Here is a 56,353-nt window from a genome sequence, read left to right on the forward strand (position 1 = left end):
TGCGCCTGGGCTATCACTTCGACTCGTTCCGTGAGCGCTACCAGGCGATGTTCGACGTGCTGCGCAAACACCTGCCGATCAAACAGAGCCGTGTTGAAGACTGGCTGTCCCTCAGCGCCGCTGAACGCCGCCAGTGGTTCAGCCAGGCCGACCTGCGCACCAGTGCCGCGCTGTTGCTGCTGGAACAGGCCAGCTATCGCAAGCAACTGATGTTGGCCCAGGATGAAGTCAAACAACGCTACCTCAGTGCCCGTGAGCTGAAAAACGGCGGGATGGAGAAGGCCAACAACACGCTGCAACAAATTCTCGCCAACAGCGGCTTCCTCAGCCGCCCGGCCGAGCTGCTCGGCAGTGGCGGCTACGGCCTGCCGCAACCGTCGGAATCCAAACGCCTGGAATCGGAAAGCGCCCAGCGTCAGAAACAGCTGCAGTCGCTGACTGGCGATCTGGATAAAGAGGTGAGGGCGCTGCTCGACCCTTCCCGCGCCGACGAAATCGCCGCTTGCGAGGCCAACCTCAAGCAGATGGGCGAGCATCTGCGCGCCTTGCACAAAGCAGCCGGCGGCCTCGAACTGCCCTGATCAACGGGCGGCAAACACTCATCTAATGTGGGCGCTGGCTTGCCTGCGATAGCGGTAGGCCAGACACCTCAAATGCTGAATGTGCCGACGCCATCGCAGGCAAGCCAGCTCCCACATTTTATCTGCGTATGCAGAACGACCGTGTGTCCCCGGTTTTCCCAGCGAAAGCTGGCTGAAAGCTTCCCCGTCTAGGATCGCCCCCACTGCCGGCAACAGACCGGCTGTTAACAACAACAATGGTGATTCCCGATGTCCGTTCCGACCCACCTGCTTGCCCCAACTCCGCCCGTACGCCTCGTGCCTTTCGCTCTGCGCTGACCCCACCCGGTTCGCCATTCCCTAGCCGCGCTACGCCTGGAGTATTCCTATGCTGACTTTCCTTGGCTTTGCCATGGTCATCACGTTCATGTTCCTGATCATGACCAAGCGCCTGTCTGCGCTGATCGCTCTGATCATTGTGCCCATCCTGTTCGCGCTGTTCGGCGGTTTCGCCCCGCAGATCGGCCCGATGATGCTTGCGGGCATCACCAAGCTTGCGCCGACCGGCGTGATGCTGATGTTTGCCATCCTCTACTTTGCCCTGATGATCGACTCCGGCCTGTTCGACCCGGCCGTGCGCAAGATCCTCAAGATGGTCAAGGGCGACCCGCTGAAAGTGTCGGTCGGCACCGCCGTACTGGCATTGGTCGTTTCTCTCGACGGTGACGGCGCCACCACCTACATGATCTGCGTGGCGGCCATGTTGCCGCTGTACCAGCGTATCGGCATGAGCCCACGGATCATGGCCGGCCTGATCATCCTCGCCGGCGGCGTGATGAACATGACCCCCTGGGGTGGCCCGACCGCCCGCGCCGCCAGTGCGCTGCATGTGGACCCGTCGGATATTTTCGTACCGATGATTCCGGCCATGGCCGCTGGCGTGGTGGCGATCCTGGTGATTGCTTACATGTACGGCAAGCGCGAGCGCGCACGCTTGGGCGAACTGCACCTGCAGGGCGATGAGATCGACCACAGCGAGATCAGTGTCTCGCAGTACCCGGATGCCCGCCGTCCAAAACTGATCTGGTTCAACGGCGCCCTGACCTTCGCACTGATGTGCACCCTGATCGCCGGCCTGTTGCCGCTGCCGGTGCTGTTCATGGTGGCGTTCAGTATCGCCATGATCGTCAACTACCCGTGCCTGCAAATGCAGAAAGACCGCGTCGCCGCCCACTCCGGCAGCGTATTGGCGGTGGTGGGGCTGATCTTCGCGGCCGGTATCTTCACCGGCATTCTGTCGGGCACCGGCATGGTCGATGCCATGTCCAAGAGCCTGCTGGCCGTCATCCCGGATGCGCTGGGCCCGTACCTGGCCGTGATCACCGCGCTGGTGAGCATGCCGTTTACGTTCTTCATGTCCAACGATGCGTTCTACTATGGCGTGTTGCCCGTACTCGCCGAAGCCGCCAGCCACTACGGCATCACTGCCGCGGAAATGGGCCGCGCCTCCATCGTCGGCCAACCCGTGCACCTGCTGAGCCCGCTGGTACCCTCGACCTACCTGCTGGTGGCCTTGGCCGGTATCGAATTTGGCGATCACCAGCGCTTTACCCTCAAGTGGGCAGTGCTGGTGTGCCTGTGCATAATGGTCGCCGCTTTGCTGATGGGGATTATTCCGCTGTTCAGCACTCTATAATCCTACACACCCAACCGCGCGGCGCTGCAGCTTGCGCGGTTTAACATTTGCTCAAAGGAATACACATGGAATGGCTGACCAATCCGGAGATCTGGATTGCCTTCTTCACCCTGACGGCCCTCGAGATCGTCCTGGGCATCGATAACATCATCATGATTTCGATCCTGGTCAGCCGCATGCCCAAGCATATGCAAGCGCGCACCCGGATCTTCGGCCTGGCGCTGGCCATGGTCACGCGAATCCTTTTGCTGCTGTCGATCACTTGGGTGATGCAACTCACCGCCGACTTGTTCGTGGTGTTTGGCCAGGGCATTTCCGGCCGCGACCTGATCCTGTTCTTCGGTGGCCTGTTCCTGCTGTGGAAAAGCTCCCAGGAGATGTACCACGCACTGGAAGGTGAAGACGAAACCCACGACGAGCCGAAAGGCGCGGGCGGCAAATTCATCTACACCATCATCCAGATCGCAATCATCGACATCGTGTTCTCCCTGGACTCGGTGATCACCGCCGTCGGCATGGTCTCCCATGTGCCGGTCATGGTGGCGGCAATTGTCGTCGCGGTGCTGGTGATGATGCTGGCTGCCGGCACCATCAGCGAATTCATCGACAAGCACCCGTCGCTGAAAATGCTCGCGCTGTCGTTCCTGCTGGTGGTGGGTACCGTGCTGATCGCCGAATCGTTCGACGTGCACGTGCCAAAAGGCTACGTCTACTTCGCCATGGCGTTCTCGCTGGCGGTGGAAGCGGTGAACATCAAGATGCGCACCGCGATCGCGAAAAAGAAGAAACAGCAGGATCCAGTGAAACTGCGCAAGGACATTCCGGGTCAATAAAAATGATCCGCTGCTGAAAAGGGGCTTTCGAGCCCCTTTTTTTCATCTGCAAAAAGCTGATTTCATGACAGTTTTGTTTCAATCCCGACTTTAGCTATGCGATGCTGGCGCACAGCCCATTCGCCAACTACAGCTTAAGTACAAGACGTAGAACGGCACGCGGCAACTTTCCTTCGCTCCTTTTTGGAGTGCACCCACACGGGGGGCCGAGCATGCTGACCTTGCTCAATCTGCTTTCCGCCGTGACCCTGCTTATCTGGGGCACGCACATCGTCCGTACCGGCATCTTGCGGGTCTACGGCTCCAACTTGCGCCAAGTCATCGGGCAGAACATGTCCAAGCGCTGGCTGGCGTTTATCGCCGGTATCCTGGTGACCGCCATGGTGCAGAGCAGTAACGCCACGGCAATGCTGGTGACATCCTTCGTCGGCCAAGGTCTGATGGGGCTGATGCCCGCACTGGCAACCATGCTCGGCGCCGACGTCGGTACCGCGCTGATGGCGCGGGTGCTGACGTTCGACCTGTCCTGGCTGTCGCCACTGCTGATTTTTCTCGGGGTGATTTTCTTTCTGTCGCGCAAACAGACGCGGGCAGGGCAGATGGGTCGCGTCGGAATCGGCCTGGGCCTGATCATTCTGGCACTGCAATTGATCGTCGAAGCCGCCGGGCCGATTACCCACGCCCAAGGCGTGAAAGTCATCTTCGCCTCGCTGACCGGCGATATCTTGCTCGACGCCTTGGTCGGCGCTCTGTTCGCAATGGTGTCCTACTCCAGCCTGGCCGCCGTGCTGTTGACGGCCACACTGGCCGGCGCCGGTGTCATCGGCCTGCACGTGGCCATCGGCCTGGTGATCGGCGCCAACATCGGCAGCGGCGTGCTGGCCTTCCTCAGCACCAACATGCAAAACGCCGCAGGCCGCCAAGTGGCCTTGGGCAGCCTGCTGTACAAACTGATCGGCTTGCTGCTGATCATCCCGGTACTCGACCCTCTCGTGCGCTGGATGGACGGCCTGGACTACAGCGCCCAAGGCATGGTCATCACCTTCCACGTACTCTACAACACCAGCCGCTGCCTGATCCTGCTGCCGACCATCGGCCCGATGGCCCGCCTGTGTGCCTGGTTGTTGCCGGAACAGCCGGAGCTCAACGGCAAAGCCAAGCCGCGCCACCTGGACCTGGCTTCACTCGCCACCCCAAGCCTGGCCCTGGCCAACGCCGCCCGGGAAACCCTGCGCCTGGGTGACCTGATCGACAACATGCTCACCGCCATGCTCGAAGTGCTGCGTGGCAAACAAACCGCCATCACCCAAGAGATACGCAGCCTCAGCGATGACGTCGAAGCCCTGTACAGCGCGATCAAGCTCTACCTCGCGCAAATGCCCCGCGAGGACCTCAGTGAACAGGACAGCCGGCGCTGGGCCGAGATTATCGAACTGTCGATTAATCTCAAACTGGCCGGCGACCTGATCGAGCGCATGCTGCGCAAAGTTCAGCAGCAGAAAACTTCGCAACGTCGCCAGTTTTCGGAAGTCGGCCTGGAAGAACTCGCCGGCCTGCACAGCCAGTTGATCGCCAACCTGCGCCTGGGCCTGTCGGTATTCCTCAGTGCCGACCCGGAAAGCGCGCGCCAGTTGCTGCGCGAGAAGCGCCGCTTCCGCGCCCAGGAACGCCGCCTGGCCCACGCCCACGTCAGCCGCTTGCAGCGCAAAATCGTCCAGAGCCTGGAAACCAGCTCCCTGCACCTGGAGTTGATTGCCGACATGAAACGCCTAAACTCGCTGTTCTGCAGCAGCGCCTATGTGGTGCTGGAAACCTCCGACACCGGCGCACTCTCCGCCGAAGACATTGCCGACATCACCCATTCGCCCTGAACGTACGATGGCCCGTGAAGTCAGTTAAAACTGACCTCACTCGCCAGGAAGCTTGTTATGCGTCGCCTGTTATTGGCCTGCCTGCTCATGGGCTCTGCTCAATCCTTTGCCTTTGACCGCCTGCAAGTCGAGGGCTACACCTTGCCCAACGGCCTGCAATTGCTGCTCAAACCGGGCACCGAGCGCGGGCACGTGGCCATTCGCCTGGTGGTGGGTGTAGGGCTGGATGACTTCACCTGCGAGGAAAAGGAGCTGCCGCACCTGCTCGAACATTTGCTGTTCAGCGGTATCGACGGCGGCGGCGAAGGCGACCTTGAAGACCGCATGCAAGCGCTGGGCGGCGAGTGGAACGCCTACACCAGCAATGCCGACACCACCTTCGTGATCGAAGCACCCGCGCAAAACCAGCGCAAGGTGCTCGACCTGTTGCTGGCAATCATCACCCGCACCCAACTGACCGATGCCAATATCAATGCCGCCAAGCAAGTGGTCGAGCGCGAAGACGGCGGCCATTACTCGCACCTGCAACGCCTGCTTGACCGCCAGGACCTGGGCCACACGGCCAGCAATCAACTGGCCGTGGAGTTGGGGCTCAAATGTGCCGAACGCGCCGAGGTCGGCCACATTACTCGTGACCAGTTAGAGACGTTGCGCAAAAACTGGTACGCGCCCAACAACATGACCCTGATCATCGTCGGCGACCTCGACAAGCTGCTCCCTGCCTACCTGGAACGGACTTATGGCCAACTGGACCCGGTGGAACCGAGCGAGCATCTGCCGTTGCCGGAAATCCAGCACACCGCCGCCAGCCATCGCGACCTGATCCACGGTTGGGTCGGCGACAGCGCCAAATTGCATTGGCTGTTCCCCGAGCCGGTGCTGGACGATGGGCATGACGAAACCTACGACCTGCTCAAGGACTACCTCGATTGGGCCCTGTATCGCCAACTGCGCTTGCAGCATGGTTTGTCCTACGGGCCGTGGAGCGAACGCGAAGTGCTGGGTGGCGTCGGGTTCCTGAGCCTGAATGCCGACCTTGAGCGCGACAACCTCCCCGAGGCCGAAAAAGTGCTGCAAGACCTCAAGGCGCAGTTGCTCAAGGACGGCCTGGACCCAGCCACCTTTACCCGCCTGCAACGCGCCGCCATCGCACGCCAGGCCTGGGCCGTTCAAGGTAATAGCGCGCTGGCCGACTACTACTGGAGCGCCTCCGGCGACTACAACGGCGACCACTTCAGCGACCCGGTCAAACGGATCAAGGCGGTGAGCCTGGAACAAACCGACCAAGCCATGCGTCAAGTGTTTAACCAGCCCGGTTACTGGCGCATTGAAAAACCGCTGCTGAGTTACGACAGCCTGAGCTGGATCGGCGCCGGCGTGCTCGCGCTGATCGCCATTGTGTTGGGCTGCGTGCGGTTTTATCGCAAACGCGTCGCGTAATGAGGCACCGAACACGGGGCTAAGACGTTATTCTGTCTGGGTTTTTTCCTACACCAAATGTGAACCGCCAATGCCAAGCCTGCCGCCCCTTATCCAGCGCATTCTCGTCCTGATCAAGCGCTACCCAGGGGTGATCGCGCTCGGCGGTTTCATTTCAGGTGTGTGCAGCTTCATCCTGGTAGACCGCCAGCAAGGCATGGCCAGCTGGATCGCCGTCATCATGCTGGTGAGCTGGCTATGGCTGATGCTGGAAAACAGCTTTACCCAGCTGTTCGCCAAAGTGTTCAAACGGGAAATCCCCGAGCCGCTACTGCGCTACGCCACTCAAATGATTCACCAGGAAAGCCTGTTCTTCGTGTTGCCGTTCTTTTTCGTCACCACGGCGTGGAACAGCGGCCAGTCGGTGTTCACCGGCCTGCTCGGCGCGGCGGCGCTGGTCTCGATCACCGACCCGCTGTATTACAAGTGGCTGGCGCCCAGGCGCTCGCTGTTCCTGGCGCTGCACACCCTGACCCTGTTCGCCGCGCTGCTCACCGCGTTGCCGATCATCTTGCACCTGACCACCGCCGAAAGTTACAAATTGGCCCTGGGCGTGGCCATGGCGCTGTCGATCCCGAGCCTGGCCACCAGCCTGCCGCTGCGCAGCATCAAAGGTTGGGCGATGCTGCTGGGGGTCACGGCCGCCATTGGCTGCGCCGGTTGGTTCCTGCGCAGTTGGGTACCGCCGGCAACACTGTGGATGACCGAAGTAGCCATCAGCACCCAGTTGCAAGACCGCACACCGGGTGATGACCTCAAGGAAGTCACCGCCGCCCAACTGCGCAGCGGCGGGCTGTATGCCTACACCGCGATCAACGCGCCGCGCGGGCTGGATGAGCGGATTTACCACGTGTGGAAATTCAACGGCCAGGAAGTCGACCGCATCGCCCTGGATATCCACGGCGGGCGCAAGGAAGGCTACCGCGCCTGGACCCACAAACAGAACTTCCCCGCCGATGCCGTCGGCCGCTGGCAAGTGCGGGTATTGACCGAAGACGGGCAGGTGATCGGCGTGCTGCGCTTCAAAGTGACTGACACAGCACAAACGGACAACCCACAGTAGGCTGTATCGTGCTATTACGTAGCATTTGTGGATAGCCAAACAAGCTCGGAGCTTATGACCACCAGCACGACGGCCGGCGCCGCCCACCTCGACACCTCGACCACTCCGCCATTACTGAGGATTACGGGGGACTGGACGCTTGCCCACTACGCCAACCTGAAAAAGCTGTCGCACACCCTCGACGGCAAGTACGACGCAGGCGCTCGCATTGACCTCAATGGCCTCGGCACTCTGGACACTGCCGGTGCCTCGCTGCTGGTGGAGCTGCTGGGCCCGACCCGTATCGAACAGTCCGCCGAGCAAACCGATTGCAGCCTGTCCATCGCCGACCGCGCATTGCTCAAGACCGTCTACCGCTCCCTCAATGATTTTTGCGTGCCCGACAAAGCCCCGGAAGAAGCCGCCGGCATTCAGGTGTTGGCACGCATCGGCCGCGCGGTGGATACGGTCTGGCAAGACAGCAAGAAACTGCTCGGCTTTATCGGCCTGATCCTGGAGACCTTCGCCCGGGGCATTTTCCGGCCCAAGCGTTGGCGCATCACGCCGATGGTCGCGCACATCGAACAAACCGGCCTCGACGCCGCCCCCATCGTGGCCTTGCTGACCTTTCTGGTCGGCGCCGTGGTGGCGTTTCTCGGCGCCACGGTGTTGAAAAGCTTTGGCGCGACGATTTTTACCGTCGATCTAGTAGCGTTTTCCTTTCTGCGCGAATTCGGCGTGCTGCTCACCGCCATCTTGATCGCCGGCCGTACCGCCAGCGCGTTTACCGCGCAAATCGGCTCGATGAAGGCCAACGAAGAAATCGACGCGATCCGCACCCTGGGCCTCGACCCGATGGAGTTGCTGGTATTGCCACGCGTGCTGGCGTTGCTGGTGTCGCTGCCGATGCTGACGTTTCTGGCGATGCTCTCGGGCATCGTCGGCGGGGGTGTGGTCTGCGCCGTGGCGCTGGATATTTCACCGGCCATGTTTCTCTCGCTGCTGCAATCGGACATCGGCGTGCAGCATTTCCTGGTGGGCATGGTGAAAGCGCCGATCTTCGCCTTCCTGATTGCCGCGATTGGCTGCCTCGAGGGCTTCAAGGTCAGCGGCAGCGCCGAGTCGGTCGGCGCCCACACCACCTCCAGTGTGGTGCAGTCAATTTTTGTAGTGATCGTGCTGGATGCGGTCGCGGCGATGTTCTTTATGGAGATGGGCTGGTGAGTCGTCTACACCGAGCGCCCACCGAGGCGGTGATCGAAGTGCGCGGCCTGTGCAACCGCTTTGGCAGCCAGAGCGTGCACGAGCACCTCGATCTGGATTTGTACAAAGGCGAGATCCTCGCCGTGGTCGGCGGCTCCGGCAGCGGCAAGTCGGTGTTGCTGCGCAGCATCGTCGGCCTGCGCCGCCCGAGTGAAGGCGAAGTGCGGGTGTTCGGCAAGAACCTGCCCAACCTCTCGGAGCATGAACGCTCGCTGGTTGAGCGGCGCTTTGGCGTGCTGTTCCAGAAGGGCGCGCTGTTTTCCTCGCTGACCGTCACCGAGAACGTTGCGCTGCCGTTGATCGAACATGCCGGGCTCAGCCGCCGCGACGCCGAACACCTGGCAGCGGTCAAGCTGGCACTGGCCGGGCTGCCGTTGTCGGCGGCGGATAAATACCCGGCGTCGCTGTCCGGCGGCATGATCAAGCGTGCCGCGTTGGCGCGGGCCCTGGCGCTGGACCCGGACATCCTGTTTCTCGACGAACCCACCGCCGGCCTCGACCCGATTGGCGCGGCGCAATTCGACCAACTGATCCTGACCCTGCGCGACGCGCTGGGTTTGAGCGTGTTCCTGGTGACCCATGACCTCGACACGCTGTACACCATCACCGACCGCGTGGCGGTGCTGGCGCAGAAGAAAGTGCTGGTGGCCGATGCCATCGATGTTGTCTCGGAAACGGACGACACGTGGATCCACGAATATTTCCACGGCCCCCGTGGCCGCGCGGCATTGGATGCCGCTCAATCGCTAGACGAGGTATGACATGGAAACCCGAGCCCATCATGTGATGATCGGTCTGTTCAGCGTGATCGTGGTGGTCGGCGCGATGCTGTTCGGCCTGTGGCTGGCCAAGTCCAGCGTCGACAGCGCCTTCCAGGACTATGAAGTGGTGTTCAACGAGGCGGTCAGTGGCCTGTCCCAGGGCAGTTCGGTGCAGTACAGCGGGATCAAGGTCGGCGACGTGACCAGCCTGCGCCTGGACCCGAAAGACCCACGCCGCGTCTTGGCGCGCATCCGCCTCGCCGGGCAGACGCCGATCAAGGAAGACACCCAGGCCAAGCTCGCACTGACCGGCATCACCGGCACCTCGATCATCCAGCTCAGCGGCGGTACGCCACAAAGCCCGGAACTGCAGGGTAAGGACGGCAACCTGCCGGAAATCATTGCCTCGCCGTCGCCCATCGCGCGCCTGCTCAATAACAGCAACGACCTGATGACCAGCATCAACCTGCTGCTGCACAACGCCAACCACATGTTCTCCCGCGAGAACGTTGAGCGCCTGAGTAACACTCTCGACAACCTGCAACAAACCACGGGTGCCATTGCCGACCAGCGCGGCGATATCAAGATCGTGATGCAGCAGTTGCTGCAAGTGAGCAAACAGGCCGGCGCGGCGCTGGAGCAAACCACTACGCTGATGCGCAGCGCCAATGGCCTGCTCAACGATCAGGGCAAGCAGGCCTTCGGCAGCGCCGAGCAGGCGATGAAGTCCCTCGAGCAAAGCACCGCGACCATCAACACCTTGCTGACAAACAACAAGGATTCGGTGAACAGCGGCATGCAAGGCCTCAACGAACTGGCGCCGGCCGTGCGCGAACTGCGCGAAACCCTCGGTTCGCTACGCGCCATCTCCCGCCGCCTCGAAGCCAACCCCAGCGGTTACTTGCTGGGCAGCGACAAGAACAAGGAGTTCACGCCATGAAGCGTGCTTACCAACTCATCGCCCCGATGGCCCTGGCCCTGATCAGCGCCTGCTCGATTTTGCCCAAGGCAGACCCGTTCGACGTGTATCGCCTGGCTTCAGCGCAAACGACAAGCCAAGGCGCTCCGGTGAGCTGGTCACTGCGCGTGAGCAAGCCGCAGACCAGCGAATTTCTCGACAGCCCGCGCATTGCGGTGGTGCCCAATGGCGATCTGATCAGCAGTTACGCCAACTCACGCTGGAGCGATCCGGCACCGGTGCTGCTGCGCAATCGGTTTATGGACGGTTTCCAGCGCGATGGCCGGGTGACGCTGCTGAGCACCGACGAGACCAACCTGCAGGCCGACTATGAGCTGGGTGGGCAGTTGCAGGCGTTTCAGAGCGAGTACCGAGGCAGCACAGTGGAAGTGGTGATCCGCCTGGACGCGCGGCTGGTGCGGGGGAGTGATCAGCGGATTATTGCCAGCCGGCGGTTTGAGGTGCGCCAGCCGGTGACGGATACCAAGGTGCCAGCGGTGGTGGCAGGCTTTGGGCAGGCGGGGGATCAGTTGAACAGGCAGGTGGTGGAGTGGGTGGTGCAGCAGGGCAATACGGCTGCGAAACGCTAAGGGCCTCTTCGCGAGCAAGCCCGCTCCCACAGTTGACCGCATTTATTCTGACGAAACGCGGTCAACTGTGGGAGCGGGCTTGCTCGCGAAAGCGGTGTAAGCCTCAGCCAAAAAACCAGTAGCACACCGCAATAGCCGCCACGACACCGGCAAACTCGGCCAGCAACGCACACCCGACCGCATGCCTGGCCCGCTGAATCCCCACCGACCCAAAGTACACCGCCAACACATAAAAGGTGGTTTCGGTACTGCCCTGGATCGTTGCCGCCACCAGCGCCGGGAAGCTGTCCACGCCCTTGGTCTGCATGGTCTCGATCAACAACGCCCGCGCCGCGCTACCGGAGAACGGCTTGACCATCGCCGTGGGCAGCGCGTCAACAAAGCGTGTGTCCATGCCGGTCCAGGCCACGAGATGGCGAATCCCCTCCAGGCCGAAATCCAAAGCCCCCGAGGCACGCAACACACCCACGGCACACAGCATCGCCACCAGATACGGCAGCAGGTTCTTGGCAACGTCGAAACCCTCTTTGGCACCTTCGACAAAAGCCTCGTACACCTTCACTTTGCGCAGTGCGCCGATCACCAAAAACAGCATGATCAGGCCAAACAGCGTCAGGTTGCCGAGGATCGAAGACAAGCCCGCCAGTGCCGTGGCCGACAAGGTCGCCAGCAACGCCATGAAACCACCGAGAATCAGCGCCCCGGGGATCAGGTACGCCAGCACCACCGGGTCCCACAAGCGCAGGCGCTGCATGATCGCCACCGACAGCAGCCCCACCAGAGTCGAGGCGCTGGTGGCGAGCAGGATCGGCAGGAACACCAGCGTCGGGTCGGCTGCGCCTTGCTGGGCGCGGTACATGAAGATGGTCACCGGCAACAGCGTCAGCGAAGACGCGTTGAGTACCAGGAACAGGATCTGCGCGTTGCTCGCCGTGTTGGGGATGGGGTTGAGTTCTTGCAGCGCCTTCATGGCCTTCAGGCCGATCGGGGTGGCCGCGTTGTCGAGGCCCAGGCCATTGGCGGCGAAGTTCAGGGTGATCAAACCGATGGCGGGGTGGCCGGCAGGCACTTCCGGCATCAAGCGACGAAACAGCGGACCGAGGGCCTTGGCCAGCCAGTCGACGATCCCGGCTTTTTCGGCGATACGCAAAAAGCCCAGCCACAAGGTCAGGGTGCCGAACAGCAGCACCATCACTTCCACCGACAATTTGGCCATGGCGAAAATGCTTTCGACCATCGCAGCGAAAATCCCGGCGTTGCCGCCGATCAGCCATTGCGCCAGTGCTGACACCATTGCCACGACAAAGAAGCCAAGCCACAGGCCATTGAGCATCAGTTAAATCCCCCGAAAGATGGGGCGAATGATAGCGGGGCTGGCAGAAACGACAAACCCCGGAATTTTCCGGGGTTTGTCTTTAAGCCGTCGTGCTATCAGCCGCGAGTGGCTTGGGCTGTCGGCGCGGCTTCTTTGCTGCGCCAGTGCGGCAGCGAGTTCCAGTAGCGCTCGCCCTTGGCGTCGTCGTACATGCCTTCCCAGCGCGAGATGACCAACACGGCCAGGGCGTTGCCGATCACGTTGAGGGCGGTACGCGCCATGTCCATCACACGGTCGACACCGGCGATGAACGCCAGGCCTTCCAGCGGAATGCCCACGCTGCCCAGGGTGGCCAGCAGCACCACGAACGACACGCCCGGCACGCCGGCGATGCCTTTGGAGGTGACCATCAGGGTCAACACCAGCATCAGTTGCTGGCCGATCGACAGGTCGATGCCGTACAGCTGGGCGATGAAGATCGCCGCGATGCTTTGGTACAGGGTCGAACCGTCGAGGTTGAACGAGTAGCCGGTCGGCACCACGAAGCTGCAAATGGCCTTCGGCGCGCCGTAGGCTTCCATCTTCTCGATCACGCGCGGCAGCACGGTTTCGGAACTGGCGGTGGAGTAAGCCAGCACCAGCTCATCCTTGAAGATGCGCATCAGCTTGATCACCGAGAAGCCAAACAGGCGAGCGATCAGGCCCAGTACCACAAAGGCGAAGAACAGGATGGCGACGTAAACCAGGATGACCAGCTTGGCCAGCGGCAGCAAGGAGGCGAAGCCGAAGTTGGCGACGGTCACGGCGATCAGTGCGAATACGCCGATCGGGGCGTACTTCATGATCATGTGGGTGACTTTGAACATGCTCTCCGACACGCCCTGGAACATCGTCACCAGCGGCTCGCGCAGTTCAGGCTTGAGGCTCGACAAGCCAAGGCCGAACAGCACCGAGAAGAAGATGATCGGCAGCATGTCGCCACGGGCCACGGCGGCGAAGATGTTCGACGGGATCAGGTTGAGAATGGTCTCGATGAACGCATGCTCATGCTGCACTTCGGCGGCGGTGGCGGTGTATTTGGAGATGTCGACGGTACCCAGGGTACTCATGTCGATGCCCGCGCCGGGGTGGAACAGGTTGGCCAACAGCAGGCCGACCACGATGGCGATGGTGGTGACGATTTCGAAGTAAAGGATGGTTTTGACGCCGATACGCCCGAGCTTTTTCGCGTCACCGACACCGGCAATGCCGACGATCAGCGAGGAAATCACAATCGGGATCACGATCATCTTGATCAGGCGGATAAAGATATCGCCCGCTGGCTGCAACACATTGCTGATCCACCAGGCCTTTTCAGCACTGAAATGGTTGAGCACTGCACCGATTGCGATCCCCAGCACCAAACCGATGAGGATCTGCCAGGCGAGGCTTAGCTTTGCCTTCTTCATGTCATTACCCTTACTTCAAGTGGACTTAAGGCAAATGCGCCAGCTGGAACGCCCGAAAGCGAAAAAGTGTGTGCATCTGCCTCCATGGAAGGTCACCGCAGCATGGCCGAAATGGCTTACTGGCAGGCGAAAAAAGGCGCAACTATTCCCATGCAAGGGAGCGACGTCTAATGCCGTAAACGCCTACCCTATGCCGAATCGGCATGACTTTTTTTGAAATTAACTGTCCGAACGGTCAGTTCAATTCCGCCAATAAAGCGGGTGAATATGCCGTGGACCTGCCAATACCGGCTCGCTCAGAGATGTTGAACGACCTGATGCGATTGGCGGAAATGCCTGAGAATTCACAGGATTGGCGTCAGAAATGTCCTATAGCGCGAGCGAAACTTTATCGATAGATGGTCGCTTGGACACACCAAGTAATGGTTGGTCACAAGCAAAAAAGAAAATATCGGCTATGGGCTGTATGAGAGAGGGCTATGAGTCACGAGCCCGCCGCAAGTTCAGCAAGCGTGAGGACTTGTGAACTTGCGTCGCAGCTTTTCACCTGACCCGGCCCTTGCGCAGGCACTCCCTGTACCCGTAGGTCACGCCGATCCCATTCGATCAGAGCAACCCGGCCCCCTGGTCATGCACCGCCCTTGGCGAACGATGCAGACAGAAAGAAGCGCAGGGCTTCTTTCTATGGACGAAAGCCTCGTGGACGCAGTGTGCGCCCGACGGAACCTAGTACCAATTCGGGTCTTTCTTCAGCTGCTCCATCAGCAGCTTCTGCATGCCTTCATTCGGCTTGCCGAGGAAACGGTAATCCGCGTGCCGGGTGGGTGATTTATCCGACGGCAAACCGGCCGGGACTTGCACCAACATGGCGTAGGCATCTTTCTTGTCGTAGCTGAAAGCAACGATCAAGCGCTTGTTCAGGCAGGTGTCTGCGGTTTCGCAAAGCGGGCCGACCAAGTACTTGTCGCCATCTTCTTCCACGGCATTCATTTGTTCAGCGGTGCCCGACAGGTTCATCACCCATTCCGGCAGGCGCTCTTCTTTCTTCACCACGCCTTGCCAGGTCTCGCGAAACTGCGGGTCCGAGCCAAGCAATTCATTGGCCCGGGTCTGGCCGTCATTGGCGGCCATTACCAGGCCGCTGCCGCCCAGAAGCAGGGCGGCAGCGATGGCTTTGAGGGTCAGGGTGGTCATATTCAGCCTCGGCCGCGACGACCAAAGAAGAACGAAGCGATGAACATCACCAGGAAGACGACAAACAGGATCTTGGCGATCCCCGTGGCGGTGCCCGCGATACCACCGAAGCCCAGGACTGCAGCCACAATGGCGATGATCAGAAATGTGATTGCCCAACTCAACATGGTGATTCTCCTTAGCTCTTATAGAGGTAACAGCGGTAGTGCCGTGCAGCCGCTCAACACAAGCGACCTTTTATTGCCTAGAACACCCAACGCTCTTGAGCAGGCAGCTCACCCAGGGTCGAATCCTGGTCAGCCACTCTCAATTGCGGGGCAGTTACATTGGCCGCAGTTGCACTGCCAACGGAACGGAAATGGGTTTGTGTGGTGACGGGACGTTCAAATTGCGGAGTTTGTTGCTGACTCTGCTGCCAATGTTGCATCTGCTGACCGGCAATCAACGTGACCATCAACGCCAGGCTGGCGAACAGGCCCTGCTGCAAGCGCAGTGGCGACACACGAAGTTGGCTGAGGCTTTGGCGAGTCATGCTGTATTTCTCCCGCATTCTGATTATTTGTTCGTTAGGAGAGATATTGCAGAGTGCATGCCAGTTTTTTTTACAAAATAAATCTCAATAAAATCAGTACGTTATGAATGAATCAACGTTACTTCGCCTAGCATCCTGCACGATGGCCCTATCCTGGCCGTGCGAAATGCACGATGGTCAGTGGTCGGGTCGAGGGATCGAAAGCGGATCTCGCGTTGCCGAAGTGGCAAGAAGGCATGAAAACGCCATCAGCTAGCGTGTTTGCAGGAAGGCGCGCAGATAGCTGCGCGTAGAAGCCTTTTATCAATCAGAATAAACCATGCAACTTGCCCGATTATTCCGGGACTAATCACCATCATTCATAGTTAAGGAGCGCGGGACAGATGGAATCAGCCAAGGAACTTCAAGGCCGCATTCTTTTAGTGGATGACGAATCCGCGATCCTCCGCACCTTCCGTTATTGCCTGGAAGATGAAGGCTACACCGTCGCCACTGCCAACAGCGCCGCCCAGGCCGATGCCCTGATGCAGCGTCAAGTCTTCGACCTGTGCTTCCTCGACTTGCGCCTGGGTGAAGACAATGGCTTGGATGTGCTGGCCCAAATGCGCGTGCAGGCGCCGTGGATGCGTGTGGTGATCGTCACCGCGCACTCCGCAGTGGACACCGCCGTCGACGCGATCCAGGCCGGCGCAGCCGATTACCTGGTGAAACCCTGCAGCCCGGACCAATTGCGCTTGGCCACTGCCAAGCAATTGGAAGTGCGCCAACTTTCGGCGCGCCTGGAAGCCCTCGAAGGCGAAGTGCGCCAACCCAAGGACGGCCTCGACTCCCACAGCCCGGCGATGATGGTGGTGCTGGAGACCGCGCGGCAGGTGGCCGGGACGGACGCCAACATTCTGATTCTCGGCGAGTCCGGCACCGGTAAGGGTGAACTGGCCCGCGCCATCCACGGCTGGAGCAAGCGCTCGAAGAAATCCTGCGTGACCATCAACTGCCCGTCGCTGACGGCGGAATTGATGGAAAGCGAGCTGTTCGGCCACAGTCGCGGCGCGTTTACCGGGGCGAGCGAAAGCACCTTGGGCCGAGTCAACCAGGCGGACGGCGGTACTCTTTTTCTCGACGAGATCGGCGACTTTCCACTCACATTGCAACCCAAGTTGCTGCGCTTTATTCAGGACAAGGAATACGAACGCGTCGGCGACCCGGTTACCCGCCGCGCCGACGTGCGCATCCTCGCAGCCACCAACCTGAACCTGGAAGACATGGTGCGCGACGGCCGCTTCCGTGAAGACTTGCTGTACCGCCTCAATGTCATCACGCTGCACCTGCCGCCGCTGCGCGAACGCAGCGAAGACATCCTGACCCTGGCGGACCGCTTCCTGGCACGCTTCGTCAAGGAATACGCCCGGCCCGCGCGCGGTTTCAGCGACGAGGCGCGGGAAGCACTTCTCAACTATCGTTGGCCGGGCAACATCCGTGAGCTACGCAACGTGGTCGAGCGCGCCAGCATTATTTGCCCGCAGGAGAAAGTCGAAATCAGCCACCTGGGGATGGCCGAGCAACCGACCAACAATGCCCCGCGTATCGGCGCGGCGCTGAGCCTGGACGAGCTGGAGAAAGCCCACATCGGCGCGGTACTTGCCACCAGCGATACCCTCGACCAGGCGGCCCGCACCCTGGGCATTGATGCCTCGACCCTGTACCGCAAACGCAAACAGTACAACCTGTGAGCTGTACCCTATGAAGCTTGCGATGAAACTGCGCACTCGGCTGTTCCTGAGTATCTCAGCGCTGATCACCGTTGCCCTGCTGGGGTTGATCCTGGGCCTGGTCAGTGTGATGCAGATGGCCAAGACCCAGGAATCGCTGATTCGCAGCAACTTCGTCACCCTGGACCTGGGGCTCAAACTGCGCCAGAGCCTGGGCGACCAGCTGATCATGATGCTGGAGAAGCGCCCCGACCCGGACGCGCTGCAAGCATCGAAACAACGTTATTTCGACCTGCTGGACCAAGGCATCGCCCACGAACAACGTGACGGCAACGGTCACGGTTTCAGCCAGGCTCACACTGACTACCAGAACCTGTTGGAAGCGTTCGACGAATCCCAGCAGGCGTCGCCGCCGCCCGGCAGCAAGGAAAAGCTCACCGAGACCTTCAACATACTGCGCAACGGCTTGATCGCCGAGCACAAGATGGCCTTGGAAAACATCAGCAACAGCGAACATAAATCCCGCGAACGCGCACTGTTGATCGCCGGCCTGCTCGGCCTTGTGGGGCTTGCAGTTCTGATCATCGGCTTTGTTACAGCCCACGGCATCGCCCGGCGATTTGGCGGGCCGATCGAAGCATTGGCCAAAGCGGCGGACAAGATCGGCCAAGGTGATTTTGAAGTAACGCTGCCCATCTCCTCAGCGGCAGAAATGAACCAGCTGACTCGCCGCTTCGGCATTATGGCCGAGGCGTTGCGCCAACATCAGGCAACCAATATCGATGAGCTGCTGGCAGGTCAACAGCGCCTGCAAGCCGTGCTCGACAGTATCGACGACGGTCTGTTGATGATTGACCGCCAAGGCCGCCTGGAGCACCTCAACCCCGTGGCGCAGCGCCAACTCGGTTGGGACGAAGCACGCCTGGGCCAAGGACTGGGCGAGGCCCTGGTACGCCCGGAACTGGATGAGCAGCTGCATTTGGTGCTTCGCGGCGGCAACCTGGAGCGGGCCCCGGAAGACCTGGAAGTGGAAGTTGACGGCGAATTGCGCCTGCTGACCTATAGCCTGACCCCCGTCAGCCATACCCAAGGGCATATTCTGGGCGCGGTGATGGTGCTGCATGACGTGACCGAACAGCGCGCGTTTGAACGTGTGCGCAGCGAGTTTGTGTTGCGGGCCTCCCACGAATTGCGCACGCCGGTGACCGGCATGCACATGGCTTTTGGCTTGTTCCGTGAGCGCGCGAAATTTCCCGCAGAGTCCCGTGAAGCGGACTTGCTGGATACGGTCAATGAAGAAATGCAGCGTCTGATGCAGTTGATCAACGACTTGCTTAATTTTTCGCGCTACCAGAACGGCCTGCAGAAGCTCACGCTGGGCCCGTGTGATGTCACCGATCTGCTGGAACACGCACGCGCCCGTTTTGCAGAACTGGCCAACGCGCAGCACATCGAACTGCTGGTGGAAGCGCAATCGGACTTGCCGCGGCTGTATGCCGACCAGGCCCAACTGGAGCGCGTGCTCGACAACCTGCTGGCCAATGCCCTGCGCCACACCGCTGAAGGCGGGCAGATTCGACTGCAGGCGCGCCGCCACGGTGAGCGGGTGATTATCAGCGTCGAGGATAACGGCGAGGGTATTGCGTACGGCCAGCAGGGTCGGATCTTTGAACCCTTTGTGCAGGTGGGCCGCAAGAAAGGCGGCGCCGGCCTGGGTTTGGCACTGTGCAAGGAGATCGTGCAACTACACGGCGGCCGCATGGGTGTGTATTCGCGCCCGGGGCAGGGGACGCAGTTCTATATGGCGCTGCCTCTGTAATCTGACAGGTTGCAAAATAATGTGGGAGCGGGCTTGCCCGCGATTGCGGTGGTTCAGCCAAGAATGTATTGGCTGACACTCCGGAATCGCGGGCAAGCCCGCTCCCACACTGGATTGATTTTTATCTTCAGGTGCGGTTCAAGGCGCGCAGGATTGCGGCACTTTCAGCATCCGGCGTGCCATCGAACAACGATGGGCGGAAATGCATCTGGAAGGCAGCAATCACATGGCGCGTGGCGACATCCAGCTCGCCGGTCTGTGGCGTCTGGTAACCCAAGCGAGCCAACTCTTCCTGGAACCAGAGGATGCTTGGCAACTGCGTGGCGTACTGCACCTGAAACCGCGCGACAGCTTGAGCATCCGGCCAAACCCCCAGCCCCTCAGCCGCCAAGCGTTTCCAAGGGAACAAAGGCCCCGGGTCGAGCTTGCGCAGCGGCGCTATATCGCTGTGGCCGATGATGTTCTTGGGGTCGATGCCGTTGCGCTTGCTGATGTCCTTGAGCAGCACAATCAGCGACTGCACTTGCGGCTCGGAGTAGGGGAACCACACGCGGCCCTTCGGCGTGTCCTGATAGCCCGGGTTCACAATTTCGATGCCGATGGAGCTGGAGTTGAGCCAAGTGCGGCCCATCCACTCGCTTTCGCCCGCGTGCCAGGCGCGCTGGCTCTCGTCCACCAGCTTGTAGATGGTGCCCGAGGCGTCGTCGCCGATCAGGTAATGGCTGCTGACCTGGCCGTGGGTCAATAAGGCCAGGGAGCGTTCAAGGTTGGTGGAGGTGTAATGCACGACGACGAATTGCACGCGGTTGTCGTGGTTTACCGAAGGGTGGCTGGTGTTCAGGCGCGGGCCACTGGCGCAGCCGGCGAGCAGCAGAAACAAAAAGGCAAAGTACAAGGATTTCATGGCGGATCACGTTACGCTGAAGACGATAATGCAACAGTGTAACGTATGACTTGCGGCCTGACGGTCAAATCACAAAATGGAACATCTTTTACGCCGGCAATACCTGATTACGCCCGGCCGCCTTGGCCCGGTAAAGTGCTTCGTCGGCGCGCTTGAGCGCCAGGTCACTGCGCTCGCCCGGCTGGAACTGTGCGACCCCCATCGACACGGTAATGGTGACCGGCTCGCCCTTGAAGTGGAACGGGCACGCTTCAATCGCCGCACGCAGTACTTCGCCTACAGCCAGCGCGTCCGCCAAGGATGAGTCGGGCATCAGCAACACAAACTCTTCCCCACCGAAGCGCGCGATAAAGTCAGCCGGGCGCAGGCGCTTGCGCAACACATTGGCAATGATCTTCAACACCTTGTCGCCCGCCAAGTGACCATAGCTGTCGTTGATGCGCTTGAAATGGTCCAGGTCCAGCATGGCCAGTGCCAGGCTATTGCCACGCTGGTGCCAGGTGTTGACCTCATGGTCCAGGCGTTCACTCCAGGCTGCGCGGTTGGGCAAGCCGGTGAGCGGGTCAATCAAGGCCTTCTGGCGCTGGACTTCAAGATGTTCACGATAGCCTTGGGCTTCCTGCTCCATGTTCGCAACACGCTCGGCCAAGCCTTTGAGGCGCGCCGCAACCTCTTGCTCGCGCTGGTCACGCTGCTGCTGGTGTTCGTCCATGGTGCCGAGCAGGCCTTCAAGGTGGCTTTCCAGAACGTGCTTGAGGCTGTCCAGGTCGGCCGCTTCCTGCACACTGCTTTGCAAGCCGTCGACCTGCTCACGAATTTGCGTGTCCAGCTCGCGCGCCGCCGAGCGATTGTCGGCGTGGCCATCACTGGCGACTTGCAGATGGCCCTGGAATGTCTCCAGGCGCTCGTTGAGCTGCTTGAGATAAGCCTCGAACTCATGCTGGCCGCTGTCGGTGATCGCCAGCATCAGCACGGCCAGATCGTCGAGGATCGGCAACAACTCGTACCAGTTCAAACCGTGGGCCAGACGCTCGCGCATGGCTTCTGCCTGGGGCCGGTAACGTTCGGGTAGAGACAGGTCTTCCAGCAAGCCGAGCAAGGTATCTTCGATATGTTTGGCGACTGAGCTGTAGGACGGCTCGGGCGAGTCGGGCAGGGCGTAGATACCCTCCGGCTGAAGCACATCGGGGTCCGCCTCGACGGCCTCCAGCACGGGCGGAAGGGACAGGCTGCCGATGGCGGTTTCATCCGGCGTGTCGACCTGAATCTGCGGCGTCTCGATAAAAGCCGCCAGGGCACTTTCGGGCGCCAACTCTTCCGGTTCAGGCTCACGCTTTTCGGGTTCGAGGGCTTCGACAGGCTGCGCCGAGGCCGCTACGGGGGCAGGCGCCTCAAAGACAAATGTTTCGCTGGCCACCTCCACCCCATTGGCGGGTGCCACGGGCTCAGGCTGCGTGGCGGCCGGGGGCTGTTGCAAAGGCGCGAACGCGCGCAGGGCCTGTGTCAACTCCTCGGATTGCGCGGGCACTTGAGGCTCGGGTTTGGGGGCTACGGTTTTAGGCGCAGGCGGTGGTACGACTTCGACCACCTGCGCTTCGCTCGAAACCTCTTTGGCGCCAAACAGGCGCTGCAGCAAACCCGGCCCAGGGCGCGCGGCTTCGCCTTCCGGCTCCAGGTTATTCAGTGCCTGCCCTTGCAGGCTGCTCAGCTCACTGAGTAAAAGCGGGATCTCTCGTGCCTGGCTGACGCGGCCGTCCAACTGCTTGGCGAAGGTTTTCAGCGGGCGCGCCACCTCGCGGGGCAGGGGCAGTTTTTGCAGTTGCGCGACGAGCGATGTCAGCGCGGTACTGATCTGATCCACCCGGGTTTCGCGGCGTTGCTCGGAGTCAAGCACGGCCTTTTCCAGGCGCGGCAACAAGGCGGCGAGGGCGGCATCCATGTCATCGGTGCGCACCACGTCGCGCATCTCCTTCATGCATTGGTCGACCGCACGGTCGGTCCCTTCGGCGGCCAGCGTGCTGCGCACAAGCCCTCGGCGCAACAGGTCGAGGCGCGCAGCCCAGCGGCGCTCAAGTTTGTCCTGGCGCTCGATGCTTTTGAGGTATTTCTCTTTCCAGCGCTGGGCGTCGTCGCTCATGCAAGGGGTCCGCGAGGGCCTGGGCTCAACGCGGGGTATGCATCAGCCGTGAGCGAACCCGGCAGACGAATCTCTACCGCGACCGGCAGGTGATCGGAGATGGGCTGCGCCAGGACCTGTACGCTTTCAAGCGTGAGGGTCGGGCTGAGCAGAATATGGTCCAGACAGCGCTGCGGGCGCCAGCTGGGAAACGTGGCTTCGACTTGCGGCGCCAGTAACCCGAGGTCCCGCAGCGGGGAATTTTGCAACAGGTCGCTGGCATGGGTGTTCATGTCACCCATCAGCACCTGGTGTTTGTAATTACCGATCAGCTCGCGGATGTAAGCCAGTTGCATCATGCGCGTACGTGAACCGAGCGACAGGTGCATCATGACCACGACCAAGGCTTCAGGGCCTTCGCCAAAGCGCACAAGGATCGCGCCCCGGCCCTTGGGGCCCGGCAACGGGTGATCTTCGATAGCCCAGGGCTTCAAGCGGCTGAGCACACCATTGCTGTGCTGGCCCAAGCGCCCAAGGTTGCGATTGAGTTGCTGATACCAGTAAGGAAAAGCGCCCAGCTGGGCCAGGTGTTCCACTTGGTTGATGTAGCCAGAGCGTATGCTGCCGCCGTCGGCTTCCTGCAGGGCGACCAAATCGAAGTCGTTCAGCAGGTTGCCAATCTTTTGCAGGTTCACGGCACGCCCATTGTGGGGCAGCAGATGCTGCCAGCCACGGGTGAGGTAGTGCCGGTACTTCTCGGTACTGATGCCCACCTGGATGTTAAAGCTCAGCAGGCGCAGGCGACTGTCTGCCGGCAAGCCCGTGGATTCCAGGTGATGTTCGTTGACCTGCGGGTCATGCAGGCCAACGACGCGTTCGGTACCCCAGCGGCGCATGGTGGCTCCCTTATTTGGCTGCGCGTTCTTTGGCGATCAGCTGGTCGGCAACGTTCAGGGTTTGCTCAGGACCACCCGTGGTGCCCAGGTCAAAGCGATATTTGCCGTTGACGATCATGGTCGGTACGCCTTGCACGCCATACTTCTGCGCGAGTTCCTTGGCCTGTTTGATCTGACCCTGGATAGCGAAGGAGTTGAAGGTGGCCAGGAATTTATCTTTGTCGACGCCCTGGGTGGCGACAAAGTCAGCCATTTCGTCAGGCTTGGTCAGGCGCTTGCCTTGTTTCTGGATCGCGTCGAATACGGCGTTGTGGACCTTATGCTCGACACCCATGGCTTCCAGGGTCAGGAACAATTGGCCGTGGGCATCCCATGGGCCGCCGAACATGGCTGGAATACGTTTGAAGTTCACGTCGGAAGGCAATTTCTCAACCCATGGGTTGATGGTTGGCTCGAATGCGTAGCAATGCGGGCAGCCGTACCAGAACAGCTCCACCACTTCGATCTTGCCGGGCACCGAAACCGGTACCGGGTTAGCCAATTCAACGTAGGTTTTACCGGCTTCAAGCGGCACGTCGGCAGCTTGTGCGGTCATGCCGAAGAGGCTGGCAGTGACGAGAGCGGCGCTGAGGATCAGATTACGCATGCTTTACTCCTGGACAAATAAAGTCGCCTCACGCGACCTTTGTTGTGACAGGTCTACGCGGACATGAGTTCGTTAGTGTAACGGCACCGGCCACAAAAAAGGGCGGCCTAAGCCACCCTTTTTATGCTTGCATCGATGGATTAATCGAGCGTTAACGTACTGTTACGATCAATGCAGACCCTGGATGTACTGGGAAACCGCTTCGATATCCTTGTTGCTCAATTTGTTGGCGATCGTCTGCATGATTTTGGTATCGCCATCGTTGGTCCGATTACCTTCACGGAAGTCCGTCAGCTGCTTGGCAATGTACTGCGCATGCTGGCCGCTCAAGTGCGGGAAGCCTGCAGCGGCAAGGCCTGCGCCGTTAGGCGAGTGGCAACCGAGGCAGGAAGGCATGCCTTTTTCCAGGTTGCCACCACGGAACAACTCTTCGCCGTGAGCGACCGTTTTAGGATCGGCAGCTCCCACACTGCCGTGCTGGCTGGCAAAATACGCCGCGATATCCGCCAGGTCCTGATCGCTGAGGTTGGTCAGCAGGCCGGTCATTTCCAGCACCGTGCGCTTGCCGTCCTTGATGTCGTGCATCTGTTTGATCAGGTAGCGTTCGCCCTGACCCGCCAGTTTGGGAAAGTTCGGCGCCGGGCTGTTGCCGTCCGGTCCATGGCAAGCACCACACACGGCGGCTTTCGCCTGGCCGGCTGTAGCGTCGCCTGCAGCATGGGCAACACCGGTGATGCCCAAGGTCAACAGCAGACTCACGATCAGTTTGTTCATCAGCTAATCCAACTACGGCTAAGGGGTTTAAGAGTTATCTACCGGGTTTACTCACCATCATTTCAATGATGGCCTGGTAATCCTCAGTACTGCAGTCCATGCACAAACCACGCGGCGGCATTGCCTTGAAACCCTGGGTCACGTGTTGCACCAACGTGTCCATGCCCTTGGCCAGTCTTGGCTGCCAGGCTGCCTGATCACCCCGTTTGGGGGCGTTGGGCAGCTGGCCGGCATGGCAAGCCACGCAAACTCGGTTGTACACCGCTTCCGGATCCTGTGTAGCCTGAGCGCCATAAAGCGGAATCAGGACACCAAAAGCGAGCAACCAACGGGTCATACATCGACCTTTTCAGGGTTTGAGAGCGTTTTGCGTTCTAATGCGCAATGAAGGTCTTTCGCTCCCGTGAACTTCATCCTTCGCTGGGACAAAGCACACACAAAATCTGCGGCATTATATACTGGCGCTACTGAAACGGAAACGACACCGCTTGCCGCACCCTTTCTCGGCACCGCCCACATCGGAAATCTCATGCAACTCAAGAATCCCACCCTCGGTCTGTGCCAACAGTCCACGTTCATGCTCAGCGCCGCCAAAGTTGACCAATGCCCCGATGACGAAGGCTTTGAAGTCGCCTTTGCCGGTCGTTCCAACGCCGGTAAATCCAGCGCGCTGAACACCCTGACTCACGCCAGCCTGGCGCGCACCTCGAAAACCCCGGGTCGCACGCAACTTCTCAATTTCTTCAAGCTAGACGATGATCGGCGTCTGGTCGACCTGCCGGGCTACGGTTACGCAAAAGTACCTATCCCGTTGAAGCTGCACTGGCAGCGTCACCTGGAGGCTTACCTGGGTGGCCGCGAGAGTTTGAAGGGTCTGATCCTGATGATGGACATCCGTCATCCAATGACCGACTTCGACCTGCTGATGCTCGACTGGGCCGTCGCCAGCGGTATGCCGATGCACATCTTGCTGACCAAAGCCGACAAGCTCACTTACGGCGCCGCCAAGAACACCTTGCTCAAAGTGCAGTCTGAAATTCGTAAAGGTTGGGGTGATGCGATCACCATCCAGCTGTTCTCGGCACCAAAACGCATGGGCCTGGAAGAGGCCTACACGGTCTTGGCTGGCTGGATGGAATTGGCAGACAAAGGCGCTGAAATCGCGGAATAACTTTTCGGCGGGCAAAAAAAACCCCGGACTTCGTATGGGGAGGGGAAGTTCGGGGTTCAAGCTCTGGACCGCTAGGGCGGGGTCCAGATATCTGCCAACACTTAACACAACATAGGAGCATTGAAGGGCTTCACCACCCATTCAGTAACTCTGAGTAGCAGTTCACGGGTTAAGTTCCGGCACGCTCAAAAAACTATTGGAAATAACTGAAGGCGATATCCGATCTAAAGCACTCTGCCACCACGCTCGGTGGTGGCAACCCCCCTGAATCAGTGTGCTTCATCCCAGTTATCGCCCACACCTACGTCGACCACCAATGGTACGTCCAACCGCGCCGCAGCACTCATGTGCTCGCGAATCTTCTCGCTGACTTCAGCCACCAGGTCCTCACGCACCTCCACCACCAGTTCATCGTGCACCTGCAGGATCACTTTGGCATCCAGGCCGGACTCGGTCAGCCAGTTGTCGACGCGCACCATGGCCTTCTTGATGATGTCTGCCGCCGTACCCTGCATCGGCGCGTTGATCGCCGTGCGCTCTGCAGCTGCACGGTCCTGAGGCTTATTGGAGTTGATGTCCGGCACATACAGGCGCCGACCGAAGATGGTTTCGACAAAACCCTGATCCGCGGCCTGCGCGCGAGTGCGCTCCATGTACTCGCGAACCCCGGGATAGCGGGCGAAGTACACGTCGATGTACGCCTTGGCGGTCTTGGTATCGACGCCAATATCCTTGCCGAGCTTCTGCGCCCCCATGCCGTAGATCAGGCCAAAGTTGATCGCCTTGGCGCTGCGACGCTGATTGGACGTGACCTCGGCCAGTTCAACCTTGAACACTTCGGCCGCCGTGGCCGTGTGCACGTCCAGGTCGTTGCGAAAGGCATTCATCAACCCTTCGTCCTTGGACAGGTGCGCCATGATCCGCAGCTCGATCTGCGAATAGTCCGCCGCCAGCAGCTTGTAACCTTTTGGCGCGACAAACGCCTGACGGATCCGCCGCCCTTCAGCGGTACGCACAGGGATGTTCTGCAGGTTCGGATCACTGGAAGACAAGCGCCCGGTCGCCGCCACCGCCTGATGATAAGACGTATGAATACGCCCGGTACGCGGGTTGATCTGCTCCGGCAGGCGGTCGGTGTAGGTGCTTTTCAGCTTGCTCATGCTGCGGTATTCCATCAGCACTTTTGGCAGCAAAAAGTCATCTTCAGCCAGCTTGGCCAGCACTTCTTCTGCGGTAGACGCCTGGCCCTTGCCCGTCTTCTTCAGCACCGGTAGCCCGAGTTTTTCGTAAAGAATGGCACCGAGCTGCTTGGGCGAGCCGAGGTTAAATTCCTCGCCGGCGATCTCGAACGCCTGGCGCTCCAGCTCGACCATCTTGTCGCCCAGCTCGATGCTCTGCACGCCCAGCAACTTCGAGTCCACCAGCGCGCCCTGGCGCTCAATCCGCGCCAGCACCGGAACCAAGGGGATTTCGATGTCGGTCAGCACGCTGGCCAGGGTCGGAATAGCGGCCAGTTGTGCATGCAACGCTTGATGCAGGCGCAGTGTCACGTCGGCATCTTCGGCGGCGTAAGGGCCAGCCTGCTCAAGGGCAATCTGGTCGAAGGTCAGTTGTTTGGCGCCTTTGCCGGCGATGTCCTGGAAACTGACGGTGTCGTAGTCCAGGTACTTCTTCGCCAGGCTGTCCATGTCGTGCCGGGTCGCGGTGGAGTTCAGCACATAGGATTCAAGCATGGTATCGAACGCGATGCCGCGCACGGTGATGCCTTGGGCCGGGTCACCGCCGATGGCGCAATTGGCCAGGATGTTCATGTCAAACTTGGCGTGCTGGCCGACCTTGAGTTTGGTCGGGTCTTCCAGCAGCGGTTTCAGCGCGAGCAGCACCGTATCGCGGTCCAGTTGCTCCGGCGCGCCGATGTAGGAGTGGGTCAGCGGAATGTAGGCCGCTTCATAAGGCTGCACGGCTAAGGAAACCCCAACCAACTGTGCCTGCTGGGCGTCGATGCCGGTGGTTTCGGTATCAAACGCAAACAATTTGGCGTTGTTGAGTTTCTTCAGCCAGAGCTCAAAAGTCGCTTGATCGAGGATCGTGGTATAGCTCGTCTCGACAGGCGCCGCAGCCACTTCTTCAACAACCGCTTCGGCGGCAGGAGCCGTGCTGAGCTCCACACGCTTGGCATCGCGCTGAATCTCGTCGATCCAGCTCTTGAACTCCAGCAACTGGTACAGCTCCAGCAGCTTTTCACGGTCCGGTTCAATCAGGTGCAGGTCGTCCAGGCCCACGTCCAGAGGCACGTCGCATTTGATCGTCGCCAACTGGTAGGACAAAAACGCCGATTCCTTGTGCTCTTCCAGCTTGGCCGGCAGCGTCTTGGCGCCACGGATTGGCAGGGTCGGCACTATGTCCAACTGCTCATACAGCTCTTTGATCCCGCCATTCACGCCCATCAGCAGGCCGGAAGCCGTCTTGGGACCAATACCTGGAACGCCCGGAATGTTGTCGGACGAATCGCCCATCAACGCCAGATAATCGATGATCTGCTCGGGAGCGACGCCGAATTTCTCCTTAACGCCCTCGATGTCCATCGAACTACCGGTCATGGTGTTGACCAAGGTAATGTGCCCGTCCACCAGTTGCGCCATGTCTTTATCGCCGGTGGAAATCACCACCGGGCGGCTGGCCGCTGCGCTGCTGCGGGCCAGGGTGCCGATCACGTCATCAGCCTCCACGCCTGTCACGCACAACAACGGGAAGCCCAGGGCAATCACGCTTTGGTGCAGTGGTTCGATCTGCAGACGCATGTCATCGGGCATGCTCGGGCGGTTGGCCTTGTACTCGGCGTACATGTCATCGCGAAAAGTCCCACCCTTGGCGTCGAAAACGACGGCAAACGGGCTGTCGGGATACTGCTTGCGCAGGCTCTTGAGCATGTTCAACACGCCCTTGACCGCGCCGGTCGGCAGGCCTTTGGAAGTGGTCAGCGGTGGCAGCGCGTGGAACGCGCGGTACAGATAGGACGAACCGTCCACCAGGACGAGGGGTGCTTGGCTCATGAGCAGAATCAACCTTTTCGGCGGGTCAGGCGCTAGAATAGCCGGACCAATGACGACAAAGGGACAAGGTTATCATGCGTACATTCAATCGCCTGCTGTTCACTGGCTTGATTGCATTCGCCCCGATGGCTGCCATGGCGGCAGACAGTGCCCCTTCGGGCGATCCGGAAGTGACCATTCGCACGGAAGGCAACAGAACCATCCAGGAGTACCGCCAAAACGGCTTCCTGTACGCGATCAAGGTCACGGTAAAGGGCGCACCCCCGTATTTTCTGGTGCGCGCCGACGGAACCGACGCAAACTTCATCCGCTCTGACCAGCCGGATATGCTGATCCCGTCATGGAAGATCTTCGAATGGAAATGATTTCTTAACTTAAATTGGCGCCGCACGCTGCGGCGCCCGTACTGGCAGTTTTAACCATGTCTGTGTTCACCCCCCTGGCTCGGCCCGAGCTGGAAACCTTTCTCGCCCCTTACGGGCTTGGCCGCCTGCTTGATTTCCAGGGGATTGCCGCCGGTAGCGAAAACACCAACTTTTTCATCAGCCTGGAACAGGGCGAGTTCGTCCTGACCCTGGTTGAGCGCGGCCCGGTCGCCGAAATGCCGTTCTTCATCGAACTGCTTGACGTGCTCCACGATGCCGACCTGCCTGTGCCTTACGCCCTGCGCACCACCGACGGCGTGGCGCTGCGCGAACTGAAAGGCAAACCGGCACTGCTGCAACCGCGCCTGGCCGGCAAGCACATCAAAGACGCCAACGCACAACACTGCGCCCAGGTCGGCGACCTGCTCGGCCATCTGCACCTGGCAACCCAGGGCGAGAAAGTGCTGGAGCGCAAGACCGATCGCGGGCTGGACTGGATGCTCAGTGAAGGCGCGCAGCTGATTTCGCACTTGAACGACGCGCAGCAACGCCTGCTGCAAGACGCACTGACCGAGATCGAAGCGCACAAGGCTCAGATCCTCGCCCTGCCGCGCGCCAACGTGCACGCCGACCTGTTCCGTGACAACGCGATGTTCGAAGGCACGCACCTCACAGGCCTGATCGACTTCTACAACGCCTGCTCCGGCCCGATGCTGTACGACGTGGCCATCGCCCTGAATGACTGGTGCTCGGACGCCGACGGCGTGCTTGACGGGCAGCGCGCTCGTGCGCTGCTGGGGGCTTATGCAGGCCTGCGACCGTTTACCGCGAAGGAAGCCGAGCTATGGCCGACCATGCTGCGCGTGGCGTGTGTGCGGTTTTGGCTGTCACGCCTGATCGCGGCGGAGTCGTTTGCCGGGCAGGATGTGTTGATTCATGACCCGGCGGAGTTTGAGCACCGGTTGGCGCAGCGTCAGCAGGTCACGATTCACCTGCCGTTTGCGCTTTAAAGACCTGCTCGGTCAATGTGGCAGCTGGCTTGCCTGCGATAGCGATGGCGACTGACACACCGCTATCGCAGGCAAGCCAGCTCCCACAGGTATTACAGCGACTCCAGGCACCCGGCCAAGTCATTCCCCAGCTTTTCCAGTACCTGCTCATACCCCTGAGCCGTCGCCGGTGTGTAACCCCCCAACGCATCCAGCTCCGCCAGCTTCACCGGCAACCCCGCCACCAGCGTCTCGGCCAAACGCGGACGCAACGGCGGCTCGCTGAACACACAGGTCTTGCCGACTTCCTGCAACCGCGTGCGCATCGCCGCCACATGCTGGGCACCGGGCTGCACTTCGGCGGCCACACTGAACACGCCGGTGTGCTTGAGCCCGTAGGCGTCTTCGAAGTAATCAAATGCCTCGTGGAACACGAAGTAAGGCTTGTCGCCCACCGCCGCCAAGCGCGCTTTCAAACGCGCATCCAGCGCATCCAGCCGCTCATCGAACGCCTTCACGTTGCTTTGATAACGCGCCGCATTGGTCGGGTCGACAGCGCTGAGATCCGCCGCCATGCGCGCCGCGATCACCCGTGCATTGACCGTCGACAACCACAAATGCGCATCCAGGCTGCCCGGACGGTGGTCGTGGTCATGCTCGTCGGCATCATCGGCATGAGAGTGGCTATCCTCGGCGAAACGACGCAGCTTCATGCCCGGCAAGTCCTGCACGGCGACTGTCGGCAAGCTGCGGCCTTTCAACACGCGCGGCAGGAAGCTTTCCATGTCCGGGCCGATCCAATACAGCAGGTCTACCGACTGCACGCGCCGTACGTCGGATGGTCGCAAGGCGTAGTTATGCGGCGACGCGCCCGGCGGCAACAGCACCTCTGGAATCGCCACGCCGTCCTGCACAGCGGCGGCAATCAGCTGCAATGGCTTGATGCTGGTCAGCACCTTGACCTCGGCCTGAGCGGCGCCCGCAATAAACAAACTGGTGACAAATACGACAAAAACGGGAAAAAGTCGGGACACGATGACCACTCAATGGCGTAGGAACGGGTAACATAATAACGTCTCTATCAAATGTCTGTCGCCGCTCATGCCTAAAACACCGCTTGCCAGCCGTCCCCACGACCACTCTCACTGCGTGCACGCCGCGCTGTCGGAAGCCGAAGCGCTGTGCCTGCGCCAAGGCCTGCGGCTGACTGCCCTGCGTCGGCGCGTGCTGGAGCTGGTGTGGCAGAGCCATAAGCCACTGGGCGCCTACGACATTCTCGGCGTGCTCAGCGAGCAAGACGGCCGCCGCGCCGCGCCGCCGACCGTGTACCGCGCGCTGGATTTCCTGCTGGAAAACGGCCTGGTGCACCGCATCGCCTCGCTGAACGCCTTCGTCGGTTGCAGCCACCCGGAGCACGCGCACCAGGGCCAGTTCCTGATTTGCCGCGAGTGCCACGCCGCCATCGAACTTGAACAAAAAAGCATCAGCGACGCCATTATCAAAAGCTCGACGGACGTCGGCTTCAAGGTCGAAGGGCAAACGGTCGAAGTCGTCGGCCTGTGCTCGGGCTGCCAGGGGGCCTGATGAGCAATGCGCTAATCCGCCTGGAGCAGGTCGGGGTCACGTTCGCCGGGCAAAACGTGCTGGATAACATCGCGCTGAGCGTGGAGCCGGGGCAGATCGTCACGTTGATCGGCCCTAACGGCGCCGGCAAGACAACCTTGGTTCGCGCCGTGCTCGGCCTGCTCAAGCCCGACAGCGGCACCGTATGGCGTAAGCCCAAGCTGCGCGTCGGTTACATGCCGCAAAAGCTGCATGTCGACCCAACGCTGCCCCTGTCTGTACTGCGTTTTCTGCGCCTGGTGCCCGGTGTAGACCGTGCCCGCGCCCAGGCTGCGCTCAAGGAAGTCGGCGCCGAACAGGTGATCGACAGCCCGGTGCAGAGCATCTCCGGCGGCGAGATGCAGCGCGTACTGCTCGCCCGCGCCCTGCTGCGCGAGCCTGAACTGCTGGTGCTGGATGAACCCGTTCAGGGCGTCGACGTCGCCGGCCAGGCCGAGCTGTACAGCCTGATCACCCGCCTGCGCGACCGCCATGGCTGCGGCGTGCTGATGGTCTCCCACGACCTGCATCTGGTCATGAGCACCACCGACCAGGTGGTGTGCCTCAACCGCCACGTGTGCTGCTCCGGCCACCCGGAACAGGTCAGCGGCGACCCGGCGTTCGTCGAGCTGTTCGGCAAGAACGCGCAAAGCCTGGCGATCTACCATCACCATCACGATCACGCCCACGATTTGCACGGCGCCGTGGTCGACGACCCCGCCACACCTCACGCTCACGTTCATGGAGATAGCTGCAAGCATGGCTGATTTTCTGCTCTACGCCCTGCTGGCAGGCTTGGCTTTGGCGTTGGTGGCGGGCCCCTTGGGCTCGTTTGTGGTGTGGCGGCGCATGGCCTATTTCGGCGACACGTTGTCGCACGCCGCGCTGCTGGGCGTGGCCATGGGCTTTTTGCTGGACGTAAGCCCAACCATCGCCGTGACTGTCGGCTGCCTGTTGCTGGCAGTGCTGCTGGTGACCCTGCAACAGCGCCAGCCACTGGCCTCGGACACTTTGTTGGGCATCCTGGCGCCGAGCACATTGTCGCTGGGCCTCGTCGTCCTGAGCTTCATGCACGAAGTGCGCATCGACCTGATGGCCTACCTGTTCGGCGACCTGCTGGCGATCAGCCCGACCGACCTGGCGTGGATCCTCGGCGGCAGCGCAGCCGTGCTGGTGCTGCTCGTGACCCTGTGGCGCCCCTTGCTGGCGATCACCGTGCACGAGGAACTCGCCACCGTGGAAGGCCTGCCCGTGCCGGCGCTGCGCATGACCTTGATGCTGTTGATCGCGGTGGTGATTGCTGTCGCGATGAAGATTGTCGGCGTATTGTTGATCACGTCGCTGCTGATCATTCCCGCCGCCGCCGCCCAGCGCCACGCCCGTTCACCGGAGCAGATGGCCATCGGCGCCAGCCTGCTGGGGATGCTCGCCGTGTGCGGGGGCCTGGCGCTGTCCTGGTTCAAGGACACGCCAGCGGGGCCATCGATTGTGGTTACGGCGGCCGCCCTGTTTCTGCTGAGTTTTGTTCTGCCCCGTCGAGGGGTGTAGACTTGCTCGCTTTTTGCGCAATTAGAGAGTCGCAGGAATGAAGCTGTTCACCTCCCGTTATCTGCTCCTTGCCGCATTTTCACTGCTGCTGGGCGCCTGTCAAAGCACACCGCCCGCCGCCCCCGAGGTGCCGGACGCTCGCGCTGCGGCCATCGCGCAGCTGGAGCAAAACCTGGCCAGCAGTGAGCTGGCCACCGCTGAAGACGAATTGGCCGCGCTGCAGGCGCAATCGCCTAACGACCCCGCGCTGGAAACCTACCAGCGCCAATTGGCCGAAGCCTACCTGCAGCGCAGCCAGATCGTGCTGCAAAAAGGTGACGTCAACGCCGCCGCCACTGCCCTGAGCCGCGCCCGTGCGCTGATGCCCAAGGCGCCAGCGCTGACCGGCGGCGTCAACAGCGCCATCAGCCACGCCCGCAAAGCCGAGCTGGACCAGGCCGAAGCTGCCTTGAAGGCTGCCGAAGCCAAGCCGGTGGCCAAGGTCATCGACCCGGCGGCTGAAAGCACCACGGTTGCGTTGAACCTCACCGATATTGAGGAACTTCGCCACCAACTGGATGCGATCGCCACCGATGTGGTGAATTACCAGTGTGATGTAAGTATTCAGGCACCGCGCACCGAGGATTACCCGTGGCTGGCCACCTTGCTGACCAAACGGGTTAAACGGATTGATTCGGGGTATGACCTGAAGATTCACCGGCAGATCTTGAAGAGGATTCCGGCGCAGGTTGTGCTGATTCCGCGCAAGGCCTGATAAAGCAAAAAGCATCGCAGGCAAGCCAGCTCCCACATTTGAACGGTGAATACATTCAAATGTGGGAGCTGGCTTGCCTGCGATAGCGATCCAACAAACAACCACTAACTCAAGCCGGAATCGCCTTGGTCTTAGCCTCCCGATCCCAAACCCGATGCTGGGCAATCGCAGCAAAGAACGCCTTGAACGCCTTGGCATCCGCCCCCACGATCAAGCCCGCATCCGCCTCCAGCTTCAACAGCTCCAGCAACGGCTTCACATCACTGGCCACCGCAATCGCCTTCAGGTGCTTGTAAGCCTCCAGCACGTAATGCAACGCCACGCCGTCGCCACTCAGGGCCTTCACCGACTCTTTGCCACCCGGAATGAACACCGCGTCGAATGCCACCGAAGGCAAACCCTCCATCGACGCGTCCACTGGCAGGCTCTTGCCATCGGCAGTGGTCACCGGCGCAGAAGTCGGCCCCAGCAATTTAGCGTGCGCACCTTCTGCTTCAAGCGCTTTCTTCAACGCCGCAATGGCTGCGCCGTCCACGCCATTCGCCGCGAGGATCGCCACCTTGCGTGTCTTGATATTGCCCGGGAGCAAGTTCGCCTGGCTCAACGCCGGCGAGCGGGCCAATGACGTCTCGCGCTCTGGCACCGTGCCTTTCTTCGGCACTGGCAACCCAAGGTTCTGCGCCACGCGCTTGGCCAGCTCAAGGTCAATGTTGGCCAGAATCTCGTTGACCTGACGCGCACGAATAAACTCACGCTCCACCTTGCCCAACTCAAAACTGTACGCCGCGATGATGTGCTCTTGCTCGTGCTTGCTCATGCTGCGGAAAAACAGGCGCGCCTGGGAGAAGTGGTCGCCGAACGACTCACTGCGCTCGCGCACTTTGTGAGCATCGATGCGCTCGTGATAGGACTCAAAACCACCATCCTGCGCCGCAGGCGGCGTTTCTTTGGGCCAGCCGCCATCAATGGAGTTGGGCTCGTAGGCCGCGCGCCCCTTGTCGATGGTGGTGCGGTGCATGGCGTCGCGCTGGCCGTTGTGAAACGGCGCGACCGGCCGGTTGATCGGCAACTCGTGAAAATTCGGCCCCCCCAGTCGGCTGATCTGCGTATCGGTGTAGGAAAACAGCCGACCTTGCAGCAACGGGTCATTGGAGAAGTCGATACCCGGCACGATATGGCCGGGGCAGAAGGCTACCTGCTCGACCTCAGCGAAGAAGTTGTCCGGGTTGCGGTTAAGCACCATTTTGCCCAGCGGCGTGATCGGTACCAGCTCTTCAGGGATCAGCTTGGTGGGGTCGAGGATGTCGAAGTCGAAGGCATGCTCCTTGTCCTCTGGAATCACCTGCACACCCAGTTCCCACTCCGGGTAGTCGCCCATCTCGATGGCGTCCCACAGATCGCGACGATGGAAATCGGTGTCTTTACCCGCAAGTTTCTGCGCCTCGTCCCACACCAGCGAGCAGGTACCCGCAGTAGGGCGCCAGTGGAATTTGACGAAGTTGGATTTACCTTCAGCGTTTATCAGGCGGAAGGTGTGCACGCCAAAACCCTGCATGCTGCGTAGGCTTTTTGGAATGGCACGGTCAGACATGGCCCAAATGACCATGTGCGCTGATTCAGGCTGCAGCGAGACAAAATCCCAGAACGTGTCGTGCGCCGAGCCGCCCGTAGGAATTTCGTTGTGCGGCTCGGGCTTTACCGCGTGCACGAAGTCAGGAAACTTGATCGCGTCCTGAATGAAAAAGACCGGCATGTTGTTGCCGACCAGGTCGAAGTTGCCTTCTTCAGTGAAGAACTTCACGGCAAAACCGCGCACGTCACGCACCGTGTCGCCCGAACCACGCGGGCCCTGCACAGTGGAAAAGCGCGTAAACACCGGGGTTTTGTGACCCGGGTCGCGCAGGAAGCCCGCCTTGGTCAGAGCAGAATGGTTTTCATACGTCTGGAAATAGCCATGGGCGCCTGTACCCCGCGCATGCACGATGCGCTCCGGGATGCGCTCATGGTCAAAGTGCGTGATTTTTTCACGCATGATGAAATCTTCAAGCAGCGAAGGCCCGCGCGCACCGACCTTCAAGCTGTTCTGGTTGTCGGAAATCTTTACGCCCTGGTTAGTGCGCAAGGCTTGGCCGGTAGCGTCGGAACGGAACTCTTCCAGGGCCTGCAACTTGGCGTTGGTGTTCTTGCGGTCCAGGGTGTCGGTTCCGGCGAGTTCGCTCTTTGGCTTTTTCGTACTCATCAGTCAAAACTCCTTATTCAGGCCCAGGCACGGCACCCGGGAAATTGAGTTGCTTAAGTAGTGACTGACGGGGTTTTGGGCCGTTCCTTTTTTATGACCTTTGATCGCGTTATTGCCAAATCGCTGGATGAATGCGAAATAAATGCTAAGAAACGCTATACGGACAGGCTAAAATGCGCGCCCGGCTAACCGCTGATCCCTTTTCCATGCGCCCCACAAGGTTCGCTACGTGATCGAGTTTCAAAACGTCCATAAAACCTACCGCGTCGCCGGTAAGGATATCCCCGCCCTGCACCCCACCAGCCTGCGCGTTGAAAACGGCCAGGTGTTTGGCTTGATCGGCCATTCGGGTGCGGGTAAAAGCACCCTGCTGCGCCTGATCAACCGCCTCGAAGAACCGAGCGGCGGCCAGATTACGGTTGATGGCGAAGAAGTCACCACACTGGACGCCAACGGCCTGCGCCGTTTCCGTCAGCAGGTCGGGATGATCTTCCAGCACTTCAACCTGCTGGCTTCCAAGACCGTCGCCGACAACGTGGCACTGCCGCTGACCCTGGCCGGCGAGTTGTCGCGCAAGGAAATCGACCTGCGCGTGGCTGAGTTGCTCGCCCGTGTCGGCCTGTCGGACCACGCCAAAAAGTACCCGGCGCAGCTGTCGGGCGGCCAGAAACAGCGCGTCGGTATCGCCCGCGCCCTGGCGACCAAGCCAAAAATCCTGCTGTGCGACGAAGCCACCAGCGCCCTCGACCCGCAGACCACCGCCTCGGTGCTGAAATTGCTGGCCGAGATCAACCGCGAGCTGAAGCTGACCATCGTGCTGATCACCCACGAAATGGACGTGATCCGCCGCGTGTGCGACCAGGTGGCCGTGATGGACGCCGGCGTGATCGTCGAGCAAGGCTCGGTGGCCGACGTGTTCCTGCATCCGCAACACCCGACCACCAAGCGCTTCGTGCAAGAAGCCGAGCAGGTCGATGAAGGTGAGCAACGCGATGTGTTCGCCCATGTACCGGGCCGCATCGTGCGCCTGACGTTCCAGGGCGAAGCGACCTACGCGCCATTGCTGGGTACCGTCGCCCGTGAAACGGGGGTGGACTACAGCATCCTCGCCGGTCGCATCGACCACATCAAAGATACGCCCTACGGCCAACTGACCCTCGCCGTGACCGGCGGGGACATGGAAGCCGCTTTCGCTCGCTTTACTGCGGCAGACGTCCACATGGAGGTTCTGCGCTAATGGATGTTTTGTTGAGTTTCTTCGCCAATATCGACTGGTCGGAAATCTGGCTCGCCACTGGCGACACCATGACCATGCTGTTCGGCTCGCTGTTCTTCACCGTGGTGCTCGGCCTGCCGCTGGGCGTGCTGCTGTTCCTGACCAGCCCGCGCCAACTGTTCGAACAAAAGGGCCTGTACGCCCTACTGTCGCTGATCGTGAACATCCTGCGTTCGCTGCCGTTCATCATTCTGTTGATCGTGATGATTCCGTTCACCGTATTGCTCACCGGCACTTCGCTGGGCGTGGCCGGTGCGATTCCGCCACTGGTCGTGGGCGCCACGCCATTCTTTGCGCGGCTGGTGGAAACCGCCTTGCGTGAGGTCGACCGCGGCATCATCGAAGCCACTCAGTCGATGGGCGCCAGCACGCGTCAGATCATCGTCAACGCCCTGTTGCCCGAAGCCCGCCCCGGCATTTTCGCGGCGATTACGGTGACGGCGATTACACTGGTTTCCTACACCGCCATGGCCGGTGTCGTCGGTGCCGGTGGCCTGGGTGACTTGGCGATCCGTTTCGGTTACCAACGCTTCCAGACCGATGTGATGGTGGTCACGGTGGTGATGCTGTTGATCCTGGTGCAAATTCTGCAAACCGTCGGCGACAAGCTGGTGGTGCACTTTTCTCGAAAATAACGGCCATGGCCGGCCCCCGTCGGCCCATGCCCGAACAAGGAGCTTGTTGGATGAAAAAACTACTGGTTGCTTTCGCCGCCGTTGCCGCGTTTTCCGCCCACGCCGAGACCATCACGGTCGCCGCGTCGCCGGTGCCGCACGCGGAAATCCTCGAATTCGTGAAGCCTGCGCTGGCCAAAGAAGGCGTGGACTTGCAGGTCAAAGTCTTCACCGACTACGTGCAGCCAAACGTACAGGTGGCTGAAAAGCGCCTGGACGCCAACTTCTTCCAGCACCAGCCGTACCTGGATGAGTTCAACAAGGCCAAGGGCACTCACCTGGTGAGCGTCGGCGCGGTGCACCTGGAGCCCCTGGGCGCCTACTCCAGCAAGTACAAGAAGCTGGACGAGCTGCCAAGCGGTGCCAACGTCGTGATCCCGAACGACGCCACCAACGGCGGCCGCGCGCTGTTGCTGCTGGCCAAGAATGGCCTGATCACCCTGAAGGATCCGACCAACATCCTGTCGACCATCAAGGACATCACCGGCAACCCGAAAAACCTGAAATTCCGCGAACTGGAAGCCGCCACGCTGCCACGCGTGCTGACCCAGGTTGACCTGGCGCTGATCAACACCAACTACGCGCTGGAAGCCAAACTGGACCCGTCCAAGGACGCCCTGGTCATTGAAGGCAGCGACTCGCCTTACGTGAACATCCTGGTCACCCGCGAAGACAACAAAGACTCGGACGCCGTGAAGAAGCTGGTTGCTGCCCTGCACACGCCTGAGGTGAAAAAATTCATCGAAGAGAAGTACAAAGGCGCGATCAAGCCGGCGTTCTAACGCGATTCGATCTCCCACACACCGGAGATCAAAAAAATGTGGGAGCGGGCTTGCTCGCGAAAGCTGAGTATCAGTCGATAGATTCGTAACTGATACACCGCATTCGCGAGCAAGCCCGCTCCCACATTTGTTTTGCGTTGCTAGTTACTTGCGCTGCACCAGGCCAGGCAGTTGCGCGATTAGCTTCTGGTTGTTCAACGGCGCACGAATAAACCCGCGCTGCGTGCCGTCCGGCCCGATCACCGCCAGGTTGCCGCTGTGGTCCACGGTGTAATTCGGCTTGCTGGTATCGGCCGGAATGAACGGGATGCTCACCGCATTCGAAACCTTCTGCACATCCTCTACGTTTGCGCCGGTCAGGCCTTCAAACTGTGGGTCGAAGTAGCCCAGGTACTGCTTGAGCTGGGCCGGTGTGTCGCGGTTCGGGTCGACGCTGACCAGGATCACCTGCAGGTTATCCACAGCCTCTTTGGGCAACTCGCTCTTGATCTGGCGCAGTTGGGCGAGGGTGGTCGGGCAGATGTCCGGGCAGAAGGTGTAGCCGAAGAACAGCAGGCTCCATTTGCCTTTCAACTCGTTGACCACCACCGGCTGGCCGTCTTGATTGGTCATGGTCACGGGCGGCAACTGGCGGCTTTGCGGCAGCAGGATGATGCCGGCATCGATCAGCGCGGTGGGGTCGCCCTGGCCTTTGCCCGAGAGCACTTTGTTGACAGTCAGGCCCATGATCAACGCGACGATGGCCACCAGGATAAAGACGGTTTTTTGAGTTCGAGTCATAGGTTCAACAGTAAGTAGTGGTCTACGAGCAGGGCGATAAACAGCAAAAACAGGTACCAAATAGAGTACTTGAAGGTGTTGATCGCCGCATGCGGCTGGGTGCCACGGTACAGCACACAGGCCCATTGCAGAAAGCGTGCGCCCAATCCCAGTGCGCACACCAGGTAGAGCAGGCCGCTCATGTGGATTACGTAAGGCATCAGGCTCACCGCCAGCAGGGCGAAGGTGTAGAGCAGGATGTGCACCTTGGTGTAGTGCTCGCCGTGGGTGACCGGCAGCATCGGAATGTCGGCTTTGGCGTATTCCTCCTTGCGATGAATGGCCAGGGCCCAGAAGTGCGGCGGGGTCCAGGCGAAGATGATCAGCACCAGCAGCAAGGGCTCGGCGCTGACATGGCCGGTTACGGCAACCCAACCGAGCAGCGGCGGCGCGGCACCGGCGAGGCCGCCGATGACGATGTTCTGCGGCGTCGCGCGCTTGAGAAAACCGGTGTAGATCACCGCATAGCCGAGCAGAGAGGCCAACGTCAGCCAGGCCGCCAACGGGTTGGTAAACGCCAGCAGCAACGCCAAACCGGCAACAGCCAGAAACAATGCAAACGCCAGCGCAGCAGCCGGCGATACGCGCCCTTCTGCCATCGGCCGCTTATGGGTTCGCGCCATCACCGCATCGATACGCCGGTCCACCACGTGGTTGACCGCCGCCGCGCCGCCCGCACACAGGGCAATGCCCAAATTGCCAAACACCAGCACCGTCCACGGCACCCCGGCGCGGGTGGCGAGGAACATGCCCACCAACGAGGTGATGAGCATCAGCACCACCACTTTCGGCTTGGCCAGCTCCAGATAGTCACGCCAGATCGCCTGGCGGTGACGCGCGCCGATCAAGGTCGCCATGGCATCTCTCCTTTAAGGGTGATGAGGCCCGACACATGTTTGCGCGGGATAAAGCGCCAGCCGAAGCGCGACTGATTGCGCACCCGAACCAGGCTGGTGCGCGCGTGGTAATTAACCAGCACCAGGCTCAGCAACAACGCGGCGCCGCCTGCGTTATGCGCCACCGCGACAGGCAGAGGCAGATGGAAATACACGTTGCTCAGGCCCAGGCAGATTTGCGCGGCCAGGGCGATCAACAGCAGGCCCGCCAGACGCGTCATACCGACCAACTTGAGCTGCCACGCCAGCCCCAGCAGCACGAGCGTAACAATCACCGCACCGATGCGATGGGTAAGATGAATCGCCGTGCGTGCATCGCTGTCGAGCTGGCCGCCGAGGTAATTCGGGCCGATGTGCTGAGTCAGGTGAAAACCGTTGGCAAAGTCCGCCGCCGGCCACCATTCGCCGTGACAGGTCGGCAGGTCGATACACGCCACCGCCGCGTAGTTGGAACTGACCCAGCCGCCCAGCGCAATCTGCCCGATCACCAACACCAACCCGGCCGTGGCCCAATATTGCAGGCGCTTGGGCACGATCAGCGCGGGCAGCACGCCGGACAGACGCAGCGTCAGCAGAAACAGCAGGCTCAACGTCGCAAAACCGCCCAATAGATGGCTCGTCACCACTTGCGGCCAGAGCTTCAGCGTCACCGTCCACATGCCGAAGGCCGCCTGGGCGAAGACCACCGCCAGGATAAACAGCGGCAATTTCACCGGCTGGCCCGGATCGCGCCGATGGCTCCACGAACGTGCCGCCAGCAGCACGATCAGCAAGCCCAAAGTGCCGGCGAAATAGCGATGCGTCATCTCGGCCCAGCCCTTGTCGGCCTCCACCGGTGTGTCCGGGAAATGCAACTCGGCATGCGCCAACTGGGCTTCGCTTTGCGGCACGCTGATAAAGCCGTAGCACCCTGGCCAGTCCGGGCAGCCGAGGCCTGCATGGGTCAGGCGCGTGTAGGCGCCGAGCAGCACGACGATCAGCGCCAGCAAGGTGGCAAACAACGCGAGGCGAAATCCAGGTTTGGCCATGACGATGCCCTTATCCGATGTTCGACAGTTTCAGCAGCATGCGCAGGTCGTTGAGCAAGTCCTTGCCCTTGACCTTGGCGTCGTAACGCAGCACCAGGTTGCCGTGCGGGTCCACGATCCACAGTTGCGCATCGCCAGGGGCGGCGGCGTCTTTGTTGAACGTTGAGAGGTCCAGCGGGTAGCGCTGCAATTGCGGGTATTCGGCCTTGAGTTTGGCCTCGTATTCGGTGCTGACCGGTTGTGCGCTGGCCAAGGCGTGGCTCGCGCGCGAAGCGTCACGGCCCAAGCTGATCTGTAACTGGCGCGCGAGGTACACCAGTTGCTGGCACTCGGCGAGGCACGTTGCCGGCGCGGTGACCAGCAATTGCCAGCGGACCTCATCTGCCTGCACGCCAATGTCGGCGCGGGTCTGGCCATTGCCGATCATCTCGCCGTGGTAACTGCGGCTGTCCGGCACCCAGAACTGCAACTTGTACATGAAGGTGGCCAGCGCCATCGGGCCGATCACCATCATCAGGATCAGGATCAGTTGCCAGCGGCCTTTGCGGCGGTCCGGCACCTCAGACATGTTGAGTGGATTCGTGGCCGCGCCCATGGTGCGTCTCCTTTTTGTTATGCCAGCCGAGGTAGAGGTACAGCGCGAGCAACGCCAGCGACATGGCGAACCACTGCACGGCGTAGCCCAAGTGTTTTTCCGGGCCCATGGCGACCACCGCCCACGTGGTGTCGTACGTGCCGGGGCCGGCTTCGGCGCGCAGTTCATAGGCAAAGCCGCTGCGGTCCAACTCTGTCCACAGTGCGGCAGGGTGCAGGGCGGTGAGCAGACGCGGCCATTGCGCGGTCGCGGGGTCGGGGTGCAGCTGGAAGGTTTCGCCGGGCGCGACGTACACCCAGGCGTCGAGGTTCACCGGCTGATCGGGGGTGGTGAAGGCGGGTGGCGTGCGCCGGTCGGGCCAGGGCAGCCAGCCGCGGTTGAGCAACAGCCATTGGCCGCTGGCCTGATCGTGGAAGGGTTGCAACAGCTCTACGCCGGCCTTGCCGTCACGCATGCGGTTGTCGAGCAATACGCTGTGTTCGGCGTCGAATTGGCCGCGCAAGCGAATGCGGCGAAAGGCGGGGTCGGTCATGTCGTTGAGTTGCGCACTGCTGATGGGCTCGGCCACGCGGCGTTCGGCGTAGCTGTCCACCAGCCGTTGTTTTTCATGGCCGCGCGACAGCTGCCAGAAGCCCAGCCCCACCATCAACGGCAGCAGCAACATCACCACCACTGTCGGTGCGATGCCTGGGCGAAAGCGTTTCATGGCGCTGGCTATACTTGTTTTCATTGCCCGCCCATCCCTCTCAATTCCTGACGCCCGGAACCTGACCATGCTCAAAGCAGCCATTGCCCTGATGCTGATCGCGACTGTCGTGAGCCTGTTCAGTGGCTTGTTCTTTCTGGTCAAGGACGAGGGCAACTCCAAGCGCCTCGTCACTGCCTTAACCGTGCGTGTGGTGCTGGCCGTGATCACCGTGGCGTTGATCGCCTGGGGCTTTTTTTCGGGCCAGTTGGTATCTCATGCACCTTGGTAGGAAGCCTCACAGCACGTAAACAAAGAAAAACAGCCCGATCCACACCACGTCCACGAAGTGCCAATACCAACTGGCCGCCTCGAAACCGAACTGGTGCTCGTTGTTGAAATGCCCTTTCAGGATGCGCATCAACATCACAAACAGAATGATGGTGCCGATGGTCACGTGAGCACCGTGAAAGCCGGTGAGCATGAAGAAGGTCGCGCCGTAAACGCCGGAGCCAAGAGTCAGCCCCAATTCTTTATAGGCGTGGATGTACTCCTCAGCCTGGAAAGCCAGGAACGCCCAACCCAGCAGCACGGTGATTGCCAACCAGATTTTCAACGCGCCGCGATGACCTTTGCGCAAGGCATGGTGGGCGATGGTGATGGTCACGCTGGAACTGACCAGCAGGATCGTGTTGATCAGCGGCAGGCCCCACGGGCTGATAGTGCCTTCCGGCGCGGGATAGAGTTTTGGGTCGGGGTTATTCAGCAGCGGCCAGGCAAACTCGAAATTCGGCCACAGCATGTGCGCGATGCCTTTAGAGCCCTCACCCGCCAGCCACGGCGCAGACATATGCCGCACATAAAACAGCGCGCCGAAAAACGCGATGAAGAACATCACCTCGGAAAATATGAACCAGGTCATGCCCCAACGGAACGAGCGATCCATCTGCGGGCTGTACAAACCGGCACGACTTTCCTTGATCACCGCGCCGAACCAGCCGAACAGCATGTAGGCCAGCAGCAGCCCGCCGACGAAAAAGATCCACGGGCCGTGGGATTCCGGGCGCGCCGCCTTCAAGTCGTTGAACCATACGGCCAGGCCGTACACGGTGATCAACATGCCAAACGTCGCAATTATTGGCCATTTGCTTTGCGCTGGTACGTAGTACGTATCATGAGACGACATGTATTCGCTCTCCTGATTGAGGGGGCAAACAGTAGCTAGCCCCCGGTGTGGACAGCCACCGGCGGTTGGCGCGCAGTGATATCGAACAGCGTGTACGCCAGGGTCAAATGCTTCACATCCTTGGGCATGTCGCGGTCGACAATAAAACGCACCGGCATTTCGATGCGCTGACCTGGCTGCAGCACTTGCTGGGTGAAGCAAAAGCATTCGGTCTTGTGGAAATACATCGCCGCTTCAGCCGGGGAAATACTCGGTACGGCTTGGGCCGTCATGGCTTTGTCGGTGGGGTTGTAGGCCACGAACAGCATCTCGGTGACGGCGCCGGGGTTGACCACTACCTCGTCTGCCTTGGAATGGAATTCCCAGACCATATCGATGGCATTGGTCGACAGAAACTGCACACGCACCTGGCGGGTCGGGTCGACGATTTGCTCGCCTTCGTACTGCCCGGCGGTCTTGCCGTTGATGCCGAAGGCTTTGCACATCACGTCGTAGATCGGCACGAGAGCGAAACCGAAGGCGAACATGGCCACCACCAGGATCAGCAGGCGGGTGACCAAGCGTTTGAGGGGTACGGAGTCAGCCATGGCGATCACCCCGCTTGTGATTTTCTGTGGGAGCTGGCTTGCCTGCGATAGCGGTGTGCCAGGCACCGAACCCACACACTGACAGGCCCTCATCGCAGGCAAGCCAGCTCCCACAGGAGACCGAGGTGGCCTGCACCAAGGTGTTCACTTGACCTCCGGCGGCGTAGTAAACGTGTGGTACGGCGCAGGTGAGGGAATGCTCCACTCCAGACCTTCAGCCCCATCCCACGGCTTGGCCGGTGCGGGCGGGCCGCCACGGATGCACTTGATTACGATAAACAGGAAGAAGATTTGCGTGGCGCCGAACATGAACGCGCCAATCGACGACACCATATTGAAGTCGGCGAACTGCAGGTTGTAGTCCGGCACCCGGCGTGGCATGCCGGCCAACCCCACGAAGTGCATCGGGAAGAACGCCATGTTCATGCCCACGAAAGACAGCCAGAAATGCAGCTTGCCGAGGGTTTCGTCGTACATGTGGCCGGTCCATTTCGGCAGCCAGTAGTAGGCCGAGGCGAAGATGCCGAAGATCGCGCCGGGCACCAGTACGTAATGGAAGTGCGCGACCACAAAGTAGGTGTCGTGGTACTGGAAGTCCGCCGGGGCAATCGCCAGCATCAGCCCGGAGAAGCCACCGATGGTGAACAGAATCACGAAGGCCACCGCGAACAGCATCGGCGTCTCGAAGGTCAGCGAGCCTTGCCACATGGTGCTGACCCAGTTGAACACCTTCACCCCCGTGGGCACGGCGATCAGCAGCGTGGCGTACATGAAGAACAACTCGCCCACCAACGGAATGCCGACCACGAACATGTGGTGTGCCCACACGATGAACGACAGGAACGCGATGCTCGCCGTGGCGTAGACCATCGAGGTGTAGCCGAACAGCGGCTTGCGCGAGAAGGTCGGGATGATCGAGCTGACGGCGCCAAACGCCGGCAGGATCATGATGTACACCTCGGGGTGGCCGAAGAACCAGAACACATGCTGGAACAGCACAGGGTCACCGCCGCCGGCTGCACTGAAGAAGCTGGTGCCGAAGTGGATGTCCATCAGCATCATGGTCACGCAGCCCGCCAGCACCGGCATCACCGCGATCAACAGGAACGCGGTAATCAGCCAGGTCCACACGAACAGCGGCATTTTCATCAAGGTCATGCCCGGCGCGCGCAGGTTGAGGATGGTGGCAACCACGTTGATCGCCCCCATGATCGAACTGATGCCCATCAGATGGATGGCGAAAATGAAAAAGGTCACGCTTTCCGGCGCGTAGGTGGTAGAGAGCGGGGCGTAGAAGGTCCAGCCGAAATTCGGCCCGCCGCCCGGGGTAAACAGCGTCGAGACCAACAGCAGAAATGCTGCCGGGAGCAGCCAGAAACTGAAGTTGTTCATGCGCGGCAGGGCCATGTCGGGCGCGCCGATCATCAGCGGGATCATCCAGTTGGCCAGGCCGACAAACGCCGGCATCACCGCGCCAAACACCATGATCAGGCCGTGCATGGTGGTCATCTGGTTGAAAAACGCCGGCTCAACGATCTGCAGACCGGGCTGGAACAGCTCGGCACGGATCACCATGGCGAACGAGCCACCAAGCAGGAACATGGTGAAGGCAAACCACAGGTACATCGTGCCGATGTCTTTATGGTTGGTGGTCAGCACCCAGCGCATCAAGCCTTTGGCGGGGCCGTGGGCATGGTCGGCATGACCATGATCGATCACAGTGCTCATGGCCGTTCTCCTGCAAGCGAGTGGGCGGGGCGGTTCAGGGCATACGCTGTGAGGGTTGTCATTTGCTTTCCGCCTGTTTCAGGGCCAGCACGTCTTTGGGCGTGACCATGTCGCCTTTGTTGTTGCCCCACGCGTTGCGTTCGTAGGTGACGACGGCGGCGATGTCCACTTCCGACAGTTGCTTGCCGAACGCGGCCATGGCGGTGCCGGGTTTGCCGAAGTAGACGCGGTGCAGGTGGTCTTCCTTTGTGCCGGTGGCGATCGGCGAGCCTTTGAGCGCCGGGAACATCGGCGGCAGGCCCTGGCCTTCGGCCTGGTGACAGGCCACGCAGGTGGTGTGGTAGACCTTGTCGCCACGGGCCACCAGTTCATCCAGCGTCCACTCTTTGGAGGTCAGTTCCTTGAGCTTGGCGGCTTCTTCTTTGCGCTCGCCGAGCCAAGTGTCGTAGTCGGCCCTGGATTTGACTTCGACCACAATCGGCATGAAGCCGTGGTCCTTACCGCACAGTTCGGCGCACTGGCCACGGTAGATGCCGGGCTTCTCGACGCGGGTCCAGGCCTCGTTGACGAAGCCGGGGATGGCGTCGCGCTTGACCGCAAAGGCCGGCACCCACCAGGAGTGGATCACGTCGGCAGCGGTCACCAGAAAGCGCACCTTGGCGCCCACCGGCAGCACCAGGGGCTGGTCGACTTCCAGCAGGTAATGCTCGCCTTTGACGGCCTGGTTATGGATCTGCTCGGCGGGCGTGGCCAGGTTGCTGAAGAACTCCACATCCTGACCCAGGTATTTGTAATGCCACTTCCACTGATAGCCGGTGACCTGGATATCGATATCCGATTCACTGCTGTCGTAGATGTTGATCAGGGTTTTAGTGGCCGGAATCGCCATCGCCACCAGAATCAGCAAGGGCACCACGGTCCAGAGAATTTCCACGGTCGTGCTCTCGTGGAACTTGGCCGCCACCTGGCCCGTGGACCGGCGGTGCAGGATCATCGACCAGAACATCGCGCCAAACACGACAATGCCGATCACCACACAAATCCAGAAAATGGTCATGTGCAGGTCAAACACGGCGTGACTGACTTCAGTAGCCCCTGGCGCCATATTCGTTGTCCAGGCGGCATGCGCCTGGCCGAATACCGACCACAACAGTAGGCTCATCCAAACGTGTGGATGTCGCGTCATTGCGGGTTCCCCTTTATGTTTCTTGTTATCCCGCCGGTTTGCACCTGCGGCGAAGGGAGCGGCTTCCATACTGCTTACAACCGCCAAGCCTTGCCTGCGTCATGCAGTTGGGCGTCATCAGCTAATTGCGTACAAACCCGAGTATAGACAGCACCTGAAACCCCGCAATGTGTACGGGCAAATGAGCAAAAACAGACGGGCGGAGCCAATAAAATCGGGGGCGGAATCGTTTATCCGACGAACGATGGCAATTCGATATAACGCGGGCGCATAACCATGAAATAATTATGACAAATGCGTCTTAGGCGCTCGTATAAACGAGCTACCTTATCCTCTCCCTTTTCCTACGCCTGTTTCACTGGAGCCCTCATGAACACCGCCGCATTGCGCGAGCAGATTTCCCGTGCCCATCAACACGAAGCCACCACGGGCCAGCTTGCCCAGCAACTGGAAAACCAATTGCCGCACCTGCATTCGGCCATCTCCCTGGCTGACGGTGATCGCACCCAAGTAATGACCCGCTTTGTCACGGCCTACATCGATCAAGTGCCCGACCTGCTGGACGCTGCCAATGACGTCGCCCGCGAAGCGGGAATCGAAAGCCAGATCAAGCCAGTACTGAAAATCGCCGAGCATTTCTTTCTGCAACCGCCGGCGATCCTGGCGGGCCATGAAGGGCTCAACGGCTTGCTGGACGAGGCTTACCTGGCGCATCGACTGGTCGAAGAGGTCAACGACCTGTACATCAAGCATTTCGGCCAGCCGTTGATTCCGGCGGACACCACCGTGGCCAACCTGATCGCCCACCAATTGATCGGCGAGCAGTTTGCCAACCAGCTGGATGAGGCGGTGCATTTGGCCGTGGATGAGATGCTGAACGAAGACAGCTTTGCGCTGGAGTCGGTCGAAGCCTACCGCGAGACGCTGAAAAGCCCGGACACGGAAGCGGCGTGGAAGCGCTGGCCATGTTTGTCGCGCCAGTTGGGGGTTGAGTTGGCGCTGGATCAGCCTGCCTGATTTCCTGACCCGCAAACGTTCAACTGTGGGAGCCGGGCAAGCCCGGCTCCCACATTGTTTTGTGGTGTTCCGGGTCAGGCCGCCGCTGACCCCAACCCGGCCGTCGTGCGCTCACGGCCTTCCAGCCGGCGCTTCAACCCGCGGGCCTCGATCACCAGCTTCGAGCCCTTCGCTGCATTCGCCCGGCCCCATTCCTCCAGCAACTCCAGGCAGGAATGGTCGATGTAACTCAGGTTATTCAAGGGCACATGCACGGTCGTCGCGGCAGGCACCGTTGACAGCACCTGAGTCAGTGCCGGCACTTTCAGAAAGGTCGCAGCGCCGATCAATCGCAACTCCATCTCGCCGTCCTGCGGCAGGTCGACCAGGCTGACTTTCAGTCGCGAAGCCTTGAACGCCAACGTGACGAGTGTCAGCCCGAAGCCGATCAGTACACCCGTCAGGAGGTCGGTAAAGACGATCGCCAACGCGGTTGCCGAATAGGTAAACATCGGCATCCGCCCGTAGCGACCCAAGCCTTTAAACGCCTTGATATCCACCAGTTTGATCCCGGTGTACACCAACACACCTGCCAGGCTCGCCACCGGGATGCTTTGCAGCACGCTCGACAGCAACAGCACGAAACCCAACAGCCAAAGGCCATGGAACATCGCCGACAAACGCGTGGTGGCGCCCGCCTGCACGTTGGCCGAACTGCGTACGATCACGCCGGTCATCGGCAGGGCACCGACCAGACCGCAGAGCATGTTACCGACACCTTGTGCGGACAATTCCTTGTCGAAATCCGAGCGTTGGCCGTTGTGCATGCGATCTACCGCTGCGGCAGAAAGCAGGGTCTCGGCACTGGCGATAAACGCCACGGCGAATGCCGCGATCAACAATTGAGGATCAGCCAGGTTCAGCAAGTCGCTCGGACGTAGCCAGTCGATAGCATCTGCGAGGTTTTCCGGGACTTCCACACGCTTGACCTGCAACGCCAGCACCAGGCTGGTCACCGTCGCCAAACCCACACCCAGCAGGGCGCCGGGCACGAAGCGCAGTTTTTGCGGGCGAAATTTATCCCACAGATACATCACCAGCATCGTCGACAAACCGAGCAAACCCGCCTGCCAGCCGAGGCCGCCGCCAAGGGTGGGAATCGCTTCGACCAGTGCCGCCGGGAAGCCCGCCAGGTTATCCAGCCCGGAAGGTTTAGGCGCGCCATCAAGCATCACATGCACCTGCGACAGCACAATCAGCACACCAATCCCCGCCAGCATCCCGTACACCACGGCCGGTGCGGTCACGCGGAACCAGCAGCCCAGGCGCAAACGCCCGGCGACCAGTTGCAGAAAGCCTGCCAGCAACAGAATCGGCCCCAGCATCAGCATGCCGTGCTGGCGCACCAGCTCGAACACCAACACCGCCAGACCTGCCGCCGGCCCACTGACCTGCAGCGGCGAACCCGCTAGCCAACCCACCACCAGGCCGCCGATGATGCCGGTGATCAACCCCTTGGCCGGCGGCATCCCGGACGCAATCGCAATGCCCATGCACAAGGGCAGGGCGACCAGAAACACAACCACGGAGGCGAGCAGCTCCCGTGGCAGCACAGCTTTCAATTGAGCAGCACGCATAATGGCTCTCCCGAGGCATTCGCCGGGCGCGGCAAAGCCTGGCTGCATCCATGGCAGCCACCGCTTTACCCGGCAGGGAAGTGTTTTAGAAGCGCGCTTTAGGCGTCGCGCTAGGGATCGGCCCGTCACCGCTCAACGAGCGGAACGCCGCCTGATCCGCATCGTAGGCGCGGATCTCACTGGTCTCGATGTTGTAGATCCAGCCATGGATAAACAAATGACCATTGGCCATGCGCGAAGCCACGGAAGGGTGGGTGCGCAAATGTTGCAACTGGGCGATGACGTTTTCTTCGGTCAACACCTTCATGCTCTCGCTTTCATTGGCGCAGTCGCAGTTGTCTTCAACCATCGACTTGGCCACTTCAGCGTGCCGCAGCCAGGCCCGCACTGTCGGCATTTTTTCCAGGCTGGCGGGGTTGAGCACCGCGCGCATGGCACCGCAATCGGAGTGCCCGCAGACAATGATGTGCTGCACGCCCAGCGCCAGTACCGCGTACTCGATGGCGGTGGAAACACCCCCGTTCATCTGGCCGTAAGGCGGCACCACGTTGCCGACGTTACGGGTCACGAACAAATCACCCGGGGAGCTTTGGGTGATCAGTTCGGGCACGATGCGCGAATCGGCACAGGTAATGAACATCGCCCGTGGGCTCTGGGCCGTGGCGAGTTTCTTGAACAGTTCTTCCTGCTGCGGGAAGACGTCGTGATGGAAATGCAAAAAGCCGTCAACGATATGCTTTAGCGCTGCATCGGCGGTTTCCGCCACCTGAGGGGCTGAAGCCGACGCAGCCAACGGCTGTTTATCCTTATCACTCATGATTCATCCTCTTGATTAATGCAGGGGAGTGGTTCAGCTCAGTTCGACGCTTGGCCTGTGCAATAGTTGTAAAGCATCACACAAACAACGCGTTGACTCATCAGTCACTCGCTGAACAAGGTAGCCACCGAAACTTAACTCAAACTGAATGAAACGCTCTAGAACGCGGGTTTAGATGATGTCAAAGCGCGACCATTCCCACGCGAGCGTAGGATAATTCCCCTTAAGTTTACAGCAACGCCATCTGTCTGCCCGGTGGGCAGAACGCAGTGCAATCCAGATTGAATCCCTCCCGCCGATTCAGACCCAACCGCTTGATAGCCTTGCTGAAACGCTGCGCCAGCAAATCGGCAAACGGCCCCTCGCCACGCATGCGCACACCGAACCGGCTGTCATACACCTCACCGCCACGCACCTGCCTGACCAGGCTCATCACATGGGCCGCACGCTGTGGATAATGCGCGGCCAGCCATTCCTCGAACAGCGGCGCCACTTCGAGCGGCAGGCGCAACATCATGTACGCCGCACTTTGCGCACCGGCGGCGTGGGCTTCGGCCAGCAGGTTTTCCAGCTCGCTGTCGTTGATCATCGGAATCATCGGTGAACACAACACGCCCACCGGAATACCCGCCTCACGCATCACCCGAATCGCCCGCAACCGCGCCTTGGGCGCCGCCGTGCGGGGTTCCAGGATGCGCTTGAGCTCATCATCGAGGCTGGTAAGGCTGATCATCACCGCCACCAGCCGTTGCCGGGCCAGCTCGGTCAGCAGGTCCAAATCGCGCAAAATCAGCGAGCCCTTGGTGATGATGGTCACCGGGTGCCGGTAACGCAGCAGTACCTCAAGGGTCTGCCGGGTGATTGTGTATTCGCGCTCGATCGGCTGATACGGGTCGGTATTGGAGCCCAGGTTGATCGGCGCGCACACATAGCCCGGCTTCGACAGTTGCTGTTCCAGCACATCGGCAGCGTTGGTCTTGGCGATCAGTTTGGTTTCGAAATCCAGCCCCGGCGACAGGTCCCAATAGGCATGGCTGGGCCGCGCGTAACAGTAGATGCAGCCGTGTTCGCAACCGCGATACGGGTTGATCGAGCGGTCGAACGGCAAGTCCGGCGAGTTGTTGCGGGTGATGATGCTCTTGGCCGTTTCAATGCGCACTTCGGTGCCCTGGGTCGGCGGCACTTCCTGAAACCAGCCGTCGTCCTCGGCCACGCTGACGGTCGGGGCAAAGCGGTTATGCAGATTGGTGGCCGTGCCCCGGCCACGGGGCGGCAACGGAGTAGACATGAAAGCGCCTCGATACTGTTTTTATATACAGTATAGAGGCGCGAAGTTTCTGACCAGTGCCGTTTGGCGGTCAGGAGTGAATCAGTGCTTTTGCGTCACTTGGCCCAGGTCATCGCCCGAGGTAGTGCGCATGTCACTCTTGCGCAGGTCGGCCACATCACTGGCCTTAACAGGTGCACCCTTATTGCCCCAGCTGCCACGTATGAAACTGACCACATCCGCCACTTCCTGGTCCGACAAACGCCACGCAAACGCCGGCATGGTGAAGGTCGACGGCGCCGTGTGAGTGGCCGGCAAGGTACCGCCGTTCAACACGATGTTGATCAGTGATGTGGCATCCGCCGTCTGCAACACCGGGTTGCCCGCCAGCGCCGGGAACACCCGCGTGTAGCCATGGCCGTCGGTGCGGTGGCAGGCCGCGCAGTTGTCGATGTACACCGAAGCTCCGGGCTTGCTGTCATCGCCTTTCCACAGTGCCTCGGCCACCTGCTTGTCGTACTGATGCGGCTGATCCTTGGGATCCACCGCCGGCAGGCTCTTGAGGTAACGGGCGATAGCGGTCAGGTCGTCTTGCGACATGTATTGCATGCTGTGGACGACCACATCACTCATACCGCCAAACACCGCGCTGCGATCACTGCGACCGGTCTTGAGGAATTGCACCAGTTGCTCCTCGCTCCAGTTGCCGAGGCCGTCCTTGTGGTCGCCGCGCAGGCTTTTCGCGATCCAGCCTTCCAGCGGCGCACTGCCCGACAGAAACGCGTTGCCGTCTGTGGCACTCAGGGCTTTTTCCTGCATGGTCAGGGCGCGCGGCGTATGGCAGGCGCCGCAGTGGCCGAGCCCTTCCACCAGGTACGCGCCCCGGCTGATCACCGGGTCCGCAGCCGCTTGGGCCTGATGCTCCTCGACAGCCGGCGCAAACATCCAGCGCCAGGCCGCCAACGGCCAGCGCATGCTCAAGGGCCACGGAATGTCGCTGTCCTTGTTCTCCTGGGCGACAGGTTCAACGCCCTTCATGAAGTACGCATACAACGCCTGCATATCGCTATCGCTGACGCGCGCATAGGACGGGTAGGGCATCGCCGGGTAAAGCGTACTACCGTTTTTGGCGACGCCATGGCGGACGGCCTTGTCGAAGTCCTCAAAGCTGTAGTCGCCCAGGCCGGTCTTGTCCGGGGTGATGTTGGTGGAATAGATCACGCCGATCGGGGTCTCCATCGGCAGGCCGCCAGCAAAGGGTTTGCCACCCTTGGCGGTGTGGCAAGCCACGCAGTCACCGGCGCGGGCGAGGTATTCGCCCTGTTTGATCAGGTCGGTTTCAGCCGCGCTGACCGAGCAACTGCTGAACAGGGCAAGAGAGGCAATAACAAGTGCTTTCATGGTCATCGCTCCTTATGCCTGAACCAGCGGGCCGGGGTTTTTCAGGTACTGCTCGCGGATCGCCCGCGCCGACCAATAGGTCAACGCCGCCACCAGGCCGGTAGGGTTATAGCCCAAACCTTGTGGGAAAGCGGACGCGCCCGGGACAAACACGTTGTGTACATCCCAGCTTTGCAAATAACGGTTCAACGCACTGGTTTTCGGGTCAGTGCCCATGATTGCACCACCATTGAGGTGGGTGGTCTGGTAGGACGCCGTGTTGAAATGCTCACCGACCTTCTTGCCGAGCAGGGCAATTGCCTTGGGGTTCATCGCCTCGGCGACCTTGCTCATCTTGTCGACCATGAAGCGGTTCATCTTGATGTCGTTCTCCTGCCAGTCGAACGTCATCCGCAGCAAAGGCAGGCCGTAGGCATCGCGGTAAACCGGGTCCAGATCCAGGTAGTTGCCCCGGTAGGATTGATGCGCGCCGTGGGCGTCCATCGACACCTGGTGGGTGTAGTAATCGGCGGTGGCGCGCTTCCACGCGCTGCCCCAGGCCGGGGTGCCCGGCGGGTTGGAGGTACCGGCAATCGGCCGGCTGCCCGCCTGGTTGACCCACATCGGCGAACCGCCCACAAACCCGTGGGGCCCGTGGTCGAAGTTGTCGGCGTTGAAGTCATCAATGGCCACGCCATTGCCACCCGCACCGATGAAATTGTTGGTGTGGGTGTCCTTGTCGAAAAAGGCTTTGATGGTGGCCATGTTCTGGTAGGCGAAGTTCCTGCCAACCACACCTTCGTTGGTAATCGGGTCATAGGGTTTGCCGATTCCCGACAGCAGCATCAACCGCACATTGTTGAACTGGAACGAGCCGATGATCACCAGATCCGCCGGTTGCTCGCACTCGCGCCCCTGGCCGTCGATATACGTCACGCCGGTAGCCTTGCTCTTGGTGCTGTCGAGGTTGACCTTGAGCACATGCGAATTGGCCCGCAACTCGAAGTTCGGCACCTGGCGCAACGCCGGCAGAATGTTCACGTTCGGCGAGGCCTTGGAGTACATGTAGCACACGTATCCGCTGCAGAAGCCGCAGAAGTTACACGGGCCCATCTGCGCGCCGTAGGGGTTGGTGTACGGCCCTGAAGTATTGGCCGACGGCAGGTTGTAGGGTTTGTAGCCGACATCGGCAGCCGCTTTCTGAAACAGTTGTGCAGAGACGGTATTTTTTTGCGACTCCAACGGGAACGGATTGGAACGATCCGGCGCGTAAGGGTTGCCGCCACGGCCTTCGCCCACCAACTGACCTTTCACCGTCCACGCCTGGCCCGAGGTGCCGAAGACTTTTTCCGCGTAGTCAAAAAACGGCTCCAGCTCTTCATAGCTGACGCCGAAATCCTGGATAGTCATTTCCTTGGGAATGAAGTTTTTGCCGTAGCGCTCTTCATAATGGCTGCGCATGCGCAGCTCAATCGGGTCGACACGAAAGTGCACGCCCGACCAATGCAGGCCCGCGCCGCCCACGCCATTGCCCGGCAAGAATGCGCCCAGCTGCCGGTTGGGCAGGGCGACGTCATTCACGCTATGGCGAATAGTCACCGTCTCCTTGGAGATGTCCTGAAAGAGTTTTTTACGCACGCTGTAGGTCAATTCGTCGATGACCTGGGGATAGTTGCCGTCCGGGTAAGTGTCCTGCATCGGGCCGCGCTCCAGCGCTACCACGTTGAGGCCCGCTTCCGTCAGCTCCTTGGCCATGATCGCGCCGGTCCAGCCGAAACCTACGATCACCGCATCGACTTTCTTCATGATGGTCGCCACGTTTATGCCCTCTCGCCGCGAATGGAAACTGCCGGGAAGGGGTATTGTTCGTTGCGTTCAACCCAGTCCATGAAGTCGGCGCGGGCGCCGGGGAAGCCGATCATGGTCCAGCCGACCATGCCTTTATTGCCGCCGTGGATGGGGTCGCAAAAGAACCCTTCCTTGGTGTTTTGCAGCAGCAAATTGAAAAACATCTTCGGTGGCACCGAAGCGAAATGCGCGCTCACTTCACTGCCGCCAGCCTCTAGACGGCGCAACATATCGTCTCGGGTAGCGCTGTCTTGAGCAGCAAAAACCTTACCGTTAAACGCCTTCGACCAGGCATCCGTCGCGGCAATACCCAAGCGATAGATCTCTTTGGGCACCAATTTGCTCTGCCAGCCCATTTCCGGCGCAGCATCGGCGTTGAACGGCCCCTGCATGAACCACAGCGCGCCACTGGCGTAAGGCGTGTTCATCTGGCGGTCGATGTATTCCGGCGCGCCGGCTTCCAGGGCACCAGGGCCTTGGGCATCAGCGGGAATGAGCTGCGCCACGGCGGCGTTGATAAACGCCCACTCTTCGGCAGTGAAGTAGCTCGGCTCATAGGCCTTGTCGCTCACCGGCGGCTTGGCAGGCGCAGCCTGGGCCGGTTCGGGTGTCGCCATCAGCATCGAGCCGCCAAGGCCGGTGCTGGCAACCGTGACCACTGGGATCAAGGTCAAGGATTTGCGTAAAAAGTCACGCCGGGGGTTGTCTTGATCTTGATCAGACATGGGTGCACCTCATCATGTGGTCACGGGTTTGTCCGCCGCTTCTGGGAGCAGCGTGAAGGCTTGCCAGGGAATGGGATCCAATGGGATAGAACACACCTGCAATCAATAGTTACA

At 60.6% G+C, this 56,353-nt stretch carries 53 protein-coding genes (1 of these 53 only partly in view); 24 read left to right on the forward strand and 29 right to left on the reverse strand.

Annotated elements, in window-relative coordinates; all coding sequences use genetic code 11:
• From AB4P94_RS05925 to AB4P94_RS05970, 10 genes are all read left to right on the forward strand, one after another.
• A protein-coding gene (locus tag AB4P94_RS05925) for a DUF4105 domain-containing protein (protein ID WP_395609796.1) crosses the window boundary here: on the forward strand, positions 1-581 show its 3' end. The gene continues 1,381 nt to the left of window position 1, outside the view; 581 of the gene's 1,962 nt are visible here — the last part of the coding sequence; the start codon falls outside the window, past its left edge; it ends in the stop codon at positions 579-581.
• Positions 582-948: 367 nt separating this feature from the next.
• A complete protein-coding gene (locus AB4P94_RS05930; protein ID WP_395609797.1) occupies positions 949-2,256 on the forward strand; it encodes a CitMHS family transporter in 1,308 nt (435 codons plus the stop codon).
• A gap of 65 nt (positions 2,257-2,321) precedes the next feature.
• Positions 2,322-3,089: a TerC family protein gene (locus AB4P94_RS05935; protein WP_014716354.1), complete on the forward strand. Its 768-nt coding sequence runs from the start codon at positions 2,322-2,324 to the stop codon at positions 3,087-3,089.
• A gap of 212 nt (positions 3,090-3,301) precedes the next feature.
• Positions 3,302-4,960 (forward strand): Na/Pi cotransporter family protein, encoded by a 1,659-nt coding sequence (locus AB4P94_RS05940; RefSeq protein ID WP_395609798.1) that lies wholly within the window; start codon positions 3,302-3,304, stop codon positions 4,958-4,960.
• A 57-nt stretch (positions 4,961-5,017) separates the two neighbouring features.
• Complete coding sequence (locus tag AB4P94_RS05945; protein ID WP_395609799.1) at positions 5,018-6,400, forward strand: M16 family metallopeptidase; 1,383 nt, start codon at positions 5,018-5,020, stop codon at positions 6,398-6,400.
• A gap of 70 nt (positions 6,401-6,470) precedes the next feature.
• The gene (locus tag AB4P94_RS05950) at positions 6,471-7,502 is read left to right on the forward strand and encodes a DUF5924 family protein (protein ID WP_395609800.1); all 1,032 of its coding nucleotides are present in this window, start codon (positions 6,471-6,473) and stop codon (positions 7,500-7,502) included.
• Between the two features lie 54 nt (positions 7,503-7,556).
• On the forward strand, positions 7,557-8,705 hold the full coding sequence (locus tag AB4P94_RS05955; protein WP_395609801.1) for an MlaE family lipid ABC transporter permease subunit: 1,149 nt from the start codon (positions 7,557-7,559) through the stop codon (positions 8,703-8,705).
• Positions 8,702-9,505, forward strand: coding sequence for an ABC transporter ATP-binding protein (locus tag AB4P94_RS05960; RefSeq protein WP_395609802.1), 804 nt, complete (start codon positions 8,702-8,704; stop codon positions 9,503-9,505). Before AB4P94_RS05955 ends, AB4P94_RS05960 begins: the two co-directional genes overlap by 4 nt.
• A gap of 1 nt (position 9,506) precedes the next feature.
• Positions 9,507-10,445, forward strand: coding sequence for an MlaD family protein (locus AB4P94_RS05965; RefSeq protein ID WP_395609803.1), 939 nt, complete (start codon positions 9,507-9,509; stop codon positions 10,443-10,445).
• Positions 10,442-11,053: an ABC-type transport auxiliary lipoprotein family protein gene (locus AB4P94_RS05970; protein ID WP_395609804.1), complete on the forward strand. Its 612-nt coding sequence runs from the start codon at positions 10,442-10,444 to the stop codon at positions 11,051-11,053. The genes AB4P94_RS05965 and AB4P94_RS05970 overlap by 4 nt, the downstream gene beginning before the upstream one ends.
• A 103-nt stretch (positions 11,054-11,156) precedes the next feature.
• Here the strand turns inward: AB4P94_RS05970 and AB4P94_RS05975 are convergent, their stop codons facing one another.
• The 5 genes from AB4P94_RS05975 to AB4P94_RS05995 form a co-directional block, all read right to left on the reverse strand.
• The gene (locus AB4P94_RS05975) at positions 11,157-12,386 is read right to left on the reverse strand and encodes a nucleoside recognition domain-containing protein (RefSeq protein ID WP_395609805.1); all 1,230 of its coding nucleotides are present in this window, start codon (positions 12,384-12,386) and stop codon (positions 11,157-11,159) included.
• Between the two features lie 98 nt (positions 12,387-12,484).
• Complete coding sequence (gene gltP / locus AB4P94_RS05980; protein WP_078740010.1) at positions 12,485-13,816, reverse strand: glutamate/aspartate:proton symporter GltP; 1,332 nt, start codon at positions 13,814-13,816, stop codon at positions 12,485-12,487.
• Between the two features lie 726 nt (positions 13,817-14,542).
• Positions 14,543-15,010 carry an inhibitor of vertebrate lysozyme family protein gene (locus AB4P94_RS05985; RefSeq protein ID WP_395609806.1) on the reverse strand — a complete coding sequence of 156 codons (468 nt, stop codon included), beginning with the start codon at positions 15,008-15,010 and terminating at the stop codon, positions 14,543-14,545.
• A gap of 2 nt (positions 15,011-15,012) precedes the next feature.
• Positions 15,013-15,177 carry a DUF1328 domain-containing protein gene (locus tag AB4P94_RS05990; protein ID WP_003170804.1) on the reverse strand — a complete coding sequence of 55 codons (165 nt, stop codon included), beginning with the start codon at positions 15,175-15,177 and terminating at the stop codon, positions 15,013-15,015.
• A gap of 77 nt (positions 15,178-15,254) precedes the next feature.
• A complete protein-coding gene (locus AB4P94_RS05995; protein WP_395609807.1) occupies positions 15,255-15,542 on the reverse strand; it encodes a hypothetical protein in 288 nt (95 codons plus the stop codon).
• Positions 15,543-15,925: 383 nt separating this feature from the next.
• On the opposite strand from AB4P94_RS05995, the gene algB reads away from it, so the two are divergent.
• On the forward strand, positions 15,926-17,272 hold the full coding sequence (gene algB, locus AB4P94_RS06000) for a sigma-54-dependent response regulator transcription factor AlgB (RefSeq protein WP_016969551.1): 1,347 nt from the start codon (positions 15,926-15,928) through the stop codon (positions 17,270-17,272).
• A 10-nt stretch (positions 17,273-17,282) separates the two neighbouring features.
• The gene (locus AB4P94_RS06005) at positions 17,283-19,070 is read left to right on the forward strand and encodes an ATP-binding protein (protein ID WP_395609808.1); all 1,788 of its coding nucleotides are present in this window, start codon (positions 17,283-17,285) and stop codon (positions 19,068-19,070) included.
• A gap of 127 nt (positions 19,071-19,197) precedes the next feature.
• On the opposite strand, the gene AB4P94_RS06010 is transcribed toward AB4P94_RS06005, so the two are convergent.
• The 6 genes from AB4P94_RS06010 to AB4P94_RS06035 all read right to left on the reverse strand — a co-directional run bounded on the left by AB4P94_RS06010 (position 19,198) and on the right by AB4P94_RS06035 (position 24,743).
• Complete coding sequence (locus AB4P94_RS06010) at positions 19,198-19,974, reverse strand: N-acetylmuramoyl-L-alanine amidase (RefSeq protein ID WP_395609809.1); 777 nt, start codon at positions 19,972-19,974, stop codon at positions 19,198-19,200.
• Positions 19,975-20,062: 88 nt separating this feature from the next.
• Positions 20,063-22,111, reverse strand: a complete 2,049-nt coding sequence (locus AB4P94_RS06015; protein WP_395609810.1) for a GGDEF domain-containing protein — start codon at positions 22,109-22,111, stop codon at positions 20,063-20,065.
• Positions 22,108-22,986: an endonuclease/exonuclease/phosphatase family protein gene (locus AB4P94_RS06020; RefSeq protein WP_395609811.1), complete on the reverse strand. Its 879-nt coding sequence runs from the start codon at positions 22,984-22,986 to the stop codon at positions 22,108-22,110. The genes AB4P94_RS06015 and AB4P94_RS06020 overlap by 4 nt, the downstream gene beginning before the upstream one ends.
• Positions 22,987-22,996: 10 nt before the next feature.
• On the reverse strand, positions 22,997-23,632 hold the full coding sequence (gene dsbA / locus AB4P94_RS06025) for a thiol:disulfide interchange protein DsbA (RefSeq protein ID WP_078740002.1): 636 nt from the start codon (positions 23,630-23,632) through the stop codon (positions 22,997-22,999).
• 168 nt (positions 23,633-23,800) lie between these two features.
• Complete coding sequence (locus AB4P94_RS06030) at positions 23,801-24,406, reverse strand: c-type cytochrome (RefSeq protein WP_395609812.1); 606 nt, start codon at positions 24,404-24,406, stop codon at positions 23,801-23,803.
• Positions 24,407-24,440: 34 nt separating this feature from the next.
• Positions 24,441-24,743 (reverse strand): cytochrome c5 family protein, encoded by a 303-nt coding sequence (locus tag AB4P94_RS06035; protein ID WP_078740000.1) that lies wholly within the window; start codon positions 24,741-24,743, stop codon positions 24,441-24,443.
• A 192-nt stretch (positions 24,744-24,935) separates the two neighbouring features.
• Between AB4P94_RS06035 and yihA the strand changes: the two genes are divergently transcribed.
• Positions 24,936-25,577: a ribosome biogenesis GTP-binding protein YihA/YsxC gene (yihA, locus tag AB4P94_RS06040; protein ID WP_395609813.1), complete on the forward strand. Its 642-nt coding sequence runs from the start codon at positions 24,936-24,938 to the stop codon at positions 25,575-25,577.
• 269 nt (positions 25,578-25,846) lie between these two features.
• On the opposite strand, the gene polA is transcribed toward yihA, so the two are convergent.
• A complete protein-coding gene (gene polA, locus AB4P94_RS06045; protein WP_395609814.1) occupies positions 25,847-28,630 on the reverse strand; it encodes a DNA polymerase I in 2,784 nt (927 codons plus the stop codon).
• 74 nt (positions 28,631-28,704) lie between these two features.
• On the opposite strand from polA, the gene AB4P94_RS06050 reads away from it, so the two are divergent.
• Positions 28,705-28,995 carry a DUF2782 domain-containing protein gene (locus AB4P94_RS06050; RefSeq protein WP_395609815.1) on the forward strand — a complete coding sequence of 97 codons (291 nt, stop codon included), beginning with the start codon at positions 28,705-28,707 and terminating at the stop codon, positions 28,993-28,995.
• A 56-nt stretch (positions 28,996-29,051) separates the two neighbouring features.
• On the forward strand, positions 29,052-30,005 hold the full coding sequence (locus AB4P94_RS06055; protein ID WP_395609816.1) for a homoserine kinase: 954 nt from the start codon (positions 29,052-29,054) through the stop codon (positions 30,003-30,005).
• A gap of 92 nt (positions 30,006-30,097) precedes the next feature.
• Here the strand turns inward: AB4P94_RS06055 and AB4P94_RS06060 are convergent, their stop codons facing one another.
• Positions 30,098-31,027, reverse strand: coding sequence for a zinc ABC transporter substrate-binding protein (locus AB4P94_RS06060; RefSeq protein WP_395609817.1), 930 nt, complete (start codon positions 31,025-31,027; stop codon positions 30,098-30,100).
• Between the two features lie 58 nt (positions 31,028-31,085).
• Here AB4P94_RS06060 and AB4P94_RS06065 point away from each other — a divergent pair, with 58 nt between their 5' ends.
• Genes AB4P94_RS06065 through AB4P94_RS06080 form a run of 4 tightly spaced genes read left to right on the forward strand, consistent with a single transcriptional unit; the run spans position 31,086 to position 33,888 of the window.
• Positions 31,086-31,568 (forward strand): Fur family transcriptional regulator, encoded by a 483-nt coding sequence (locus tag AB4P94_RS06065; protein WP_395609818.1) that lies wholly within the window; start codon positions 31,086-31,088, stop codon positions 31,566-31,568.
• Entirely contained in the window at positions 31,568-32,353 is a 786-nt protein-coding gene (gene znuC, locus AB4P94_RS06070) for a zinc ABC transporter ATP-binding protein ZnuC (RefSeq protein ID WP_395609819.1), read from the forward strand. The genes AB4P94_RS06065 and znuC overlap by 1 nt, the downstream gene beginning before the upstream one ends.
• Positions 32,346-33,134: a zinc ABC transporter permease subunit ZnuB gene (znuB, locus tag AB4P94_RS06075; protein WP_058421933.1), complete on the forward strand. Its 789-nt coding sequence runs from the start codon at positions 32,346-32,348 to the stop codon at positions 33,132-33,134. Before znuC ends, znuB begins: the two co-directional genes overlap by 8 nt.
• A gap of 37 nt (positions 33,135-33,171) precedes the next feature.
• Positions 33,172-33,888, forward strand: a complete 717-nt coding sequence (locus tag AB4P94_RS06080) for a PA5502 family lipoprotein (RefSeq protein ID WP_395609820.1) — start codon at positions 33,172-33,174, stop codon at positions 33,886-33,888.
• A 109-nt stretch (positions 33,889-33,997) separates the two neighbouring features.
• Here the strand turns inward: AB4P94_RS06080 and katE are convergent, their stop codons facing one another.
• On the reverse strand, positions 33,998-36,127 hold the full coding sequence (gene katE, locus AB4P94_RS06085) for a catalase HPII (RefSeq protein WP_395609821.1): 2,130 nt from the start codon (positions 36,125-36,127) through the stop codon (positions 33,998-34,000).
• A 229-nt stretch (positions 36,128-36,356) separates the two neighbouring features.
• Between katE and AB4P94_RS06090 the strand changes: the two genes are divergently transcribed.
• The 3 genes from AB4P94_RS06090 to AB4P94_RS06100 are packed head-to-tail and all read left to right on the forward strand — an operon-like array spanning position 36,357 to position 38,859.
• A complete protein-coding gene (locus tag AB4P94_RS06090; RefSeq protein ID WP_395609822.1) occupies positions 36,357-37,364 on the forward strand; it encodes a methionine ABC transporter ATP-binding protein in 1,008 nt (335 codons plus the stop codon).
• Positions 37,364-38,038, forward strand: coding sequence for a methionine ABC transporter permease (locus AB4P94_RS06095; protein ID WP_395609823.1), 675 nt, complete (start codon positions 37,364-37,366; stop codon positions 38,036-38,038). The genes AB4P94_RS06090 and AB4P94_RS06095 overlap by 1 nt, the downstream gene beginning before the upstream one ends.
• Positions 38,039-38,088: 50 nt before the next feature.
• Entirely contained in the window at positions 38,089-38,859 is a 771-nt protein-coding gene (locus AB4P94_RS06100) for a MetQ/NlpA family ABC transporter substrate-binding protein (RefSeq protein WP_395609824.1), read from the forward strand.
• Between the two features lie 144 nt (positions 38,860-39,003).
• Here the strand turns inward: AB4P94_RS06100 and AB4P94_RS06105 are convergent, their stop codons facing one another.
• From AB4P94_RS06105 to AB4P94_RS06125, 5 genes are read right to left on the reverse strand one after another with little or no spacing between them, the layout of a single operon-like run.
• Positions 39,004-39,639, reverse strand: coding sequence for an SCO family protein (locus AB4P94_RS06105; protein WP_395609825.1), 636 nt, complete (start codon positions 39,637-39,639; stop codon positions 39,004-39,006).
• Positions 39,636-40,535 (reverse strand): heme o synthase, encoded by a 900-nt coding sequence (gene cyoE, locus AB4P94_RS06110; RefSeq protein WP_395609826.1) that lies wholly within the window; start codon positions 40,533-40,535, stop codon positions 39,636-39,638. Before cyoE ends, AB4P94_RS06105 begins: the two co-directional genes overlap by 4 nt.
• On the reverse strand, positions 40,523-41,602 hold the full coding sequence (locus tag AB4P94_RS06115) for a heme A synthase (protein ID WP_395609827.1): 1,080 nt from the start codon (positions 41,600-41,602) through the stop codon (positions 40,523-40,525). Before AB4P94_RS06115 ends, cyoE begins: the two co-directional genes overlap by 13 nt.
• A 10-nt stretch (positions 41,603-41,612) precedes the next feature.
• Positions 41,613-42,197, reverse strand: a complete 585-nt coding sequence (locus tag AB4P94_RS06120) for a hypothetical protein (RefSeq protein WP_395609828.1) — start codon at positions 42,195-42,197, stop codon at positions 41,613-41,615.
• Complete coding sequence (locus AB4P94_RS06125) at positions 42,163-42,927, reverse strand: SURF1 family protein (protein WP_395609829.1); 765 nt, start codon at positions 42,925-42,927, stop codon at positions 42,163-42,165. The genes AB4P94_RS06120 and AB4P94_RS06125 overlap by 35 nt, the downstream gene beginning before the upstream one ends.
• Before the next feature lie 43 nt (positions 42,928-42,970).
• Here AB4P94_RS06125 and AB4P94_RS06130 point away from each other — a divergent pair, with 43 nt between their 5' ends.
• Positions 42,971-43,174, forward strand: coding sequence for a twin transmembrane helix small protein (locus AB4P94_RS06130; protein WP_395609830.1), 204 nt, complete (start codon positions 42,971-42,973; stop codon positions 43,172-43,174).
• A 6-nt stretch (positions 43,175-43,180) separates the two neighbouring features.
• Here AB4P94_RS06130 and AB4P94_RS06135 read toward each other — a convergent pair whose 3' ends face one another.
• From AB4P94_RS06135 to coxB, 4 genes are all read right to left on the reverse strand, one after another.
• Positions 43,181-44,068, reverse strand: a complete 888-nt coding sequence (locus AB4P94_RS06135; protein ID WP_395609831.1) for a cytochrome c oxidase subunit 3 — start codon at positions 44,066-44,068, stop codon at positions 43,181-43,183.
• Between the two features lie 35 nt (positions 44,069-44,103).
• Entirely contained in the window at positions 44,104-44,655 is a 552-nt protein-coding gene (locus tag AB4P94_RS06140) for a cytochrome c oxidase assembly protein (RefSeq protein WP_395609832.1), read from the reverse strand.
• Between the two features lie 144 nt (positions 44,656-44,799).
• Entirely contained in the window at positions 44,800-46,383 is a 1,584-nt protein-coding gene (gene ctaD, locus AB4P94_RS06145) for a cytochrome c oxidase subunit I (protein WP_395609833.1), read from the reverse strand.
• Positions 46,384-46,441: 58 nt separating this feature from the next.
• Positions 46,442-47,569 (reverse strand): cytochrome c oxidase subunit II, encoded by a 1,128-nt coding sequence (coxB, locus tag AB4P94_RS06150; protein ID WP_395609834.1) that lies wholly within the window; start codon positions 47,567-47,569, stop codon positions 46,442-46,444.
• Between the two features lie 369 nt (positions 47,570-47,938).
• On the opposite strand from coxB, the gene AB4P94_RS06155 reads away from it, so the two are divergent.
• Positions 47,939-48,586, forward strand: coding sequence for a hypothetical protein (locus AB4P94_RS06155; protein WP_071486714.1), 648 nt, complete (start codon positions 47,939-47,941; stop codon positions 48,584-48,586).
• A 74-nt stretch (positions 48,587-48,660) separates the two neighbouring features.
• On the opposite strand, the gene AB4P94_RS06160 is transcribed toward AB4P94_RS06155, so the two are convergent.
• From AB4P94_RS06160 to AB4P94_RS06185, 6 genes are all read right to left on the reverse strand, one after another.
• On the reverse strand, positions 48,661-50,202 hold the full coding sequence (locus AB4P94_RS06160) for a SulP family inorganic anion transporter (protein WP_395609835.1): 1,542 nt from the start codon (positions 50,200-50,202) through the stop codon (positions 48,661-48,663).
• Between the two features lie 85 nt (positions 50,203-50,287).
• Positions 50,288-51,019 (reverse strand): carbonic anhydrase, encoded by a 732-nt coding sequence (locus AB4P94_RS06165; protein WP_395609836.1) that lies wholly within the window; start codon positions 51,017-51,019, stop codon positions 50,288-50,290.
• A gap of 229 nt (positions 51,020-51,248) precedes the next feature.
• Positions 51,249-52,307: a PA0069 family radical SAM protein gene (locus AB4P94_RS06170; protein WP_395609837.1), complete on the reverse strand. Its 1,059-nt coding sequence runs from the start codon at positions 52,305-52,307 to the stop codon at positions 51,249-51,251.
• Between the two features lie 81 nt (positions 52,308-52,388).
• Entirely contained in the window at positions 52,389-53,687 is a 1,299-nt protein-coding gene (locus AB4P94_RS06175; protein WP_395609838.1) for a c-type cytochrome, read from the reverse strand.
• A 12-nt stretch (positions 53,688-53,699) separates the two neighbouring features.
• Positions 53,700-55,484 carry a GMC family oxidoreductase gene (locus AB4P94_RS06180; protein ID WP_395609839.1) on the reverse strand — a complete coding sequence of 595 codons (1,785 nt, stop codon included), beginning with the start codon at positions 55,482-55,484 and terminating at the stop codon, positions 53,700-53,702.
• Positions 55,485-55,486: 2 nt separating this feature from the next.
• Positions 55,487-56,239, reverse strand: a complete 753-nt coding sequence (locus AB4P94_RS06185) for a gluconate 2-dehydrogenase subunit 3 family protein (protein ID WP_395609840.1) — start codon at positions 56,237-56,239, stop codon at positions 55,487-55,489.
• Between the last annotated feature and the right edge of the window lie 114 nt (positions 56,240-56,353).

Source organism: Pseudomonas sp. B22129 (assembly GCF_044218875.1).
GTDB lineage: Bacteria > Pseudomonadota > Gammaproteobacteria > Pseudomonadales > Pseudomonadaceae > Aquipseudomonas.

What these genes read in the sequence shown, in the direction of transcription:
- AB4P94_RS06015 (WP_395609810.1), bottom strand. Translation starts at nt 22,111, where the DNA reads ATGAGCGACGACGCCCAGCGCTGGAAAGAGAAATACCTCAAAAGCATC.
- AB4P94_RS06010 (WP_395609809.1), bottom strand. Translation starts at nt 19,974, where the DNA reads ATGAAATCCTTGTACTTTGCCTTTTTGTTTCTGCTGCTCGCCGGCTGC.
- AB4P94_RS06185 (WP_395609840.1), bottom strand. Translation starts at nt 56,239, where the DNA reads ATGTCTGATCAAGATCAAGACAACCCCCGGCGTGACTTTTTACGCAAA.
- AB4P94_RS06055 (WP_395609816.1), top strand. Translation starts at nt 29,052, where the DNA reads ATGTCTGTGTTCACCCCCCTGGCTCGGCCCGAGCTGGAAACCTTTCTC.
- AB4P94_RS05945 (WP_395609799.1), top strand. Translation starts at nt 5,018, where the DNA reads ATGCGTCGCCTGTTATTGGCCTGCCTGCTCATGGGCTCTGCTCAATCC.
- AB4P94_RS05995 (WP_395609807.1), bottom strand. Translation starts at nt 15,542, where the DNA reads ATGACTCGCCAAAGCCTCAGCCAACTTCGTGTGTCGCCACTGCGCTTG.
- algB (WP_016969551.1), top strand. Translation starts at nt 15,926, where the DNA reads ATGGAATCAGCCAAGGAACTTCAAGGCCGCATTCTTTTAGTGGATGAC.
- AB4P94_RS05970 (WP_395609804.1), top strand. Translation starts at nt 10,442, where the DNA reads ATGAAGCGTGCTTACCAACTCATCGCCCCGATGGCCCTGGCCCTGATC.
- cyoE (WP_395609826.1), bottom strand. Translation starts at nt 40,535, where the DNA reads ATGGCGACCTTGATCGGCGCGCGTCACCGCCAGGCGATCTGGCGTGAC.
- AB4P94_RS05950 (WP_395609800.1), top strand. Translation starts at nt 6,471, where the DNA reads ATGCCAAGCCTGCCGCCCCTTATCCAGCGCATTCTCGTCCTGATCAAG.
- AB4P94_RS06155 (WP_071486714.1), top strand. Translation starts at nt 47,939, where the DNA reads ATGAACACCGCCGCATTGCGCGAGCAGATTTCCCGTGCCCATCAACAC.
- AB4P94_RS06105 (WP_395609825.1), bottom strand. Translation starts at nt 39,639, where the DNA reads ATGACTCGAACTCAAAAAACCGTCTTTATCCTGGTGGCCATCGTCGCG.
- AB4P94_RS06115 (WP_395609827.1), bottom strand. Translation starts at nt 41,602, where the DNA reads ATGGCCAAACCTGGATTTCGCCTCGCGTTGTTTGCCACCTTGCTGGCG.
- AB4P94_RS06120 (WP_395609828.1), bottom strand. Translation starts at nt 42,197, where the DNA reads ATGGGCGCGGCCACGAATCCACTCAACATGTCTGAGGTGCCGGACCGC.
- AB4P94_RS06030 (WP_395609812.1), bottom strand. Translation starts at nt 24,406, where the DNA reads ATGAACAAACTGATCGTGAGTCTGCTGTTGACCTTGGGCATCACCGGT.
- AB4P94_RS06080 (WP_395609820.1), top strand. Translation starts at nt 33,172, where the DNA reads ATGAAGCTGTTCACCTCCCGTTATCTGCTCCTTGCCGCATTTTCACTG.
- AB4P94_RS06125 (WP_395609829.1), bottom strand. Translation starts at nt 42,927, where the DNA reads ATGAAAACAAGTATAGCCAGCGCCATGAAACGCTTTCGCCCAGGCATC.
- AB4P94_RS06035 (WP_078740000.1), bottom strand. Translation starts at nt 24,743, where the DNA reads ATGACCCGTTGGTTGCTCGCTTTTGGTGTCCTGATTCCGCTTTATGGC.
- AB4P94_RS06170 (WP_395609837.1), bottom strand. Translation starts at nt 52,307, where the DNA reads ATGTCTACTCCGTTGCCGCCCCGTGGCCGGGGCACGGCCACCAATCTG.
- AB4P94_RS06050 (WP_395609815.1), top strand. Translation starts at nt 28,705, where the DNA reads ATGCGTACATTCAATCGCCTGCTGTTCACTGGCTTGATTGCATTCGCC.
- gltP (WP_078740010.1), bottom strand. Translation starts at nt 13,816, where the DNA reads ATGAAGAAGGCAAAGCTAAGCCTCGCCTGGCAGATCCTCATCGGTTTG.
- AB4P94_RS05935 (WP_014716354.1), top strand. Translation starts at nt 2,322, where the DNA reads ATGGAATGGCTGACCAATCCGGAGATCTGGATTGCCTTCTTCACCCTG.
- yihA (WP_395609813.1), top strand. Translation starts at nt 24,936, where the DNA reads ATGCAACTCAAGAATCCCACCCTCGGTCTGTGCCAACAGTCCACGTTC.
- dsbA (WP_078740002.1), bottom strand. Translation starts at nt 23,632, where the DNA reads ATGCGTAATCTGATCCTCAGCGCCGCTCTCGTCACTGCCAGCCTCTTC.
- AB4P94_RS05985 (WP_395609806.1), bottom strand. Translation starts at nt 15,010, where the DNA reads ATGACCACCCTGACCCTCAAAGCCATCGCTGCCGCCCTGCTTCTGGGC.
- AB4P94_RS06005 (WP_395609808.1), top strand. Translation starts at nt 17,283, where the DNA reads ATGAAGCTTGCGATGAAACTGCGCACTCGGCTGTTCCTGAGTATCTCA.
- AB4P94_RS06095 (WP_395609823.1), top strand. Translation starts at nt 37,364, where the DNA reads ATGGATGTTTTGTTGAGTTTCTTCGCCAATATCGACTGGTCGGAAATC.
- katE (WP_395609821.1), bottom strand. Translation starts at nt 36,127, where the DNA reads ATGAGTACGAAAAAGCCAAAGAGCGAACTCGCCGGAACCGACACCCTG.
- AB4P94_RS06175 (WP_395609838.1), bottom strand. Translation starts at nt 53,687, where the DNA reads ATGAAAGCACTTGTTATTGCCTCTCTTGCCCTGTTCAGCAGTTGCTCG.
- ctaD (WP_395609833.1), bottom strand. Translation starts at nt 46,383, where the DNA reads ATGAGCACTGTGATCGATCATGGTCATGCCGACCATGCCCACGGCCCC.
- AB4P94_RS06160 (WP_395609835.1), bottom strand. Translation starts at nt 50,202, where the DNA reads ATGCGTGCTGCTCAATTGAAAGCTGTGCTGCCACGGGAGCTGCTCGCC.
- AB4P94_RS05930 (WP_395609797.1), top strand. Translation starts at nt 949, where the DNA reads ATGCTGACTTTCCTTGGCTTTGCCATGGTCATCACGTTCATGTTCCTG.
- AB4P94_RS05940 (WP_395609798.1), top strand. Translation starts at nt 3,302, where the DNA reads ATGCTGACCTTGCTCAATCTGCTTTCCGCCGTGACCCTGCTTATCTGG.
- AB4P94_RS06020 (WP_395609811.1), bottom strand. Translation starts at nt 22,986, where the DNA reads ATGCGCCGCTGGGGTACCGAACGCGTCGTTGGCCTGCATGACCCGCAG.
- AB4P94_RS06140 (WP_395609832.1), bottom strand. Translation starts at nt 44,655, where the DNA reads ATGGCTGACTCCGTACCCCTCAAACGCTTGGTCACCCGCCTGCTGATC.
- AB4P94_RS06065 (WP_395609818.1), top strand. Translation starts at nt 31,086, where the DNA reads ATGCCTAAAACACCGCTTGCCAGCCGTCCCCACGACCACTCTCACTGC.
- AB4P94_RS05965 (WP_395609803.1), top strand. Translation starts at nt 9,507, where the DNA reads ATGGAAACCCGAGCCCATCATGTGATGATCGGTCTGTTCAGCGTGATC.
- AB4P94_RS05955 (WP_395609801.1), top strand. Translation starts at nt 7,557, where the DNA reads ATGACCACCAGCACGACGGCCGGCGCCGCCCACCTCGACACCTCGACC.
- AB4P94_RS05975 (WP_395609805.1), bottom strand. Translation starts at nt 12,386, where the DNA reads ATGCTCAATGGCCTGTGGCTTGGCTTCTTTGTCGTGGCAATGGTGTCA.
- AB4P94_RS06135 (WP_395609831.1), bottom strand. Translation starts at nt 44,068, where the DNA reads ATGTCGTCTCATGATACGTACTACGTACCAGCGCAAAGCAAATGGCCA.
- AB4P94_RS05990 (WP_003170804.1), bottom strand. Translation starts at nt 15,177, where the DNA reads ATGTTGAGTTGGGCAATCACATTTCTGATCATCGCCATTGTGGCTGCA.
- znuB (WP_058421933.1), top strand. Translation starts at nt 32,346, where the DNA reads ATGGCTGATTTTCTGCTCTACGCCCTGCTGGCAGGCTTGGCTTTGGCG.
- coxB (WP_395609834.1), bottom strand. Translation starts at nt 47,569, where the DNA reads ATGACGCGACATCCACACGTTTGGATGAGCCTACTGTTGTGGTCGGTA.
- znuC (WP_395609819.1), top strand. Translation starts at nt 31,568, where the DNA reads ATGAGCAATGCGCTAATCCGCCTGGAGCAGGTCGGGGTCACGTTCGCC.
- AB4P94_RS06165 (WP_395609836.1), bottom strand. Translation starts at nt 51,019, where the DNA reads ATGAGTGATAAGGATAAACAGCCGTTGGCTGCGTCGGCTTCAGCCCCT.
- polA (WP_395609814.1), bottom strand. Translation starts at nt 28,630, where the DNA reads ATGAGCCAAGCACCCCTCGTCCTGGTGGACGGTTCGTCCTATCTGTAC.
- AB4P94_RS06100 (WP_395609824.1), top strand. Translation starts at nt 38,089, where the DNA reads ATGAAAAAACTACTGGTTGCTTTCGCCGCCGTTGCCGCGTTTTCCGCC.
- AB4P94_RS06130 (WP_395609830.1), top strand. Translation starts at nt 42,971, where the DNA reads ATGCTCAAAGCAGCCATTGCCCTGATGCTGATCGCGACTGTCGTGAGC.